The 49,591-nt window shown below is 48.2% G+C and carries 38 protein-coding genes and 1 pseudogene (1 of these 39 running past the window's edge); 21 read left to right on the top strand and 18 right to left on the bottom strand.

Going from position 1 to position 49,591, the window contains the following annotated elements; translation table 11 throughout:
• The first annotated feature begins 81 nt into the window (after positions 1–81).
• Positions 82–510 (top strand): IS200/IS605 family transposase, encoded by a 429-nt coding sequence (gene tnpA / locus BFC17_RS21475; protein ID WP_070174559.1) that lies wholly within the window; start codon positions 82–84, stop codon positions 508–510.
• A gap of 55 nt (positions 511–565) precedes the next feature.
• On the opposite strand, the gene purT is transcribed toward tnpA, so the two are convergent.
• The 4 genes from purT to pip all read right to left on the bottom strand — a co-directional run bounded on the left by purT (position 566) and on the right by pip (position 4,117).
• The gene (purT, locus tag BFC17_RS21470) at positions 566–1,756 is read right to left on the bottom strand and encodes a formate-dependent phosphoribosylglycinamide formyltransferase (RefSeq protein WP_070178577.1); all 1,191 of its coding nucleotides are present in this window, start codon (positions 1,754–1,756) and stop codon (positions 566–568) included.
• Complete coding sequence (locus tag BFC17_RS21465; protein WP_070178576.1) at positions 1,753–2,661, bottom strand: bifunctional GNAT family N-acetyltransferase/hotdog fold thioesterase; 909 nt, start codon at positions 2,659–2,661, stop codon at positions 1,753–1,755. The genes purT and BFC17_RS21465 overlap by 4 nt, the downstream gene beginning before the upstream one ends.
• A 77-nt stretch (positions 2,662–2,738) precedes the next feature.
• On the bottom strand, positions 2,739–3,176 hold the full coding sequence (gene dtd / locus BFC17_RS21460; protein ID WP_070178575.1) for a D-aminoacyl-tRNA deacylase: 438 nt from the start codon (positions 3,174–3,176) through the stop codon (positions 2,739–2,741).
• Positions 3,176–4,117: a prolyl aminopeptidase gene (gene pip / locus BFC17_RS21455; RefSeq protein WP_070178574.1), complete on the bottom strand. Its 942-nt coding sequence runs from the start codon at positions 4,115–4,117 to the stop codon at positions 3,176–3,178. The genes dtd and pip overlap by 1 nt, the downstream gene beginning before the upstream one ends.
• A 96-nt stretch (positions 4,118–4,213) precedes the next feature.
• Between pip and BFC17_RS21450 the strand changes: the two genes are divergently transcribed.
• The 3 genes from BFC17_RS21450 to BFC17_RS21440 all read left to right on the top strand — a co-directional run bounded on the left by BFC17_RS21450 (position 4,214) and on the right by BFC17_RS21440 (position 7,692).
• Positions 4,214–4,447 (top strand): hypothetical protein, encoded by a 234-nt coding sequence (locus BFC17_RS21450; RefSeq protein WP_070178573.1) that lies wholly within the window; start codon positions 4,214–4,216, stop codon positions 4,445–4,447.
• A gap of 2 nt (positions 4,448–4,449) precedes the next feature.
• On the top strand, positions 4,450–5,100 hold the full coding sequence (locus tag BFC17_RS21445; RefSeq protein ID WP_070178572.1) for a DUF2959 domain-containing protein: 651 nt from the start codon (positions 4,450–4,452) through the stop codon (positions 5,098–5,100).
• Positions 5,101–5,223: 123 nt separating this feature from the next.
• Positions 5,224–7,692, top strand: coding sequence for a sensor domain-containing phosphodiesterase (locus tag BFC17_RS21440; protein ID WP_070178571.1), 2,469 nt, complete (start codon positions 5,224–5,226; stop codon positions 7,690–7,692).
• A 44-nt stretch (positions 7,693–7,736) separates the two neighbouring features.
• On the opposite strand, the gene BFC17_RS21435 is transcribed toward BFC17_RS21440, so the two are convergent.
• Both BFC17_RS21435 and metF read right to left on the bottom strand, forming a co-directional pair.
• Positions 7,737–8,609, bottom strand: coding sequence for a virulence factor BrkB family protein (locus BFC17_RS21435; RefSeq protein WP_229681119.1), 873 nt, complete (start codon positions 8,607–8,609; stop codon positions 7,737–7,739).
• A 108-nt stretch (positions 8,610–8,717) separates the two neighbouring features.
• Positions 8,718–9,611: a methylenetetrahydrofolate reductase gene (gene metF / locus BFC17_RS21430; RefSeq protein ID WP_070178569.1), complete on the bottom strand. Its 894-nt coding sequence runs from the start codon at positions 9,609–9,611 to the stop codon at positions 8,718–8,720.
• A 263-nt stretch (positions 9,612–9,874) separates the two neighbouring features.
• Here metF and metJ point away from each other — a divergent pair, with 263 nt between their 5' ends.
• The gene (gene metJ / locus BFC17_RS21425) at positions 9,875–10,207 is read left to right on the top strand and encodes a met regulon transcriptional regulator MetJ (RefSeq protein WP_070178568.1); all 333 of its coding nucleotides are present in this window, start codon (positions 9,875–9,877) and stop codon (positions 10,205–10,207) included.
• 106 nt (positions 10,208–10,313) lie between these two features.
• Here the strand turns inward: metJ and BFC17_RS21420 are convergent, their stop codons facing one another.
• The 4 genes and pseudogenes from BFC17_RS21420 to BFC17_RS21405 all read right to left on the bottom strand — a co-directional run bounded on the left by BFC17_RS21420 (position 10,314) and on the right by BFC17_RS21405 (position 18,256).
• Positions 10,314–11,489, bottom strand: coding sequence for a pyridoxal phosphate-dependent aminotransferase (locus BFC17_RS21420; RefSeq protein WP_070178567.1), 1,176 nt, complete (start codon positions 11,487–11,489; stop codon positions 10,314–10,316).
• Between the two features lie 31 nt (positions 11,490–11,520).
• Positions 11,521–12,342 (bottom strand): sulfite exporter TauE/SafE family protein, encoded by an 822-nt coding sequence (locus BFC17_RS21415; protein WP_070178566.1) that lies wholly within the window; start codon positions 12,340–12,342, stop codon positions 11,521–11,523.
• 172 nt (positions 12,343–12,514) lie between these two features.
• A pseudogene (locus BFC17_RS21410) lies at positions 12,515–15,062 on the bottom strand (TonB-dependent receptor plug domain-containing protein).
• A 581-nt stretch (positions 15,063–15,643) separates the two neighbouring features.
• The gene (locus BFC17_RS21405; RefSeq protein WP_175439614.1) at positions 15,644–18,256 is read right to left on the bottom strand and encodes a TonB-dependent receptor plug domain-containing protein; all 2,613 of its coding nucleotides are present in this window, start codon (positions 18,254–18,256) and stop codon (positions 15,644–15,646) included.
• Positions 18,257–18,725: 469 nt separating this feature from the next.
• On the opposite strand from BFC17_RS21405, the gene BFC17_RS21400 reads away from it, so the two are divergent.
• Positions 18,726–19,742 (top strand): LysR family transcriptional regulator, encoded by a 1,017-nt coding sequence (locus BFC17_RS21400; protein ID WP_083271889.1) that lies wholly within the window; start codon positions 18,726–18,728, stop codon positions 19,740–19,742.
• Here BFC17_RS21400 and yjeH read toward each other — a convergent pair.
• Positions 19,739–21,010, bottom strand: coding sequence for an L-methionine/branched-chain amino acid transporter (yjeH, locus tag BFC17_RS21395; protein ID WP_070178582.1), 1,272 nt, complete (start codon positions 21,008–21,010; stop codon positions 19,739–19,741). The genes BFC17_RS21400 and yjeH overlap by 4 nt on opposite strands.
• Before the next feature lie 274 nt (positions 21,011–21,284).
• On the opposite strand from yjeH, the gene BFC17_RS21390 reads away from it, so the two are divergent.
• Positions 21,285–21,467 (top strand): hypothetical protein, encoded by a 183-nt coding sequence (locus tag BFC17_RS21390; RefSeq protein ID WP_070178581.1) that lies wholly within the window; start codon positions 21,285–21,287, stop codon positions 21,465–21,467.
• Positions 21,468–21,519: 52 nt separating this feature from the next.
• On the opposite strand, the gene katG is transcribed toward BFC17_RS21390, so the two are convergent.
• Entirely contained in the window at positions 21,520–23,751 is a 2,232-nt protein-coding gene (gene katG, locus BFC17_RS21385) for a catalase/peroxidase HPI (protein WP_070178564.1), read from the bottom strand.
• A 417-nt stretch (positions 23,752–24,168) separates the two neighbouring features.
• Between katG and BFC17_RS21380 the strand changes: the two genes are divergently transcribed.
• A complete protein-coding gene (locus BFC17_RS21380) occupies positions 24,169–24,639 on the top strand; it encodes a hypothetical protein (RefSeq protein ID WP_070178563.1) in 471 nt (156 codons plus the stop codon).
• Positions 24,640–24,706: 67 nt separating this feature from the next.
• Complete coding sequence (gene nei / locus BFC17_RS21375; protein WP_070178562.1) at positions 24,707–25,528, top strand: endonuclease VIII; 822 nt, start codon at positions 24,707–24,709, stop codon at positions 25,526–25,528.
• Positions 25,529–25,562: 34 nt separating this feature from the next.
• Here nei and BFC17_RS21370 read toward each other — a convergent pair whose 3' ends face one another.
• From BFC17_RS21370 to BFC17_RS21360, 3 genes are all read right to left on the bottom strand, one after another.
• Positions 25,563–26,162, bottom strand: coding sequence for an outer membrane beta-barrel protein (locus BFC17_RS21370; RefSeq protein ID WP_070178561.1), 600 nt, complete (start codon positions 26,160–26,162; stop codon positions 25,563–25,565).
• Positions 26,163–26,250: 88 nt separating this feature from the next.
• Positions 26,251–27,519, bottom strand: a complete 1,269-nt coding sequence (locus BFC17_RS21365; RefSeq protein WP_070178560.1) for a hypothetical protein — start codon at positions 27,517–27,519, stop codon at positions 26,251–26,253.
• A gap of 188 nt (positions 27,520–27,707) precedes the next feature.
• Complete coding sequence (locus BFC17_RS21360) at positions 27,708–28,631, bottom strand: LysR family transcriptional regulator (protein ID WP_070178559.1); 924 nt, start codon at positions 28,629–28,631, stop codon at positions 27,708–27,710.
• A gap of 192 nt (positions 28,632–28,823) precedes the next feature.
• On the opposite strand from BFC17_RS21360, the gene BFC17_RS21355 reads away from it, so the two are divergent.
• From BFC17_RS21355 to BFC17_RS23045, 7 genes are all read left to right on the top strand, one after another.
• On the top strand, positions 28,824–29,807 hold the full coding sequence (locus tag BFC17_RS21355) for a fumarylacetoacetate hydrolase family protein (RefSeq protein WP_070178558.1): 984 nt from the start codon (positions 28,824–28,826) through the stop codon (positions 29,805–29,807).
• Positions 29,807–30,604: a cyclase family protein gene (locus BFC17_RS21350; RefSeq protein WP_070178557.1), complete on the top strand. Its 798-nt coding sequence runs from the start codon at positions 29,807–29,809 to the stop codon at positions 30,602–30,604. The genes BFC17_RS21355 and BFC17_RS21350 overlap by 1 nt, the downstream gene beginning before the upstream one ends.
• A gap of 9 nt (positions 30,605–30,613) precedes the next feature.
• Positions 30,614–31,774, top strand: a complete 1,161-nt coding sequence (locus BFC17_RS21345; RefSeq protein ID WP_070178556.1) for an alpha/beta hydrolase family protein — start codon at positions 30,614–30,616, stop codon at positions 31,772–31,774.
• A gap of 11 nt (positions 31,775–31,785) precedes the next feature.
• Entirely contained in the window at positions 31,786–32,739 is a 954-nt protein-coding gene (locus BFC17_RS21340; RefSeq protein WP_070178555.1) for a VOC family protein, read from the top strand.
• Complete coding sequence (locus tag BFC17_RS21335; protein ID WP_070178554.1) at positions 32,739–33,098, top strand: Rieske (2Fe-2S) protein; 360 nt, start codon at positions 32,739–32,741, stop codon at positions 33,096–33,098. Before BFC17_RS21340 ends, BFC17_RS21335 begins: the two co-directional genes overlap by 1 nt.
• Positions 33,095–34,225 (top strand): FAD-dependent oxidoreductase, encoded by a 1,131-nt coding sequence (locus BFC17_RS21330; protein ID WP_070178553.1) that lies wholly within the window; start codon positions 33,095–33,097, stop codon positions 34,223–34,225. The genes BFC17_RS21335 and BFC17_RS21330 overlap by 4 nt, the downstream gene beginning before the upstream one ends.
• A 319-nt stretch (positions 34,226–34,544) precedes the next feature.
• Positions 34,545–34,946 (top strand): STAS domain-containing protein, encoded by a 402-nt coding sequence (locus BFC17_RS23045; RefSeq protein ID WP_070178552.1) that lies wholly within the window; start codon positions 34,545–34,547, stop codon positions 34,944–34,946.
• A gap of 13 nt (positions 34,947–34,959) precedes the next feature.
• Here BFC17_RS23045 and BFC17_RS21320 read toward each other — a convergent pair whose 3' ends face one another.
• Positions 34,960–35,895 carry a GGDEF domain-containing response regulator gene (locus BFC17_RS21320; protein ID WP_070178551.1) on the bottom strand — a complete coding sequence of 312 codons (936 nt, stop codon included), beginning with the start codon at positions 35,893–35,895 and terminating at the stop codon, positions 34,960–34,962.
• A 283-nt stretch (positions 35,896–36,178) separates the two neighbouring features.
• Between BFC17_RS21320 and BFC17_RS21315 the strand changes: the two genes are divergently transcribed.
• A complete protein-coding gene (locus tag BFC17_RS21315) occupies positions 36,179–39,607 on the top strand; it encodes an ATP-binding protein (RefSeq protein ID WP_070178550.1) in 3,429 nt (1,142 codons plus the stop codon).
• 111 nt (positions 39,608–39,718) lie between these two features.
• Here the strand turns inward: BFC17_RS21315 and BFC17_RS21310 are convergent, their stop codons facing one another.
• Positions 39,719–42,052, bottom strand: a complete 2,334-nt coding sequence (locus tag BFC17_RS21310; RefSeq protein ID WP_070178549.1) for a TonB-dependent receptor — start codon at positions 42,050–42,052, stop codon at positions 39,719–39,721.
• A 528-nt stretch (positions 42,053–42,580) separates the two neighbouring features.
• Between BFC17_RS21310 and uxuA the strand changes: the two genes are divergently transcribed.
• Complete coding sequence (uxuA, locus tag BFC17_RS21305; RefSeq protein WP_070178548.1) at positions 42,581–43,747, top strand: mannonate dehydratase; 1,167 nt, start codon at positions 42,581–42,583, stop codon at positions 43,745–43,747.
• Between the two features lie 420 nt (positions 43,748–44,167).
• Positions 44,168–46,864, top strand: a complete 2,697-nt coding sequence (locus tag BFC17_RS21300) for a glycoside hydrolase family 2 TIM barrel-domain containing protein (RefSeq protein ID WP_083271888.1) — start codon at positions 44,168–44,170, stop codon at positions 46,862–46,864.
• Between the two features lie 51 nt (positions 46,865–46,915).
• On the opposite strand, the gene BFC17_RS21295 is transcribed toward BFC17_RS21300, so the two are convergent.
• On the bottom strand, positions 46,916–47,929 hold the full coding sequence (locus BFC17_RS21295) for a zinc-dependent alcohol dehydrogenase family protein (protein ID WP_070178547.1): 1,014 nt from the start codon (positions 47,927–47,929) through the stop codon (positions 46,916–46,918).
• Between the two features lie 274 nt (positions 47,930–48,203).
• On the opposite strand from BFC17_RS21295, the gene BFC17_RS21290 reads away from it, so the two are divergent.
• Both BFC17_RS21290 and BFC17_RS21285 read left to right on the top strand, forming a co-directional pair.
• Entirely contained in the window at positions 48,204–48,701 is a 498-nt protein-coding gene (locus tag BFC17_RS21290) for a MarR family winged helix-turn-helix transcriptional regulator (RefSeq protein WP_070178546.1), read from the top strand.
• A protein-coding gene (locus BFC17_RS21285) for an FUSC family protein (protein WP_070178545.1) crosses the window boundary here: on the top strand, positions 48,698–49,591 show its start. 1,194 nt of this gene lie beyond the right edge of the window; only the first 894 of its 2,088 coding nucleotides appear in the window; the start codon lies at positions 48,698–48,700; the stop codon falls past the right edge of the window. The genes BFC17_RS21290 and BFC17_RS21285 overlap by 4 nt, the downstream gene beginning before the upstream one ends.

The following is a 49,591-nucleotide window of genomic DNA, read 5'->3' as shown; positions in this document are numbered from 1 at the left end:
TTTATGTGACCGGTCGCGAAGCGACAGAACACCACGGGTTTACCCGTGGATGAATGAGTCCGAGGCCTGTATGCTACGAAGATGGAAGTTCGAGTCTCATCACATGGTCTATATAGACTTCAATATCACGTCGTCTGGGTAACCAAATACAGGCGTCGGATACTGAAGCCTTTCGTCGTGGAGTATTTGCGCAAAGTGTTGCCGAAGCTGCTTCGAAGTATGCCCGGCGTAACGATAGAGCGAATGGGCTTTGATAATGACCATATGCACATGTTGATGGTCATTCCACCGAAATACTCGATAGCAGAAGTGATGGGTAAACTCAAAGCCCAGTCAGCGTCAAACATGAGAAAGACATTCAAATGGCTAGGAAAGGTCTATTGGAATGAAAATATTGTTTGGTCGCCGGGTTACTTTGTAAGCAGCGTAGGCTTAGACGAGCACACAATACGGAACTACGTTGAGCATCAAGGTCGGAAGGATTCAGATCAGCTCCGAATGGAGCTGTAACAGAAAGAACCCCGGGCATGCCCGGGGGAATCTATTGCCTGTCTCTCAGCCAGGCTTACTGTTGAGAGATATCGATATTTACCAGTCCGGCCACTTTTTGCGCGGTTTCTACCGCAGCATCGGTGGATTCCGCTCGGGCCAGTGCAACGCCTAATCGACGCTTACCATTAATGGTTGGTTTGCCAAATAAGCGCAAATCTGTGATCGGCGTGCTTAGCGCCGCATCCAGATTACTGAAGTTGATACAGTTGCCTTCGCCAAACCCCAGAATAACCGCGGAAGCACTGGGGCCGTAGCAGTCAATGTTAGGAATTGGCAGGCCTAAGATTGCGCGGCTGTGCAGGGCAAATTCTGACAGGTTCTGGGAAATCAGTGTTACCATGCCGGTATCGTGGGGCCGCGGCGATACTTCGCTGAAGATAACCTCATCACCACAAACAAACAGCTCAACGCCAAATAAGCCGTAGCCGCCGAGGGCGTCGGTTATTTTGTCTGCAATGTCTTTGGCCGCGCTGAGGGCTTTATCTGTCATGGCGGTAGGTTGCCATGAATACTGATAATCGCCGTCTTTCTGAATATGTCCGATGGGTGGGCAAAACTTGACGCCCTGACGGGTGCGAACGGTAAGCAGCGTAATTTCGTAATCGAAAGCAATGTTGCCTTCAACGATCACTTTACCTGCACCAGCACGTCCTCCTTCCTGGGCATATTGCCATGCCTTATCCACATCGTCAGGCCCGGTCAGGCGGCTTTGTCCCTTACCCGAAGAGCTCATAATAGGTTTAACAAAACAAGGGTAACCAATGGCGTCGATAGCGGCCTCAAACTCAGCCTTGGTGCTGGCAAACCGATAGCTGGATGTGGGCAGACCAAGTGTTTCGGCGGCCAGGGTACGAATACCTTCCCGATTCATGGTCAGGTTTACGGCGTTGGCACTTGGCACTACCGTAAAGCCTTCTTTTTCTAACGCGACAAGTTCGGCGGTAGCAATGGCTTCAACTTCCGGCACAATCAGGTCCGGGGCTTCTTTTTCGACGACTTCACGCAGGGCTTTCGCGTCCAGCATGGAAAACTGATAACTACGGTCAGCGACCTGCATAGCCGGCGCGTTGGCATAGCTATCACAGGCAATCACCTCACAGCCGAGGCGCTGGCATTCAATTACAACTTCTTTGCCCAGTTCGCCACTGCCGAGCAGCAGAATCTTTTTCGCCTGGGAAGTAAATGGCGTACCTAATGTTGTCATTTGTTGTCCTCTTTGGGTAACACCCAGTAAATACCATGAAATTCGGCGACGGCCTGGGTGTCATCGAGTACTTCTACTTCCAGCTCCAGGCGGCATTTCTTGCCTTTGCTGAGTAAGTTGAATTTGCCTTTCAGACGCTCAATATTGCACACCGCGCGGGGCTTCATGGTGATAGGTTTGTGATAATGGATATTGCCGTCTCCCAATACGATGTCGCCTTGTAACCCCTTATCCTTAAGCTGCAGAAATATCATTCCCCACCCGGTGAGGGTGGCGAGCGAAAAAATGCTGCCGGCAAACATGGTGCCGTGAATATTGATATTTTTATTCAGGGAGGCGCGGGTTTCCAGCGTCTTGCCGGTGTACTGGTGAAGCTTTATGCCCATGTGTTCGGTAATGGGGATGGTTTCGGTCCAGGTATCCTGTAGTTCCTGACACCACTGGGGATGCATAACCAGCAGCGAAAAATCATCAAGCTTTTTGACCATCTGCTGGCGTTTAAGCAAACCCAGTTCGTTGGGAGCTTCCCGTTCTACAGTGAAGCCACAGGCTTTAAAAAACTCGATGGAGATTTCACGACTGTTGGTGACTGCGCGAATGGCGCCTAATTCCCTGGCGACCGACTCCAGGGCATTGAGCATAAACTGACCCAAACCGCGCCGCTGGTAGCCACTGTGTACCGCGATATGGCGAATTTGCGCTTCTTCGGCAGTGTTCAGATGAACGCGCCCACAGGCAATAATTTCACCCTGGCCGTTAACCACCATGCGGTGTTCGCTGACCTGTTCGTATTCGTCTTTTTCTGACCCCGGTGGAAAATTCCAGGGCTGGCGCAGGTACTGCCAGCGAAAATGATAGTAAGCCGTGAGGGCTTCATCGGTTTGTGGAGTGACTACTTTAAACACAGTCCTGCTTCTCCCATAAAGTTAGGGCACACATTAAATCTTAAGCGTTTGCCAACAGCAAGAGAAAGGCGTGAATATTATACCTGGATATGGAAAGTCACCGGTCCGTCATTAATAAGCTGAACCTGCATATCTGCGCCAAACTGGCCGCTGGCAACCGGAATTTCCATACTTTCTAATTGCGCTATAAAGGCTTCGTACAGTGCGTTACCCAGCGCTGGCGGAGCGCCGCGGGAGAACCCAGGCCGATTGCCGCGACTGGTGTCAGCGACCAGGGTAAACTGGGATACCACCAACACCGAGCCCTCAACCTGGCGGATGTTAAGATTCATTTTACCGTCGGCATCACTAAAAATACGGTAGTTACACAGCTTGTTGGCGAGCTTTTCGACCTCCGCCTGCGTATCGTCTTTCTCTACCCCCAGCAGAATTAAAATGCCCGGGCCGATTGCCCCTACGGTATTACCAGCTACGTTCACGCTGGCTTCACTTACACGTTGAATTAATCCAATCATTAATACATTGCCTTGAAATCGTTAGTCGCCTGGCGAAGCGCCGAAGCAATGCCGAAATCGGCACTGCTGTGTCCAGCCCCTTCGACCAGAAGTAAATCACTGTTGGGCCAGTGCTGATGTAAAAGATAAGCGCCCTGTGGCTGACACACCGTATCACACCGACCATGGATCAGTTTTGCCGGAATAGAACGCAATTGATGCACGTTCTGTAAAATATAATCTTCGCTGATAAAACAATCGTTAATAATGTAATGCCACTCCAACACCGCGAGACTCATCAGTAGTGGACTACAAGTCAGTGACGTTGGCTCTGAGGAATGCGGAAAAACCCTGGCGATGGCTTCTTCCCACTGATACCAGCGTATCGCAGCGACTGCTTTAAGGGATTGCTGGTGGCCGCTGAAAATGGCGCTGTAATGCGCAAGTACCTCACTCAGATCGCCTTGGGTGGACATCGTCTCGGTAAAGCGGGCAAAAGCATCCGGGTAGATCCTGGCCGCTCCGCCATCCGGGGCCAGAAACCAGTGAAAGTCGGTTTGGCGGGCCAGAAATATCCCGCGTAAAATCATTCCGCTAACCGTTTCCGGCTCTCTGATGGCGGCTAACAGGGCCAGTGTAGTCCCCCAGGAGCCGCCAAATAACAGCCATTGTTTAATCCCCAGCGTAGTGCGTAACTGACTGATATCGTCTAACAGATGATGGGTAGTATTGTTATCCAGGGATAAATGCGGTTGGGAACGACCGCAACCTCGTTGCTCAAAGCCGATAACATGATAGCTGTCGAGGTCAAAAAAGTCGGTGTAGCCGGGGGATAATCCGGCACCGGGACCGCCGTGAATAACCAGCACGGGAATGCCTTTAGGATTGCCACTGAGTTCGTAGTAAATCTGATGGCCGTCGTGGGTTGGCATGTAGTCGTGCAAGTAACAGGTTGGTGGCATAGACAAGCTCTCTTACAATTCAAACCGACGCAAAGATTGTATCTCAACCCTAATTCATTTAATTTAAACAGTAAATTGAATTTAAGCGGAGTTATCATGGCTGGACAAGGTTCAGGCGGCAATGTTATTGCTGCGATATGCAGTTTCTTTTTCCCCGGATTGGGCCAATTGGTTCAGGGGCGCATTTTAGCGGCTTTGTTCTTTTTTGTGGTGTGTGCTGTCAGCTATGCATTAGGGGCAACGGTTATTTTATTCTTTATGTGGTTCGTGGGTGCGATATTTCACCTGTGGGCTATTGTGGATGCAGCAAAATTCAGGGGTGAATCCTAAACATGTCATCATTGGTCAAAATTGGTTTAACTGCACTGTTGGTGTCGTCTCTGAGTGCTTGTCAAAGCGCTTATTACGCGGCATGGGAAAAAGTGGGTGTTGAAAAACGTGAGATCCTGGTGGATCGCGTAGAAGATGCCCGTGAATCACAGGAAGATGCAGAAGAGCAGTTCAGCTCTGCGTTGGAAGAGTTTTCGGCGCTGATCCAATTTGACGGTGGTGATCTGGAAGAAGTGTATCAGTCGCTGAATGACGAATACGAAGCCAGTCAGGAAGCGGCTGAAGACGTCAGCAAGCGGATTGATAAAATAGAAAGTGTGGCCGGAGCACTGTTTGAAGAGTGGGAAGCCGAACTGGACACTTACTCTAACGAGAGTCTGAAACGCACCAGCAAAAGACAGCTTGCGGAAACCCGCGTGAAATACAACAAAATGGTACGCGCCATGCGTAAAGTGGAAAGCAGCATGCAGCCAGTGCTGCGTACGCTGCAGGATAATGTACTGTTTTTGAAACATAACCTTAATGCCAGCGCGATTGGTGCACTACAAGGCGAACTTAACGACATTGAGCGTGACGTAAGGGATTTATTACGTGATATGAAGTCGGCGATTTCTCAGTCAAATGCGTTTATTGCCGACATGAATGGTGGCTAAGGTTAAATATTCGTGTTATTTATGTGAATTTTAACTTTTTTTAGCGAAAAGTTACGCAAAATCAATATTATCTTCTATACATAACCACAGATATTTTACCATTAGGAAGGTAATGTAGTTATTATGAACACACTGGTGGCAAAGCTTAAAAAACTGTCGGATTACGTAGGACAGACGCGGGGGCAGGAATACTTTGAGCTATTGGTTTTGGCGCTGTCGGATATTCTTGAGTGTGACTACATTCTTATCGGTCAGCCGAATGATTGCCGGACAAGCTGTACTACGGTAGCAGTCGCTGCTTTTAGTCGGGTAGAGGACAACTTTACCTATAACCTCAAAGATACACCTTGCTACCAGGTCACCAACTCCGGGGCTTGCTGTTATTCCAGCAAAGTGACCGAGTTATATCCCAAAGATCAGCTGTTACAAGACATGCACGTCGAATCTTATATTGGCATGCCGCTGCATGATTCGCAGGGAAATGTTCTGGGCATTCTGGTGGCGATGCATACGTCGGCGCTGAAAAGTGAAGCTGAGATAACAGCCCTGTTTGAAATTTTGGGATATCGCATAGCCGCTGAACTTGAGCGAGTTGAACAAGACCGCTCGTTAAACATGCTCTCTTCTATTTTTAAGCATTCTGCCGAAGCCATGCTGGTTACCGATGCGGATCATAAAATCATCGAAGTTAATCAGGCGTTTTGCGATATGTTCGGGTATCGTCGAAGCGAAGTCATGGGGCTTGACCCTAAACTTTTCTCATCCGGACAGCACGACAAGACATTCTACCGGAACTTCTGGCACAAGGTTTTTAAAAAAGGCGTCTGGCAGGGTGAGATCACCAATCGCCACGCCAATGGTTCAGTGTTGGAACAGTGGGTGTCGGTTAACCAGATTCGTGACGAAAGCGGTCACGTCCACCACTATACGGCTATTTATACTGATCTTACTGAGCTCAACAAGGCCCGGGCTAAAAACCTCTATCTGGCTAATACAGACCCGCTCACTGGCCTGTCGAGTAAGTCTTACCTGGCCGAAGAACTAAAGTCACCAGGAATAAAAAGCCTGCTGGTGATCGGATTAGACGGACTGCGTTACCTCAATGACGCTTATGGCTTTGATGTTTGTGATGAACTCATGCGCAATACTGCGCAAATAATAAAGTCGCAGGTGGTTGCCGATTGTTATGTCGGCGGCGGGCCCGGCAAGTATGTGTTGTTATTTAAAAGCAAAGTTGACTTGCAGGCTATCGCTGAAAAACTAAGAAGTTATTTTCGTCATCATCAGGTATCTGCCAACGATATCAGCGTGTTTCTCTCGCTTTCTTTTGGCGGGGCGAAGGGGCACAGTGATTTACTTCGTTTGGGCGTTACCGCGCTGCGTCAGAGTCGTGATTCGGGGGATTTAAAATGCATCGTTCTGGAACAGGACGCAATTGCGGCGGAAAGTCAGCAGCATATGTTGTTTGTAGAGGCTAATAACATTATTCATACTGCCGTAAATGAACAGCTTATCGTGCCTTATTTTCAGGGTATTCATGACAACCTTACGGGGGTGATAAGGCACTATGAAGCTCTGGCAAGGATTCACCATGATGACCAGGTTCTGACACCATACAGCTTTATTGAAGCGGCGAAAGTGGCTGGTATGTTACCGGTTATCACCCGCCAAATGGCGCAACAAACATTTAAAGTGATGAGTCATAACGACTATACCTTCTCGCTGAATATTACGGAATACGACCTGAATGCCCAGTATTTACAGGGCTTGTTAACCGAGCTGTGCCAAACTTACGATATCGCGCCCCAACGGGTTATTCTGGAAGTGCTCGAAGGGATCAGCAGTACCGGCAAAGACAGCCACTTAAAACAGCTCAAGGCGCTTAAGCTGGCCGGCTTTAAACTGGCCATCGATGATTTTGGTACCGAGTATTCAAACTTTGAACGGATCCTCGATTTAGAAGTCGATTTTTTAAAGATTGATGCCAGATACATAAAAAATATCCACATCGACAGAAAAAGCTACGAGATAGTCAAGGCACTCAGCTTTTTCTGTCGTAACGCTGGTATCAAATGTATTGCCGAGTTTGTTCATTCCGTGGAAGTGCAGCAGTGCCTGTTAGAGTTAGGGCTGGATTATAGTCAGGGTTATTTGTTCTCACGCCCTGAGCCCTTTTCTGCTCATCAGGAACAGGGCTCGGTTAAGGTAACACTGGATAACGAAAAAGCCGGAGTCATCGTGATGACGTTGACTGGTCATATCCAAAAAACCATGCGATTTACTGATGCCTTCCGGCAGTGCCTGATGGACTATGCGCAGCCAGTTCAGTTTGCCTTGTTTGATTTCAGACATTCAGATTATTTTCAGATGGGTGAGTCCGACCTGATCGACAGGGCTCGTCTGGCGGCTATTGATCCTCTGTATCAGCAGTTAGACAAGATTGCCGTGCTGGTAGAAGGCAAGTACGCAGAGAAAATGGCAGCCCTGTGGTGCAGCAGCGTGGATGCCGTATTTGAGGTGAGATACTTTAATAACGAACGTAGTGCCAGAGACTGGTTGTATGGCGAATCTGACTTTAGCCTGAGCGCCTGATGGTTTTTGGCAGTTTGTGGCCGGTTAACCCCCGGCCCTGGCCATTAACCCTCAGGCAAATCACTGTCGTTTGCTTTGTCCTTTACTTCCTCAGGAAAAGCTTCGCTGAGACTACAGGTAAATTCTGCGCCAAGCAGCACCACAATCCACGACAGATATATCCATAAAAATAACAGTGGAAGCGCAGCCAGCGCACCGTAAATAACCTGATAAGACGGGAAGCTGGTTACGTATAAAGCAAAGCCTTTTTTGCTTAATTCAAACAGCATTGTGGCCAGAACCGCGCCGCCCAGCGCATGTACAACCGGTACCCGGCGGTTAGGCACCAGCATGTACAAAATAATAAACGCTGCCAGTGCAGTAAAACTAGGCACCAATTCCAACAGAAACGTCCCTAGTCCTGGTGTATATTCTTCGGCAAACTCGGCCAGCCCCACCAGATATGACGTCATAACGACACTGGCGCCCATTAACAATGGGCCAAGGGTAATTACCATCCAGTAAATGGCAAAGGTATAAATAATGGGGCGGTCGCTCTGTGATCGCCAAATCCGGTTGAGGGTTTTATCTACATTGGAAATCAGCAATATTGCTACCAATAGCAGAGATAAAATACCCACCGCCCCCATTTGTGAAGCATTACCCACAAAGTCGCTCATATATTCGTGGACAACGTCGCCTGCGGTAGGAACAAAGTTACTAAAGATAAACTGTTCCAGTTCATTACGAACGGTAGCGAAAGCCGGAAAGGCAGACAAAATGGTAAAAAAAACCATGATAAAAGGAACGAGCGACAGCAGGGTGACGTAGGCCAGGTGGCCCGCCGAGATGGTGATGTTGTCTGATTTACAACGGGCAATAAAAGTTGTGCCAAAGTGCACCAGGTGAGGTTTATATTGTTCCCATCGTGCTTTTATTTCAGGTAAAGCCACACTAAGTCCCTGCTTTTATGCTTATGTGATTAGTCTACCTGCTGGATAAAGCGGAGCAACCGTTTTTGTCTGTTGCGCCGCCTTTTCGGTTAATTATACCGCGTTACCAGGTTTTACCCCCAGCATATGGCAGATAGCATAGCTCAGTTCACTGCGGTTAAGCGTATAGAAGTGGAAGTGTTTAACCCCTTCTTTTGCCAGTACCTTAACCTGTTCCATGGCAATATTGGCACCCAGCAGATTACGCGTGGTCTGGTCATCTTCATCCAGTCCTTCATACAGCTTGTGTAACCAGCCAGGAACATGAACATTGGTAAAACCGGCAAATTTCACCAGGGTCTGATAATTAGTTACCGGCAAAATGCCCGGGACGATATCTAAATCGATACCGGCTGCCGCGGCGCGATCTCTAAAGCGCAGGAACACACTGGTATCAAAGAAAAACTGTGTAATTGCTTCGCTGGCACCGGCTTCTGCTTTACGTTTGAGGTTAAGTAAATCAAATTGCGCATTGGGCGCTTCCGGGTGTTTTTCCGGATAGGCTGCCACCGAAATATCAAAATCATGAACGTCTTTTAGCAAAGCAACCAAATCCGAGGCATACATATCGGTTTTATCAACGCCTTTTGGCAAATCGCCGCGTAAGGCAACGATACGACGAATACCAGAATCCCAGTAATCACGGGCTATCTGTTTTAGTTCGTCGGCACTGGCATCCACACAGGTGAGGTGAGGGGCCGCTGTAACGCCGGTTTGTTGTTGAATACGTTTTACCACGTCATGGGTGCGGTCGCGCTCACCACTGTTTGCCCCATAGGTAACAGACATATAGGCAGGCTTAAGAGGAGCCAGGCGCTCTACAGACTTCCACAGGGTTTTTTCCATGTTTTCGTTACCCGGCGGAAAAAACTCAAATGACACGTCGATGTCACGTAATTCTGACAACGATTGGTTTAGGGCATCGATCCCCTGTGCGTATGACACCATGATAAATTCTCAATTAGACGTTTAGACGTCTAAACTAAAGAATATATGTCTAGACGTCAAGCAGTTTACACTGCTCAATTGATGTTTTCTGTGGTTTAATACATATTGCAGTGGTTGATGCGCTTCGTATGTGGACGATTTTCAGGCATCAACACTCATCCGTTATCAGTCATCTTACTGGTAAGTATGAGCTTAAAACCGCTGCAGCAGGTATCAATACACTATTACTTATTACAATAAAGACAGTATAGCTGGGAAAACGCATGGCAAAGTGGGACGGAAAATACATTTATCCTTACGCAGAACATGGTAAGAAAAGTGAACAGGTGAAAAAAGTCACCGTTTCAATTCCGATCAATGTACTTAAAGTATTAACCGACGAGCGTACGCGCCGTCAGATTAATAACCTCCGTCACGCCACGAATTCTGAATTACTTTGCGAGGCGTTCGTACATGCCTTTACCGGTCAACCGTTACCAGATGATGAAGATTTGCGTAAAGACAATCCTCATCGCATTCCAGCCGAAGCCCGCCGTATTATGCGGGAAATGGGTATTGATGTTGACTTTGAGGAAAACGAGCTCGACAACGATTAGTGCATATCAATGACAGGTTTAAAGAACAACGAAAAGGCCGCTTTATGAAGCGGCCTTTTTATCAGGTTTCTGTCGTTACATGCGGTCCAAGGGATCTGCTTGTTGCTTAGGCCTTAATAGCCTTGTACATTTCGTCCAGTGCTTTAGGCACCGCAGCAGCATACTTCTTAACATCTTCGATACGACCAGTGCTTACCCGTGACCATTGCTGATAGGTACGGTACTGACCACGGATCAGTACGTCCTGCGCTTCCATGGCTTTACGGAAGGCGTTGGCATCACCATCATCACCTAAGTTAACAAACACAAAGTTAGTGGTTGATGGCAGCGCGCTCAGGCCGTTAGCTTTAACCGCATCCAGAATGATTTCGCGGCCTTCTTTGACTTTCTGACGTGAAAAGTCTTTAAAGGCTTCATCATTGTAGCTGGCGATAGCGGCAGCCAGACCCGCCTGGTTAATAGAGTATCCGCCTAAACCGTACTTATTGATGAATTCCATGTTTTCTTCGCTACCCAGCATGTAGCCAACACGCATTCCGGCCAGACCGTAAATTTTTGAGAATGTACGGGCAACAATGATGTTGTGGCCTTCGTTGATCAGCGGGATCATCGAGTGCTTAGGGCCATCTTCGATAAGTTCGTTATAGGCTTCGTCAACCAGTACCAGGGTTTTCTTGGACGCTTTGATACAGAACTCACGAAGTTCCTTCGGATCCAGAATTTTACCGGTAGGGTTGTTTGGGTTACAGATATGGACCATGGCGATGTCGTCATCAATCGCATTGTACATGGCATCCAGGTCGATACTCAGATCGGCTTTGTTAGGGATGCGCACGATTTCCGGGCCGCCCTGGCGAACCGGTGCCATTGAGGTGGTATCCCAGAATAAATCAGGGCCGAGGATTTTACCTTTACTGGTTGCGGCAAATGCAGCGAATGCCAGAATCAGGCTCGAACCCGCGGTAATAGAAACATTTTCTGGCTTCAGACCATTGGATTCTGCCAGCATGTCCCGCAGATACATACCAGCACGATAAGCGTAATAAGCACCGCCTGTGCTGCTGGCTTCGGCAATTGCCTTAAGTGCCATATCACTCGGACCATAAGGGTTTTCGTTGGCGTTAAGCTTAGCGACGCCTGGCGCTGGTCCGTACATAATTTTAGGTGACTTCATAGGCTGAGCTGCAGCCAGGCCAGCAGGAGTTATCAGACCTGTTGCACCAGCTGCCGAAGCGGCGATTGAGCCTCCTAAGAATAAACGTCTTGATGGATTATAAGTCATTGACTGTTCCTCTTATTTTAATGTGTGAGTGCTATAGCGCTTTGGCAAACATGGCGACAGATACGATCACCAGGTAGATACCAAACAGGCGTTTGAGCATTTTTTCACTAAAGCTGTGTGCCATTGATGCACCAATCGGTGCGGTCAGAATTGACCCTACACTGATTGCTAGCAGAGCGGGTAAATTAATGTAACCAACAGTACCAACCGGCATGCCCTGAGGGTTAGTGTTTTCCATAAACAAGAAACCAATAGCGCCAGGCAATCCAATCAGGAAGCCAACTCCGGCTGCGGTTGCTACTGCTTGCTGGATAGTGCGGCGACACATGACCATGGTAATCACCGTTGGTGTACCACCGCCTATGCCCAGTAATGCTGAAAAACCGCCAATTACAAAAGCCAGAACGCTTTTACCGATGCCTTGTGGCATTGAAAAAGTCATGCCTGGACGAACTACAAATTCAGGGAATAAGAAGTATACTGAATAGAGCAATACGCCGCCGGCAAACACCATGGTTAATCCGGTACTACTGGTGTGGTTTGCAATGGCAACACCGCCAAGCACACCCAGGATGATCCAGACCGACCAGGATTTAAGCATGTCAAAATCTACTGCCCCACGCTTTTTGTGGGCCAGCACAGAACGCGCGCTGGAAATCACAATAGACGCCAGTGAGGTGCCAATAGCGACTTTGACTAATTCTTCAGAATTAGGGGTAAAGAAAGGAAATACCGCGAGCAGGGCTGGGACAACAACAAAACCTCCTCCATTGCCAAAAAGGCCAGAAGTAATGCCTGCGACCGCGCCCGCAACGCACAAAGTGAGGACGAACCAGACGAGTTCAATCTCCATAACAACAGTGCTCCACTTGTTAAATAATTATTTGGATTTTTGTAATTTTTATACAGTAAAAAGTATAACTTATTGGGCGGTTTGTCGCGTTGATAGCGATGAGTGACCTGATAAAGTCGACCAGCCTGGCGGCTGGTCGATATTCGGTTTAAAAGTAGGGATGAGCCGCTACTTAGAAGCTCGCGTTAAGCTTCATGTAGTAGTAACCACCTTGCCAGTCTACGATTGAATCTGAGCGGTAGATACGACCACAGCAGCTATCACCAGGAAGGGTACTCGCGTCAGGGTAGTTGTCGAACAGGTTACGTGCACCTGCAGAAACTGACAGCGTTTCATTAATGAAATAAGTCGCTTCCAGGTCGAACATGTATTCAGGATCAAATTCCTGGATAGAACTAACTGTGCCACCACCATCAGAGTTCTCGTAACTTCCGTAATAGTTCATACGAGCAGTAACGCTTAAGTCGTCCATGGTATGTTTGATGGAGAATACGCCTCGAACTGAAGGTAAGCCGTTTTCAAAATCATACTGAGCTTCTGCGTTAAATACAGGGTCACCATTAACGAGTCTACCTGGGTCAGAGTCAAACTCCTGGGTACCGTAGTTCATTGAAAGTGTGAACACAGTATCACCTAGTTCAGACTCCATGTTGTAAGTTGCTACAACATCAACACCTTCTGTCACTGTATCAAACAGGTTTTGGAAGTAGTTTACGCCACCGATTGATTCTGCACCTTCAACACCTGCACCAACTAAGGCCAGATAACGATCGTAATCGGGACCAGCAGCTGGATCTGACGATACATCCAGCACTGACACAGCATTAAATCTGTCTTCAAGCAGGATGTGGTAGTAGTCAATAGTCAGAGTCAGGCTGTCTAATTCAGCGGTTAAACCAAAGGTAAAGTTAGTTGATGTTTCTGGTACAAGCTCAATAGCTCCCAGAGCTTGTGCAACCGGGCCACCGGCAGGGAACAGACCCGTTGCAACCGGAAAACCATTAGGTAAACGAGTTGAAATGTTCGTTGTACCTTGTTGACCAGGTGTTGGTGCACGGAAACCTGTACCGTATGAAGAGCGAATAGCCAGTTCTTCGGTTAGCTGGTAGATACCGGCAATTTTATATACGGTTTCAGAACCCATATCTGAGTAGTCTTCATAGCGAACCGCCGCCTGTACAAATAATTGATCGGTCAGGTCGCCAGAGATGTCACCGTAGATGGCATAAGAATCTCGCTCATAGGTACCAGTTGACTGCGGAGAGTAGCCTGGAAAGCCGTTAGAACCAACACCAACTACGTTATACACAGGATCGCTATCGTCGCTACAGTCAAGACCATTTGCTACCGCTGTAGCAACTTGCTCGTCTGTGGCCATACCGAAACCGTTGTCTACGCGAGAACATAAGCCGTAGGGATCCGAAAGTGAGTGCGGGCCTGCCTCATAAGAAGACGGTTCTCCGCCGCTTATTTCGTAAGACTCTTCCATGTAGCTTAAACCAAATGCAAATACGTATTCGGCTAAGTCGTAGGTAAAGTCAGCCTGGAACTGTAATTCGTCGTTGCTCAGGTCACCAGGCTTAAAGCTGGTTGGTGAAGCGCTACCCAGTGACGGGTTGACAGTGTTTTTCAGGGTGTAAGAGATTTCGTTATAACCATAACGACCGCTTAAGTCATAACCTAAATCACCGGCCATGCCCTTGATACCGGCTGCAAAGGAGTAATCGGTAATATCACCAAAGAAACGAGGGGTAAAACCGCCTGGAAATTTCATCAGCGGGCTGTATAAGCTACCGTCGATTTCACGCAGGTTTTCTATGGTGCCATTGCCAGGATAGCGATAGAAAAATCCGCCATCACCTTCACTTTCTGAATAGTTGGCAAAAGTGTACAGCTCCATGTCAGAGGTAAGTGCCATACCAGCGTTTAAGAATACTTTAGCACTCGAGTAGTTTGGTTGGCCCCATGGCTGTACTACGTCACCAAAACCAATGTTGGCATCAGATAAGCCCGCGATGAAAGAAGCCTCGTCGTATCCGGCTACGCTAGTATCAAATCGTGAGCCTGTTAAGAAACGCTCGTCATTTGCGTCTACACAAGCGCTACCAGTACAGTACTCTTCGCCACGTAACGTAGCATCAGACTCGGTTACCTCTGCAGAAATGCTCAGGAAACCGTCGTCACCCAGTGAGAAACCTTTGTTACCACTGATAGTGTATTGTTCACCGTCGCCTTCGAAGTACTGACCGACATCCAATGATAATGAACCGCCCTCAGCATTGTTTTTAAGCTGGAAGTTGATTACACCGGCGATAGCATCCGAACCGTATTGTGCTGCTGCACCGTCGCGCAGTACTTCTACGCTGCCCAGAGCAGCTGATGGGATAGTTGCCAGGTCAGGGCCCTGAGTACCGGCACCGCCGATTTGTACCACCGTCAGAAATTGGCTGACGGGTAAGAGTATATGATGGAACCAGTGTCATCATAATGTCGTTCATGTCTGATGACGCAACGCCGTTAATATCGTCGGCAGTTAATACGTCAACCGGAACTGGTGAGCTTGTCACAGAGCGAGGCGCACCACGGGCACCCACAACGGCGATTTTCTCAACATCTTCTTCCGCTGCTTCTTCTGCAAAAGCAGTGGTTGCAACAGTCATTGAAAGCGAATAACCGGCAAGACCGGCCAGAATCGCTGCATTTAATTTTTTGAGTTTCATCATGTGTTCCCTAATTGTCATATTACTATGATCTTTTTAGGTGCAATCGCGATAGCCGTGAAATCACGGAGCTGGCTTATCTCGCCCCAAATTGGTTCGCAAATGCACCAAATTTAAACATTATTTGGACTTAATGAGTGCGTCAGACTTGGCTAACGACATAGCAGAGACTAAAAAAAGAGCGTGTATATTCGGAAGAAAAAAGAATGTTGAGGGCTATAGCAAAAATATTGAGCCTCAATTAAAGTCTATTAATAACAGTGGTTTAGCTACGTCTTTTCGGAATAAAATATTTTATAACAAATGAAATGTAACAATAAATTAACGTTGCAGGGGCGGAGTAAAGCATTTGTATTTGTTTAAGTTTATGAAAATGTTGATAAAAATGAATTCGTCGAGAAATTAAATGTTTGTTATTGTTTGCTTAATCAATCCTTAAGTTATACTAAAGTATAATGTTGCGGGTGCTGTTTGTAATGGCGGGATCGTACTTATCACGTGGACAGGCCATCGAATTTTAAAGAAACGACCAGCCAACAGGCTGGTCGTTATCTGCAATAAGCTAAGTTGCTGTCAGCTTATTAAAAGGTGAAGTTAAACTTCGCGTAATAGTAACCACCCTGCCAGTCAACCAGCGAGCTGGTCAGGTACACGGCACCATTGCGAGCATCGCCAATGGTCTCTTTATCAGGATAGTTATCAAACAGGTTTCTTACCCCGGCTTGCAGAGTGATGCTTTCGCTCAGGAAATAAGACGCCTCAAGGTCAAACATATACTCGGTTCCGAAAGTTTGTAAGCGCAGCGGCTCATCGGAACCCACGTCATTTGAGTTAGTATATTCGCCGTAATAACTTAAACGACCCGTCACAGTAAGGTCTTCGAAAGCGTGTTTAACCGAGAATACACCGCGCAGGTTTGGCTCGGCGTTTTCGAAATCATATTGCGCTTCACGGTTAAAGTAATCACCTGGGTCAGAATCAAACTCAGACTTATTGTAGTTCATTGATAACGTTAGAGTGGTGTCACCCATACCAGACTGGATACCATATGTGGCAACAACATCCACACCTTCGGTCACACTGTCGAAAGCATTCTGGAAGTAATTGGCACCACCGATAGCAGCAGCTTGAGTTTCACCAATCGCATCGACCAGACTCAGGTAGTTTGCGTACTCTTCGGTATCAGTGTCTGCGGTTTGATCGGCAAACAGCGTAGAGATAGCGTAGAACCGATCTTCAATAGCGATATTGTAGTAATCTACAGTTAGCGTCAGATCACCGTAGTTGGCAGTAAGACCCAAGGTATAGTTGGTTGATGTTTCAGGCTTAAGCATATCAGCACCCAGGGCCTGAGCAATTGGACCATTGGCCGGGAATAAGCCCACGTTTACTGGATCTGCAAACGGGAAGCGGGTAGATACGTTAGTCGTACCTTGCTGACCAGGTGTTGGTGCACGGAAGCCAGTGCCGAAGGAGGCTCGTAATCCCACTTCTTCAGTTAACTGATAGAAACCAGCAACTTTGTAGACGGTTTCGGCATCAAAATCTGAGTATTTTTCATAACGCACAGCTGCCTGAGCAAACAACTGATCAGTAATGTCACCAGAAATATCCGCATAAACAGCATGCGAATCACGCTCATATTTGTCCGAAAAGGCAGGTGAATAACCCGGGAAACCGTTAGAACCTACACCTAAACCGCTGGTGTAGACCGGATCGTCCGGATCGCCACAGTCAAGGCCATTGGCTAAAGCAGACGCCAGTGCATCAGCAGAAGCTGTTCCATCACAAAAGCCCCACGGATCAGCCTGGTAGTAGGTGCCTTGTGAATAAGAGTCCGGATCACCAGTAGTGATTTCGTAAGATTCTTCCATGTAGCTTAAACCGAATGCGAAAACATACTCGGCAAAGTCATAGGTAAAGTCGGCCTGGAACTGAGTTTCTTCGTTGATAAGGTCGCCAGGTTTAAATGACGTGGGCGACTCGTTCATCATAACCGGGTTGAAGGTGCTCCACAGACTATATGAAATTTCATCGTAACCGTAGCGGCCAGAGAAATCATAACCTAAGTCACCAACCATGCCTTTTAAACCGCCAACCAGGGAGTAATCTGTTATTTCACCCCCAAAGCGCGGCGTAAAACCACCGGGAAATAACTCTTCATTAGGATCCCAAACAGCACCGTCTGCCAGGCGAACAGGCTGAAGAACGCTGTTATACGGATAGCGATAGTTAAATGCACCGTCGCCTTCACTCTCTGAGTAGTTACCGTAGGCGTACAACTCCATGTCACCACTTAATGTGTAGCCGGCGTTGAAGAAAATGCGCGCGGCTTCGTAATTAGGCTGGCCCCATGGCTGCACTACATCTCCGCCTTGAGCCGTGCGACCCATTTCTTTGGCCGCATCTACAAACTCCGGGGTCACATATTGTGCGTAATCTGCTGCGGCGTTGAAACCTTCAAGTGTAGGGTCAACACAAAAGCTGCTGTTACAGTACTGCACGCCGCGGCTGGTGGCGTCGGTATCAACATATTCTGCAGAAATACTTAAGAAACCGTCATCACCTAAAGCGAAACCTTTGTTACCGGTCAGGGTGATAGATTCACCGTCCCCCTCGTAGTATTGACCCCATTCAGCAGAAAATGTGCCGCCTTCGGCATTGTTTTTTAACTGAAAGTTGATAACACCGGCAATGGCGTCAGAGCCGTATTGTGCCGCTGCGCCGTCACGCAGTACTTCTACACTGCCAATCGCCGAAGCTGGAATCGTTGCCAAATCAGGCCCTTGAGTTCCAGAGCCTCCAATTGACACCAACGCTGCACGGTGGCGACGCTTACCGTTTACCAGAACCAGCGTTTTATCTGTAGGAAGACCACGTAGTGAGGCCGGGCGAATAAATGTGCCACCATCTGAAATAGGTTGACGGCTCAGGGTGTATGATGGGACCAGGGTCATCATAATGTCGTTCATATCAGAAGAGGCAACCGTTTGCAGATCTTCAGCACTCAAAACATCAACAGGAACCGGCGAGCTGGTTACAGAGCGCGGCGCACCACGGGCACCCACAACGGCGATTTTCTCAACATCTTCTTCCGCTGCTTCTTCTGCAAAAGCAGTGGTTGCAACAGTCATTGAAAGCGAATAACCGGCAAGACCGGCCAGAATCGCTGCATTTAATTTTTTGAGTTTCATCATGTGTTCCCTAATTGTCATATTACTATGATCTTTTTAGGTGCAATCGCGATAGCCGTGAAATCACGGATCTGGCTTAATTCGCCCCAAAATGGTTCGCCAAAGCACCAAATTTAAACATTATTTGGACTTAATGAGACCGTCAGTCAGCACTGACGACAGTACAGAGACTAAAAAAAGACCGGGCTGGTTCGGAAGAAAAAAGAATGTTGAGGGTTATAAGAAAAACATTGAGGTCACTATAAAGTGTATATAAAACATGTACTTGATATGCTGCATATGGAATAAAATATTTTATAATAAATGCTTTTGGTACAAAATTTTAACATTTCAGTCAAAAACCTGACCAGTTGGTGGCATGTAACTTGCTGAAATTAAAATAGAAATATCGAATGCGTTAATTTTCGAAAAGTTTGTTACAAGCTCATGATTTTTAGCGTTTTACCATTTAGCAAAGAGCAGTGAGTACATGAATTCAAAACAGCTACAGTATTTTCTTGTTACTGCACAAAAAGGAAGTATTGCTGCTGCAGCTAGGGAATTGGATATCGCACAACCTGCGATTAGTCAGCAATTAGCTAACCTCGAACGAGAAATGGGCAGTGCCCTGTTTGAGCGAAGCTTTAAAGGAGTGAGTCTGACAGCAGCTGGTGAGGTATTTGAAAAGCACGCGAAAAAGCTTATCGACGATATCAATAAAGCCAAACTGGAATTGCAGCAGATGGCGGCAAATCAGCAAGGTGTCGTGAGGGTTGGAATGCTGCCATCGATTGGCAACGTGTTGTCTATGTCACTTATTGCCATGGTCAACCAGGCGTACCCTCATCTCAAGTTAGAGATCAGCACCGGGCCGTCTTATGCTGTGAAAGAATGGCTACAAAGCAATCAGATAGATATTGCGCTGACTTACGAACAAGAGCTCGAACCGCGTTTCATGTCGGTGTATCCGCTGATTGAAGAGTTTATGTATCTGGTTGTAGGGGTAAATCAGGCCTCGGCTTATTATCAGTTGCTACAAAACCGGGAGACCATTTGCTTTTGGGAGCTGAGTCAGTTTGAGCTGCTTACGCCAGGACCAAAAGATGCGCTGGGCCGGTTAATCGAAAAATACGAGCAGGATACCGGCGTGGCGCTTAAACACGACAAAGCCTATTCGGGTCAGTTGATGACCGGCTTACGTCAGGTTTTGCAGGGGGAAGGGCTGATGATTTTGCCGTCCTCTGCCATGTATCATCTGGAAGAAAGCAAAGTGATAAAATCACTAAAAATAACTCAGCCAGAAATGAAAAGGCAGGTAATAGCCGCGACTAACAGTAACTTTGCCCTGACGGATGCGATAGTGAAAATGATCAGCATCATTCAGGAGGTCAGCGCCGCTGAACAGGAAGCCGGCCACTGGCGCGGCGAGCTTCTAAGCAAAGCCGCTAAGGCTGAATCCGGAGCTGATCTTAACGCGGCTTATCTTCAGCAGGTCGCTATCAGCTAACCGTTGGTATGGGTATCGGCAGATCGTTTTAACTTAAGATGGCGCTGCTGGTACCATAAAAAAGGTGCGAACAGCGCAAACAGTGCCAGTGCGTAAAGCATTTTGGTACCCAGACCTACGCCGATAATTCCGCATAACAGGCAGCTTACGTATACCAGCGGCCGGTGGCCCGTAGATAACAATTTTAGTGCGGCGAGCATACTGGCCAGGTAAATCAGCACAAAAACGCCATTCACCCAGCCAATTAAATCTTCCAGATCATGGGCTGAATAGTGGGTGATAACCAGGGTTACAGCCATGATGGCCTGTATAACCTGCAGCGCTCGCAGTGGCACACCAAACTGGTTAAGCTTAATAAAATACGCAGGCAATACGCCGTCCTGGCTCAAGCTCCAGCTTAACCGGGCCAGACTGGCAGTATAAACATTTACCGTTGCCAGACCGCCGGCAATACCCAACAATCCAATGACATAGGCTCCATAGCCCCCGGCAATGCGGTCAAATACTTCAACCATGGCCAGCGTACTGGTGGTATCCACATCTACCAGTAAATAGGTACAACCAAGATAAATCGCGCCTACCAGTAAAGTACCCATCATAATTGCTGGCACCAGATCCCGCTTAGGATCCCGAAAATCCCCGGCCAGATGCGACAGGGCTTCGATCCCCAGAAAGCTCCAGAACGCCAGTCCCATAGCGCCTAATACTGCATTCAGATTAAATGGCACTGGTGGCGAATGTGCCTGAACTCCGGTTGGCTGGATAAAGCCACCGCCTATCAGTAATGCCATTACCACCAGAGTAATGATTAACGTTAAGCCTAACTGTAAGCTGGCAGAAAGCTGTATCCCCCGATAGTTAAGCGCCAGCACAAGGCCGACAATCGCCAGTTGCACTGGTAGACCCCATTCAGGACTTAACTGAAACAAGGTTTCAATAAACCAGTAGGTCATAATAATTGCGGCGGGAGCCCCGATGGGCACAACAAACAGAAACAAGACCCCAATAGTGCGCCCGGCCGTTACGCCAAAAGCTTTTTCAACGAAAAACGCCGGTCCGCCTGCATGAGGATAAAGTGAAGACAGTTTGGCAAAGACCATGGCCACAGGAAGAATAGCAATCAGAAGCAGTGCCCAGCTCAGCATGGCATAACTGCCAGCGAGAGCTGTCGTCATTTGCGGCAATATAAATACACTGGTGCCGAGCAAGGTGGTGGTTAGCAAACCTGCGCCGTGCCAACGGCCAATTTTTTGTGAAGCGTGGCTCATCGTTTCTGCCGGTAAATCGGATGGACGGCGATTATAGCGTTTTTTATAAACAAGTCTGTTTGCTATTTGCATTTTGCAGATGCATTTTGCACCAAAATTGTCGGAATTTTTGACACTTTGCCAGGCTGGCAATCTTGCTTAAAAATCTAAGCTGTTGAAATATAATGGGTAAGTATATTGTGGTCCATTTTATGCTGCACTGAAGCAAAATACGTAAATGTGTCGCCAATCCTGGATGATGTCAGACCAATACAAAGAGTATAAGAGGTACTTTATGTCTTGTTTAACCCGACAGCTACAACAGAAACTGGCTAAATATATTAAGAAAGAAGTGAACGTCGTGTCTCCTTGTAACCCGTCAGCGGTGCGCGAGGAGCTTATCAGTCGCGGTGTCTGCCCAAGTGGTATCACCGAAGGCCAGGTAAGACAAGTGCTCGAAGTCGCAGGATATTTATAGAACAGAAAAAACCGGTGCCCAGTGGCACCGGTTTTTTTTGCTTGTGAAGCCGTTACTTCAGGTCAAAACGGTCGTTTTGCATGACCTTGACCCAGGCATCAACAAAGTCCGTAACAAACTTCTGCTCTGCGTCAGCGGAGGCATAAACCTCTGCAATGGCGCGTAATTCTGAGTTGGAGCCGAAGATCAGGTCTACCGGCGTGGCAGTCCATTTGGCCTTGCCCGACGCTCGGTCTACGCCCTGGTAAACTCCTTCATCCTCGGTCTTGTTCCACTTTGTTCCCATATCCAGCAGGTTGGTGAAAAAGTCGTTACTCAGCGTGCCAGGCTTGTCGGTTAAGACACCATGGTCCATGTCTTTATAGTTGGCATCCAGCGCACGCATACCACCTAACAGTACTGTCATTTCCGGTACTGACAAATTCAGGTAATCAGCACGTTCAACCAGCATTTCCGTTGGTGACAGGTAGTTCATTTGTGGAGCGTAAAAGTTGCGGAAAGCATCGGCAGTCGGTTCCAGCACGGCAAACGATTGCACGTCTGTCATTTCCTGTGAAGCGTCCATACGACCCGGTACAAAAGGAACGGTTACCGAATGTCCTGCATCCTTCGCCGCCTTTTCAACCGCGGCAGCACCGGCCAGTACAATCATATCAGCAGTTGAAATTCGCTTGTTACCAGAGGCTTTACGGTTAAAGTCCCGTTTGATTTTCTCTAGCTTCAGCAGCACTTTATCTAACTCTTTCGGGTTGTTCACCGCCCAGCCATTTTGCGGTGCTAAACGCACACGTGCACCGTTGGCACCGCCACGCATGTCAGTACCACGGAAGCTGGCTGCCGAGGCCCAGGCGACCCGAACCAGTTCGGGTACCGATAAGCCGGTATCGAGAATTTCTGCTTTCAGTTTGCGAATGTCAGATTCGCTGACCAGCTCATGATTTACCTCAGGAATAGGGTCCTGCCATACCAGTACTTCTTCTGACACTTCGTTGCCCAGATAGCGCGCTCGTGGGCCGAGGTCCCGGTGGTTCAGTTTGAACCAGGCCTTAGCAAAGGCCAGTTCGTATTCCGCCGGGTCAGCCATAAACCGCTCGGCAATTTTACGAAACTCAGGATCTTTTTTAATCGCAATATCAGTGGTAAACATGATTGGTGCATGACGTTTGCCTTCTACATGCGCGTCGGGCACCATGTTGGAAGCAGACGGATCGTCTGGGATCCACTGGGTTGCACCAGCAGGACTCTTGGTTTTCACCCAGTTAAAGCTAAACAGGTTAGTTAAGTAGTTAATCGACCACTTGGTTGGGGTAACCGTCCACGCACCTTCCAGGCCACTGCTGGTGGTGTCTTCTGAGTGACCCTTGCCGCATTTGTTTTTCCAGCCAAGGCCTTGCTCTTCAACATCAGCCGCGGCGGGTTCTGCACCCACACAGTCTTTTGGCTTTTTCGCACCGTGTGCTTTACCGAAGGTGTGACCACCGGCAATCAGGGCCACAATCTCTTCGTCGTTCATTGCCATGCGGCCAAATGACATACGAATATCCTGCGCAGCAGCTAAAGGATCAGGATTACCGTGGGGGCCTTCAGGATTAACATAAATCAGACCCATCTCAACGGCGGCCAGCGGGCCTTTTAACTTGCCGAACTTGTCGCGCCGCTCATCAGTCAGCATTTTGCCTTCCGGGCCCCAGTACACGTAGTCCGGCTCCCAGTCATCTTCACGTCCACCGGCATAGCCAAAGGTCTTAAAGCCCATATCTTCCAAAGCTACGTTGCCGGTTAATGCCATCAGGTCGGCCCAGGAAATTTTGCGACCGTATTTTTGTTTTACTGGCCAAATCAGGCGGCGTGCTTTATCAAGGTTAACGTTATCAGGCCAGCTGTTGAGGGGGTCAAAACGCTGCTGACCGCCGCCTGCGCCGCCGCGACCGTCATGAATTCGGTAAGTACCGGCTGCGTGCCAGGCCATGCGAATAAAGAAAGGGCCGTAATGACCGTAGTCGGCTGGCCACCAGTCCTGAGAGTCGGTAAGCACTTTACGCAGGTCGGCTTTTACTTCTTCCAGATCTAACGAGTTAAATTCCGCTGCATAATCGAAGTCTTCACCATAAGGATGTGATTCGATGCCGTGGGCGCGTAGTTGACTCAGATCCAGTTGTTCCGGCCACCAGAAACTGTTTGATTTGGGGTCTGCGGCATTGGCCTGAGCTGGGGCCGTCAGTACTACCGGCGACAGAGCAATAGCCACTGCGGCTGCCAGTGATAACGTCTTTTTGAGCTTCATATGTCCTTCCTCGTTCTTATTGTGAACAAACTAAATGACTGAATTTTTAACAATTAATAGTGTTGCCGAGGAAGTTGGAAATAGGTAATTAAAAAATCAGATGTCGTTGATTGGAAAAATACAATCAAGGTAAACCTATGTTTGTAATATGGTTTTATTTTCTTACTAGAGGTGGATCAATTTTCGATGCAGGTTTGTCTACGGGTGATTATTATTGTTGTTGTACATTTTTTTAACAATTTTCCGGGTTTCATAAGTAAAGTCCGGCGTGTGTGTTGCTGGTTGTTGTACCTGATTTATTGTGTTTCTGAGTAAATTGATAGTGGCCGCCTGGTGTGTAAATTGCTGCTCCCCGAATAAATAACGTGGTACTCTTTAGGTTTATTTTTTATTGTCTTAAACCTGTTCGTCTGCATCATGGGAACTACACAACGCCATCTGGTTAATTTAGATATGTTACTGACAGATATCGAAATGCTCGATGCAAGCGAGTATGGCGGTCAGGCGCACATCCGGTTATTTAAAGAAATTCAGCGTACCCTTGAAGGGCTGGACATGGCCGCGCAACAGGAAACGGTTTCGTCTTTCCAGAAGGCAGTGATACATGCCGGGTTGGCCGGACCGCTGGAAGATAAACGAATGCCCGGGATTTTTCGTCGGCTGATTGGCAATGTACTGGAATACTGGGAAGCCCATACTAAAGCCGAGCATATCCTTAACTCACAGTTTGATGGTAACGCCGACAAGCGCCTTGAGTTGCTGCAGGTAAAAAGTATCAAAGCTAAATCGCAATTTAAAACGGTCGCCAGAGCCATGGGACGCACCGATTATCAGCATTTTATAGAGGCACTGGGTCTTAACCACGAAGACTGGCAGTGGCCCGCCTGAAAAAGTCATCCGTTTTACCCCCAAAGCGCGTATATACCTGACAAATAAACAATAAAAGGGTACAAGCGTGCCTGAAGGCCCGGAAATACGACAAAGTGCTGATGCGCTGGCGGCAGTACTTAAAAATAAAAAAATTAATGCCATTACCACAGGGCTTGCCGCTATAAAACCCTGTGAATTCTTGCTTACCGGTCATCGGGTTACCGATATCAGCTGTCGCGGTAAAGCCATGCTGACGCAATTTGATAATGGCTATACCATTTATTCTCATAACCAGCTGTATGGCCGCTGGATGATTATGCCGGCCGGCGAATTGCCCGACACCAAACGGTCTCTGCGATTAGCCTTGCACACCAAAGAGCACAGCGCTTTATTGTACTCGGCGTCGGAAATTAGTTTATGGAAAACCGCCGAACTGGATGACCATCCGTTTTTGAAAAAGCTTGGGCCGGACGTGCTGAATGAGCCGGTGACAACAGACTTAATTGCTGAGCGTATCGCCTCATCCCGATTTAATAACAGAACACTGGCAGCGCTGTATCTGGACCAACACTTTTTAGCCGGCATTGGTAACTATTTGCGTAGTGAGATTTTATTTTTTGCTGGACTGTTTCCGGACAAAAAGCCAAAACAGCTCAGCGACAGCGAAGTTGTCCGTCTGGCCGAACAGACGATTAAAATCACTGAATATTCGTACCGAACAGGTGGCTATACAGCGCCGGTGAGCGACGATAAAGTGAAAAATCATACGCTGGAAGAATATATCGCCGATCGCTTTATGGTGTTCGACAGGGACGATATGCCCTGTCGGGTTTGCGGTGAAACAATCCTGCGTGCGGAACGCAACAACCGCAGGATTTATTTCTGTCCTCATTGCCAGCCCGGGTAAGGTGCTGGCAATCTGTTATTGGTTGTTATTCAAATTAGAAAGAATAACGGGCAAACAACTTACACCATTCTGAGTCAGAGAAGTGACTGTATTCTATGCCCACCGCAAAGGCATTGGCTTTGCCAAAAGCGTATTGCGCGCCGCCGCGGATACCGGTTTGATAACCGCCTTCCGGCCAGCGTTGCCATTCAACTCCGCCGTATACCTCTACATCTTCAAGCACCTGGTAACGGGCGTTCCCGGCTAAACTAAAGAAGTTCGCATCGGCGCTTAAATATTCTTCGCTGTCGTGCAGGTCAAAATCGACCTGGTTGTAATAAAGTCGCGCATCAAATACCAGATCCGGGCGATAGTTAAAGCGATAGCCAACACCAGCCTGCCAGTAGCTTTCGTCAAAAGTGTAGCCTTGAGCGCTGTCATCTGCATCGCGATATTTACCGGTAATAAACAGATTAGCACCAACTTCGTAGCTGCCTTCAACTTCAAAACCGCCCAGGTCAAAAACCTCCAGATCGCCGTACTCACCGGCGCTGTAACCCAGTTGAACATAATCATAGGAAGGAGCTTCTGCGGCAGCAGCCGAACTAAACAAAATGGCCAGGGCAGCAACAGCGGCGTGTTTACAATATTTCATAATGATTCCTTAAGTGTGTCAGTTTTCAGTACGCACAGATTACTCAAGGAAAGGTCAAATGGAGGTGAAGCAACCCCCCATTGTTTGTTCAGCTAATAAAAACGCCGTTAACCAGGCTCGCCAGAGCCCACATAACAACCACATAATGCCAGTTATTGCGAATGATGTTGCGGGCGGAAGCCCCGTAACGCCCCGTAAGAATCATACCAATACCCGACAGCGGGCCGGCACCGGTTGATACCGCCCAGGTGGTTAAAAACATAAAGCCCAGGCTGGTTGGATTGGGATCCAATGGCAACAATAAGGGGCTTACCACAGCAATGCTGATCACCGGATGCACGCCCAGCAGGCCTGCCAAAATCATTAATGCACAAATAACACCAAACAGGCTGGCATCAAACTGATATTCGTGCAGATCGACAAGTTCAGGATACAGGCTTATCAGGGTTTTAATGCCCGCCGAAAATACCCCGGCGGCCAGAAACAGGGCAAATTGGGGCCCGGCGCTATGCAATCGGTTATCAATAAAGCTTTTAACTGCCTCAGCGCGAGGACGCTGTTGAATAAAAAGGATGGCGCTGATCACCGACAAACAGCTGATCAGAACCATTATTTTAACCGTGGGGAAAAGTTCATGCAGCACCAGTACGGCGATAGCCATTAGGACCGGAATAGCCAGGCTGCCGGGTTGTAATGGGTAGCCTTCAAAACGCGGCGTTTCGCGTCGTTTAACATCTAGCAGTGTATAGCCAATACCCATTAAGGCCATTAAGGTGCCCGGTAAAACCGTGGATGTCCAAACCATTCCCGGTGAGTACATCAGCGCAACCCCGGTGGCAATGAAAAATGGTGACCACCAGGCTGCAGCGGTAAAGCTGCGGGCCAGCACAATTTGCTGCGCATCAGTTAAAGTGCCATGGCGTTTAAGCCGGTCGCCAAACACAAAGAGCACCGACATATTGATTACGGCACCAAGCAAGGTAGTGCCCATGGCGGTGGTTGCCGCGGCTTTGTTGCCTGTGGGCAGCGCTTCTTCGCTGCTTACCGGATTGGTGAGGGAGAGAAAGCTGATGGCCACAAACATGGTCAGCAAGGGCACATTTGCCGCAAAAACACTTTGCCAGTTAACCTCTGCGCCCTGTAAATAGCCAAAAAATAAACCACATACCCCCAGGCCAAATAGAATGCCGGACTGCCTTAACGCCGATTTTTTTACTGAGGTGACCATTGCGCCAAGGGTTATCCAGGCGAGCACGGTGGCAATCTGCGCTGGTATCAGACCAGCAACAGAAAGCAAGTAAGTCAACAGGGTAAAAGTGGCTAACCAGCCGGCGTAGTGAGTAAAGGCAAACCGCATCGTGATATCTGATTAAGGGCGCAATGGAGAAAAACTGCACGTATTATACCAATAACCCGCCCTGAGAGGGCGGTTGCAGTAAGATAATACAATTTAAGCCATGCGGTAAGAATCCCCACACTTAAGTAACCTGGGATTAAATGTGGGTAAAATGCGTTCAAATGCGCCTAAATGCTGCTAAATTCGCGCTAATGCGTGGTCTTGGTATGGCTGGGAAGGCCTTGCTCGATGATTTTTTCCCGCAGCCAGCTGTGCACCGGATCGCTGTCTAAGGTCGGGTGCCATATCATGTGTTCGTTGAACGCGGGTGCCTCAAACGGTAATGGCAAGACCTGTAAGGGCATAAAGCTGGCGTTAAGTTCGGCAAACTTACGCGGAAGTAACGCGAGTCGTTCCGTGCCAACAATCATGCGGCACAGGGTGGTAAAGTCGTTAGTAATGACCTCGATTCGGCGTTTCAGATCTTTCGCTTCTACCAGCCACTTCTCGATACTTAGCAAACTAACGCGGCCAAAGCCCACGGAGATATGTCCGCATTCGCAAAAGCTCTCTGGGGTCAGACCCTTAGCAATCACGGGATTGTTTTTATCGGCGATACAAACCAGTTCGTCACTGGTAAAAAATGCGGATGAATAGCCGTCTATCATGACCTGATCTGGTGCGATCATCAGATCCACGCTGCTGCGCGCCAGGGCGTCGGACTCAATTGTAAACGGGGTTAAGAATTCGAAACTCAGGTTGGGCGCTTCTTTGGATACCGTCTTGATGACGTCGGTTAAAAATACCTGCAAAATGTAGTCAGAAACAATAATCCGAAAGTGGCGGCTGTAGTTTTGCAGGTCCATCTGACGCCGATTCGTAATCGAACCACGAACAATATTTAACATTTCTTTAATAGGTGACTGCAATTCCAGGGCATAAGGCGTTGGTTGCATCTTTCTGCCCACCTGCACGAACAGATCATCCTTAAAATATTCCCGTAGTCGCGCCAGAATACTGCTGGTGGCAGACTGCGAAAGGTAGAGTTTCTCTGCTGTGCGAGAGATATTCTGTTCTTCAAGTAAAACATCAAGCGCGACTAATAAATTCAAATCCAACTGCTCAAACCGCATGATCCCACCTCTTGAAAAGTTAACGAAGTATTAAATTTGTAGATACTTTTAATCAATACATTTAATTTTTCGTTTTATCAAGAAACTTTTAGACTGCAAATGTTGAAAACTTGTTAACGATTGTTGCTGGGGCAAAATACGCTGATTGGCGCAATCACTTATAAGTATTGGTTTTCCCTGTTAGGAAATAACATGAAATTTGCGTCTGAAAAATCTTCCTCGGCCGATGGCCGTTTACTGCTGGTTGCTAAAGATATGTCCCGGGCCATCGCCGTGCCCGATATCGCAGATACCCTGCAACAAGCCCTGAATAACTGGGCAGAGGCAGAGCCGCTGTTGCAAGCGCGCTATGCCGCGCTTAATGACGGGCAATTAAGCGATGCCCAGCCATTGAGCAGTTTTAATCTGGACGCCCCCATGCCACGCAGTTGGCAATGGCTGGATGGTTCTTGTTTTCTTAATCACGGCCATCTGATGCAAAAAGCCTTTCATCTGGACCCCATTGAAGATGCCGACAAGTACCCACTGGTGTATCAGGGCGCTGGCGATAATTTTAGCGCACCGACCGATCCGCTGGTAATGCCGAATGCTGAGGTTGGCGCCGACTTTGAAGGTGAATTCGGCGTGATTATCGACAAGTTGCCCATGGGCGCTACTGCTCAGCAAGCCTATGATGCTATCCGCCTGGTGGTATTGCTGAACGACATTAGCTACCGCGCGCTGGCACCCCGGGAGATGAAAACCGGTTTTGGCTTTGTGCAGGCTAAAGGCGCAACCGCATTTGCCCCCGTTGCCGTAACACCGGATGAACTGGGCGATGCCTGGCACAACGGCCGGGTGCAGTTACCTGTTCACATAGAACGCAGTGGTGAATGGTTTGGCAATCCAAATGGGGCTGAAATGCATTTTGGTTTTCAGGATGTAATTGCTCACGTTACCCAAACCCGTGCCTTAAACGCTGGCACTGTTGTAGGTTCCGGCACCGTGTCTAATGCTGACCCAACCGTTGGTCAGGCCTGTATCGCCGAAATTCGTGCCAAAGAGCTCATCAAACATGGCGCACCACAAACTCCTTTTTTAAGTGATGGCGAAACCGTTGTCATGCAGGCATTGGATAACGCTGGCAACAGTGTATTTGGTGCAATCTCGCAAACCGTAACCCTGGAGGTTCAGTAATGTTCAATCCTGCTGAATATCAAATGATCGACCTGTCGGTCACGCTGGATAATAACCAGTACACCGATCCACCCCCTCTGCTACCCAAAATAGATTACATGGATCACCAGGAAGGTTTTCCTGAGATGCAGGCGATGTTTCCCGGTTTAACCATCGATCAACTGCCGGGCGAAGAAAGCTGGGCTGCTGAGCGCCTGCAAATTACCACCCACAGCGGCACGCATATGGATGCGCCCTGGCACTATGCCTCGACTACCGACGGCGGCAAACCGGCTTACGGTATTGATGAATTCCCGCTGGAATGGTGTTTTCAGGCCGGGGTAAAGCTGGATTTCAGTGCCTTGCCAGACGGTTACGTGGTGACCGGTGCCGATGTGGAAGCGGAATTAGAACGCATCGGGCACACGCTCAAACCACTGGATATCGTGCTGGTAAACACCCGCGCTGGCGATATTTTTGGTCAGCCCGGCTACCTCGATGCCGGTGTGGGCATGGGCCGCGAAGCCACCATGTATCTGCTTGACCGCGGCGTAAAAGTGGTGGGCACCGACGCCTGGAGCTGGGATGCGCCATTTAAGTTTACTCGTGAACGATTCGCCCAGGACAAAGACCCGAGCATTATCTGGGAAGGCCATAAGGCCGGCCGGGATATTGGTTACGGGCAAATGGAAAAGCTGGCCAACCTCAAGGCGATCCCGGCAACCGGATTTTTAGTGTCCTGCTTCCCTTACAAAATTAAACACGCCTCGGCCGGTTTTGTCAGAGCCGTCGCGTTCGTGCCGAAGCACAAATCTTAAGGAGTTTTTATGTTTAAGTATTTTCCCACCAATTATGTGTGGAACCTCTCTGTAGACCTGGCAATCGAGATGGGGGCCCGCATTGGTGAAATTGAAGAAATGTGCGCACCGTTACAGGAAGCGGCTAAGCAGCCGGATAAAGAAGGCGTACAAGCATTTCGTGATACCTGGGCAAAAATGGCCGACAAGCTGTGCGTGCTGGCTGAAGAAGATGAAAGCAAAGGCCGCTTGTATTCCGCTGGCGAGAAGTACGGCCGCGCAGCCTCTTACCTGATTACCTGTGAACGCTTACAAGCGCACAACGCGCCGGGCCGTCTGGAACTCTATAAGCGTGAACTGGAGCTGTTCCAGAAAGGCATTACGCTGAACGATGAGAACTGCGAGCGGGTAGAAATCCCTTATGAAGGCAAGCATCTCTCTGCACTCTACGTGCGCGCCGAAAATGTTGACGGACCTGCGCCAATTCTTATTCAGGTGAATGGTCTGGACTCTACCAAAGAAATGAAATACCGCGTGGGCCTGCCACTGTGGCTGGCAAAACGTGGTGTTTCCTCATTAATTGTGGATCAGCCCGGCACCGGCGAAGCCCTGCGCCTGCAAGGGTTTACCGCGCGCTATGACTCTGAACACTGGGCATCGAAAGTAGTGGATTATCTGGAAACCCGTGACGATGTGGACAGCAGTCGCATTGGTATGGAAGGGGTTTCACTGGGCGGCTATTACTGCCCGCGCGCCGTGGCCAATGAACCACGTCTGGCTCTTGGTGTGTGCTGGGGGGCAAACCATGACTGGCGCGATGTACAAAAGCGCCGTCTGGAAAAAGAAGGTGACTTCCCGGTGCCACATTACTGGGCGCATGTGTGCTGGGTATGGGGCGCGAAAGACATGGACGAATTCATGGAAATCGCCGAGAACGTTCACCTCGATGGTCAGTTAGAAAAAATCAAAGTGCCGTTCCTGGTAACACATGGCTCCAAGGATTCGCAAATTCCGCTTAAGTGGGCAGAGCGTACCTACGAGCAGTTGGTTAACAGTCCTAAACGGGAGCTTAAAGTCTTTACCGAGCGCGAGGGTGGGGTTCAGCACTCAAGCTTTGATAACAGCATTAATGCCGGTCACTACATTGCTGACTGGGTTGCCGAAACATTCAATGCCAGAACGGCAAAATAAGGAAACTCACCATGAATATAATTGGTCCTGAACTGCTGATCTTCGGTGTCGACGATGTGGCAGCCTGTAAGCAGTTTGCACTGGATTACGGCTTAACCGCAGCAGATGAACACCGTTATGTTGCTCTAGATGGCACTGGCATCGAAATTTACCCGGCTGATGACGCGGATTTACCTGCAGCACTGCCCACCGGAAGCGCCATTCGTAAAACTGTTTATGGGGTGGCCGAACAAGCTGACCTTGATGCAATTACGGCTGAGCTAAGCAAAGACCGTGAAGTGAAAACCCTGGCTGATGGCAGCATTGAAGCTGTGGATGACTTGGGTTTTGTATTGGGCTTTATGGTTACCCAGCGTAAAACACTAGAGTTACCGGCCGAAGCGGTAAACGCGCCGGGGGCAGCACCACAGCGCGGCCTCAATATCACCGCCGTGAGTAAAGAAGACGTGGGCACGCCACGTACCTTGTCCCATGTCGTGTATTTTGTACCAGACTTCCCAAAAGCCGAGGCTTTTTACCGTGACCGCCTGGGGTTTGTCACCACCGATCGCTTTACCCACGTTGGGCCATTTATGCGCCCGGCGGGGACTACCGATCACCACACCTTATTTTTTATTCAAACCCCACCGCATATGCAGGGCATTGAACACTTTACCTTTCACATGGGCGGGCCGACCGACGTGATGACCGCCGGTACCAATATGGTGAACAAAGGCTACCAAAGCTTCTGGGGGCCGGGCCGCCATATCTTTGGCTCTAACTGGTTCTGGTATTTCAAGAGCCCCTTTGGTTGCAACATGGAATTCGACGCCGACATGGATTTACACGATGACAGCTGGACTGCCCGTGAATCTATGCCAGGCGCAGATAACTCACAGGTATTCCTACTGCAGTACCGCGAGAAATGGGCGCCAATGGGCCCACCACCGCCGGGGGCTGGTGGCAAGCCGCCTGGAGCGCCTTAATGCCAGCCGGGATCAGACTTTGCGACCTGAGCGAGCTTGCTGAGGGGCCGCTGGGGTTTGATCCCTTTAATGAAGGTCAGGACAGTGTGCTGGTTATCTTGCGTGACGGCAACGTGTACGCCTACACCGATGTGTGCCCGCATTATGGCAATACCACACTGCCCTGGAAGAAAAACGCTTATCTGAATAACCGCGGTAACCGCATAGTCTGCGCTGCCCATGGTGCGTTATTCACGATCGAAAACGGCCTGTGTGTGAGTGGTCCCTGTAAGGGCGAGTCGCTGACACCCGTGCCGGTAATAATAGAAAACAACACGGTGTGGCTGGTAACAAGCCGGGCCGGGGAGAATGAATTATGAGTGCATGTGTGAATAAGGTACTGATCATCGGCGGCGGCTTTTCCGGTATGTCGGCGGCAATTGAATTAAGCAAAAAAGGCATTGCGGTTGATCTGGTAGAAATCGATAAGAACTGGCGCACTGATGGGGCCGGAATAAGCATTGGCGGCGCTACCATCCGCGCATTTGCCCAGATTGGTATACTGGATGAGTTTTTAACTCAGGGAGCAACGCACAAAGGGTTGGATGTGTTTGCACCAACCGGCCAGCATCTGGCGTTTATTCCCGCGCCACCATTAATGGGCGAAAACGCGCCCGGCGGCGGTGCTATCATGCGCCCGGTACTGGCAAAAATTCTGGCGGCGAAAACCCGCGAAACCGACGTGAATGTGCGCCTGGGTATTACCTTTGAAAGTATCGACGATCAGGGTGACAGCGTAACAGTTACTTTCACTGATGGAACTTCTGATACCTACGATTTGGTGATTGGCGCAGATGGCCTGTTCTCTTCGGTGCGCAAAACCGTGTTCCCTGAAGATAAGGGACCAGCTTACATAGGCCAGGGAGTATGGCGCGCAGTGTTACCGCGCTTGCCGGAAATCGACAATGTTAGCATGTGGGTAGGCCCGCACATTAAAGCTGGTGTAAACCCCATGTCGGCCGACGAAATGTACATGTTTGTGACCGAAAACCGCGAAACCAACGAGTTTATCGATCCATCTACCTTTACCGAAAAGCTCAAAGCGCTACTGGCTGGCTTTCCTGCACCTATCGTGCAGCAAATGGCGGGTATGCTAACCGACGACTCATTGATTCATTACCGACCGCTGGAAGGCATGTTAATGCCAGGACCATGGTATAAAAACCGCGTGCTGCTGATTGGCGATACTGTACATGCCACCACACCGCATCTGGCATCCGGCGCGTGTATCGGTATTGAAGATGCAATCGTAATTGCCGAAGAACTGGAAAATGCAGCATCCGTTGATGAAGCACTGGCTGGTTTTCAGGCACGCCGTTTCGAACGCTGCCGACTGGTGGTTGAGAATTCCGGCCGCCTGGCACAAATCGAAATTACCGGTGGCGATAAACAAGAGCACACCAATATTATGCGCGAAACCTCAATTGCGCTTGCACAGCCTATATAAGGTAATTGCTGAATGGGCAGGATATCCTCGCCCTTAATTAAATTGTAAAAGCAGGCGCTGTTAGCTCCTGCTTTTTTGTGTGTGCATCGGGAAGAAGTGTTGCGCCGGTAATTCAGGCTAGGTTCAAGGGCGGCTTTGAGCGTGAAGCGGAAGTAAGCATTGGTGTATGGACTGATGGCTAATATCCAAATTTACTTTCCTTGGAGGCTCAAGAGGAAATTTCTTGCGGAGGAATCCCTTAATCCAAATTACACATCGAAAAAACTGATTCGCCTACTAGAATTATAATTTAACATATACGTTATCCGAGGAAGATTTTGTGACCGAAGATAATATTCCACAATCAGACACTGACTGCGGTTCTTGTTTTCTTATAACTGGCCTCCCCAAAGAAGCTCGACATAATTGCAATAAGTGCCTGACAGGTCTGCTTGTTGGTGAAAATACACTGTTATTACCCCCGATCCTTCTAGGCACAAACGCGAAGGAGGTGTTGTCAGCGCTTCGTTTCGTGAATTTCGGTCAGTTTAAGAATGGTGTCTTTAACTTTGATTTTTCCCGCGTAACCCGAATCGATTCTGCCGGATTGGGCGCATTAATAATGGTTCGTAGAGAAATCATATCCAAAGACGTTGAAATATGTTTAGTTAACCTAAACGCCGATGTCTACAGGTTGTTTTCAAAAACCAGGATGAATAAATTGTTTATGCTAAAGCGGTAGCAAAAATGGCGGATTACAGTGCTAAATTCGCGTGTCCTCTGAGTTGGCAACGGCCACTTTCTTTTGCTTCAAACAGCGATAAATCCGCCTCACTGACAATATGTTCGATCCGTGATTCTTTAGTCGGTTTGGTGACAACATAACCCACACTGATGGTAACCACGCCGTGTTCACTTTTTTCGTGAGGAATTTTTTGGTCCCGTACCGCCTGGACTAGAGTTTGTGCTACATGCAGACATCCCTCAGCCGTCGTGTCTGGTAAAAAAATCAGGAATTCCTCACCACCATAACGAATTATACAGTCTTGCGGGCGCTGTAATGCCTCTAACAGGGTTTGAGCTACTTCATGCAGACATTCATCGCCTTTCACATGGCCGTAAAAATCGTTGTAACGCTTAAAACGGTCAATATCTACCATGATGACCGATAAGAATTGCTGTTCACGGACAACCTGTTTAAATATGGTCGGGATTTCAGTAAATAAATAATGGCGGTTGTATAAGCCGGTCAGGCTGTCTTTAAATGTTAATTCGGTGAGCAAGTCCAGGCGCAACTTGCTTTGCAGCAGATGTTTTACGCGATAGGTCAGCGTCGATGCGCCGACTTGCCAGCAACGGTCTTGCTCTTCGGATTTGTTTGCGCTGGAAACGAATAACACCGGGCAATTGGCTGTCGCTTTCTTGCTTTGAAGCTGTTTGCAGATATCAATGCCAGATTGGCCTGGCATATTAATATCCATCACGATGATATCTGGTTTGAAATTATCAACGGCGGCGACCACTTCAATACTGTTACTGATACAAATACATCGTAGGGTATCGCTGAGAATAGACGACAAAAGCAACCGACTTGCCTCATCGTCGTCAACAATCAATGCAACGCAGTCTGCAATGTTTTTGCCCGTATAAAGCGGGAATTGAAGGGTACTGTAGGCACTTTCAGTAAACATACACCAACCATGCTGAGCCGTTTGAATTCGTCATTTGATACCAGTTAAAGCTGATGGCTTATTCTATTGCGGTAGTATCAACTGCAATTCTGAACATGCAATCCCGCGTCCGCTGTCTGCAACTATACTGTCCTAATCTGTATAGATGACCTACACTTTATTGAACTTTAGTATAATTTTTGGGTGAATCAAATTTACCGACAGGAAATAATGCCCATTTGCGTTAACACTCTATTATTGCGCAAATAATTATTATTACAGTTATATCATCTGGGGCTGAATCATGGGCTATACCAAGCTATCCCGCGTTATGTATCTCGTTGTTATCATTGTGGTGATAGCGATTGGTATTATCACTGATTCACAACTCAAAAAGTCACTCGATAAAGTAGTGGCTGAAGATGCCAATAATAATCTTCGCGAAATCGATGGCATGATTACCCATGAATACGAGTCTTTCCTTGACGAAATTGCCTTCCTGTACACTACGCCGCCGATTAGCGGGCTGACGCGTGCGGCACAACACAACGGGATTGACCCCCGTGACGGCACAACTACGGCGTTGTGGAAAGACCGGCTGACTCAGATATTTAAAGGGTTTATGGAAAACCACAGGGAGTATTTCCAGTTAAGGGTAATTGATGCAACTGGACAAGAGTTCATCAGAGTAGATAGAGCGCATGGGCGTATTTCTGCGGTAGATAGCAATGATTTGCAGAATAAAAGTGACCGCTATTACTTTCAGGATACGATGGCGTTGAGCGAGGGCGATATATTTACCTCGGTTATTGACCTTAATAAGGAATTTGGCAAATTAAGTATTCCATACAGGCCAACGGTTCGTTTTGCGCGCCCTATCTTCGACGATGATAATCAGCCCTTCGGAATGATTATCGCCAATATTGATGTAAAAGGCTTACTGGACTCATTGAATAGATTAGTGGGAGATTACATGCAAATTATCATTGCTGACGGCGATGGATACTTTGTTAAACATCCCATTGATGCATTGCAGTACAGCCGAAACCTATCTCCGAATAGCAAGTTTTCAACAACCTACGCACCGGTAACGACTTTGCCGTTAAACCGGTACGGCCAGTATAAGGTTATCCCTAACAATGCGTTACTGTGGGGGATGGGGCAGGAAATTGTGGCTTCGTCAGATCCGTCGGGTGGCGCATTGTCTTCCTATGTTTTTGTGACCGACGATTATTACCAACAGGCGTTAATGACCAAACGATTTGAGACCTTCACCGGTTTAGCGGTGTTGTTGTGCCTCGCGCTGTTTGCGCTGTACCGGCAAAATCGGCATAGCCATCAATTAACCGCGTCTCTGGCGATTTCGGATGAAGCAAAGGCGGCTGTTGATGTTGCTAAGGATTCGATTGTTACCGTAAATAAACACTGGCAAATTAACACGGTTAACCGCGCATTCGAGCGTACTTTTCATGTAACAAGTGATGAGATGGTTGGAGTAACGTTGCCAGCCTTCATCAAGCAACTAAGTGGTACGGATTTAAGCGAAAAAATAGATAGCATGACAAACGCCAGCCGCCAGTTTGAATGCACCTGGGCAAGAGACATTGATACACCAGATGAAAAATGGTTTTCCTGTATGGTGAATCCCATCCTCAGCCCTCACACTAACGCGCGGTATGCGGTAGTTATCAGAGATATTACAGCAGAAAGGCTGGCAATGACCACGGTTGAACAAGCGAATAAAAAACTGGAAGAGCAGGTTGCCTCTCGTACCAAAGAGCTTGAAACGGCGAGGGATAAGGCTCTGGAAGTCAGCACATTAAAAACGAATTTTATTTCCACCATCAGTCATGAAATGCGTACTCCCTTAAATGGTATTGTTGGTGCGACAGGTCTCCTTAAAGCGGAACCTCTCAACACACGGCAGCACAAGTTTGTGCAGATGGCAGAAAACAGTGTGGATACGCTTAAACGCCTGATTAACGATGTGCTTGATTTATCAAAAATAGAGGCTGGAAAATTAGAATTAAGCTTTAAATTTTTCAACCCTGAAGCCTTGTTTGAGAGTATCACCAGCACGATGTCTGTAGTGGCCTACGAAAAAGACCTCGGATTCTATATCGATACCACCGACATTCACTTTAGTTCTATTTACAGTGACCCTTATCGATTGACTCAGGTTATCAATAATCTTTTGAGTAACGCGATTAAGTTTTCCGCTGAGGGCCATATATCGGTGAAAGCATGGAGTACACAAAAAGAGGATAAGGGCTGGCTGTGTTTTGAAGTATCGGATACCGGCACCGGCATTTCTAAATCGAATCAACAAAAACTTTTTGCGGCATTTACGCAGGCTGATGAAACCATCGCAGCCAGCTTTGGCGGCTCTGGACTGGGATTATCAATCTGTCGCGAGATTCTTACGCTTTTGGGTGGGACTATCAGTTTGCAATCAGAAGAAGGGGTTGGTACACAATTTTTAGTCGAGCTTCCGGTTGATGAGTGGAAAGACAAACCTTCCGAGAGCTTCGAAAGGTTATCAGGCAAAGAGATTGGTATGGCTATTGACGCTTTGCCACTTAGCATGACCATTTCCAATTTAATAGAACATACCGGCGGGAAGGTGGTGCGCCTTTCCCAGCCATTTACTGCCGTGACGCTGGATAAACTAGACTTTGTCTTTGTCAACACAAACCATAGCTTCTATCAGGCCGTCATTGATGAATGGATGAAGATTTGTGAACACACTAAAGCAAGGCTCGTCATCATTGCAAACCCTGCCCATCCGTGCAAACAGCCTCCCCCAAATGGAAAAACTCTGGTTGAGCCGGTTTATCGCTCGATGTTTTTATCCGTAGTAACAAACGAACGCATTGAAAACGAGACGTTTACTCAGATTACAGATGAACGCCGCCGGTCAGCGCACGAACATTCACTGTCAAATGAACAAATAGAACCATTAGGGCTGAATGTTCTGGTGGTAGATGACAACGAAATAAATCGACAGGTAGCCTCCTATATCATGGAGCCATTAGATATTACGACGACGATTGCAGAAAATGGTCTGGAGGCCATCGATGTATTGCGAGATGCTTCGCCCGCAATCGATGTCATACTCATGGATTGCAATATGCCGGTGCTGAATGGCTATGAATCTACCAGGGCGATTCGAGCCGGTGATGCAGGAGAGCAATATCAATCTGTGCCCATTATCGCCATGACCGCAAACGCGATGAAAGGGGAAAGCGACAAATGCTATCAGGCCGGTATGAATGATTACATTACCAAGCCCGTCGACCCTGCGGTGCTTTTCAGTAAACTGAATAACATTAAGCAAACCAAAGCATCAGTTTTAGCGCCGGAAGCCGAAAATAAAGCACCTGTAGACCCAAGCTTATGGGATAAAGAGGGCGTTATCGCCAGATTAAGCGGTAATGAAGATTTACTTGAAAAATTGATGCATTTATTTTTACGCGATTATCAATCAAAGTTGATGGCATTGGAAAATGCTGTGAAGTCTGATGACCGCGATGCACTAAAATTCTCTGCTCACGCCTACAAAGGTAACGCGGCTGATATCGGTGCTATTAAGCTCAGTGAACTTCTTGAGGTGCTGGATGACAATGCCAGTCAACTCACAATTGAAGAAATTCAGTCAATATTCACGGAGGTAAAAATGGTATCGAAGTTAACCGCCCAAGTATTCGAAATTTATCTTAATCAAGGTCATTAACATTTATATGTGGTGATTGGATATTAGCCCTTGTTGTTTCTCCAACGCGAAGCTATCACGCACAAAAAAGCCCCCTTCATTGCTGAAGAGGGCTTTTAATATTCAGTTACCTTAGAAGGTTTGTGATACTGAAATACCGATTGAGCGCACTGAGTTCAGGCCCCAGGATTGCTGGGTTGATGCCATACCGGCGTTATTCTCACCCGGGTCAAAGGCGATAGAGAACGGGTATTTTTCGTCTGTGCAGTTGTTACAGAATACGGTTACCTGTAAGCCGTCCATTGTTTCAATACCGGCGCTGATATTAAAGGTGGTAATCGCATCCAGTTCCGTTGATGGCGAACCGATGCCGTAGCTGATATCAGAACGGTAATAAAGCGCCGCGTTTACAAAGCCATACATGTCCTCGGTTAACTCACGCTCGTACTTAGCCTGCAGGTTTGAGGTAAAGTCTGCGGCTAACGGTGTGGAGTAACCCGAAGCATCAAAGAACGCGTCATCCGGCCCACACTCTGTAGAATCCGGTGTACAGGAAGCGGCGTCAAATTCATCAAACGAAGAATCCAGTACCGAGGCTTCCCAGTATACCGTGAGGTTGTCAGACACCATGGCACGTGCTGAAATCTCAGCGCCTCGTGAGGTTACTGTGGCCGCATTCTGGATAATGAACGCCTGTGCATCAAGGTTAAATGACTGCGCCTGATAGTTATCAAAGTTGGTATTAAATACCGACACGTTGAATATCAGCTTGTTATCCAGCAAGGTACTCTTGAAACCCGCTTCAATAGTGGTTGACACTTCGTCTTCCACGGCGAACGGAATATTGTCGTTGCCCTGGTTGTCGGTATTAAAGCCCGGCGCTTTGTAACCCTGGCCTACTGAGCCATAGAACATCAGGTCATCTGACTGCTGATACTGCATACCCAGCTTCCAACTGATATTGGTGTTATCCACAGACTCAACAAAGCGTCCGCGTGGGCCGCCAATACCAATAAAGTAATCACGCTGCATCTGAAGTACATCGGTAGAGATGTCGTCCACAGTAACCCGGGCACCGGCAGTAGCGGTCAGCTTATCACTCAGGAAAAAGTCAAACTGACCAAAGGCGGCATAACTGGTTTGCACAAGTTCAGTGATAGAGTCATTACCTAAAAATACATCGTTGCTGTAAGGGCAGCCCGGCGGTGGACCCGAAATTTCAGCACCAACGCAGAATGGAAAGCCAACAGCAATAAAGGCGGGTGGGCCTTCAACATCTAACTGGTCAACAATGTCCGAAGTAGAGTTAAAATAGAACAGTCCGGCCTGACCTGAGTAAAAATCAGTTTCAGGGAAAATAAATCGCAACTCATTGGATACCTGCTCGTAATCGTTCACGTTAGGATTATCCACAATGTCCCGCTTGGATGAGAAGTCATTGTGCAGGTTGGTATCACTCTCAAAATAGCGCCAGGCCACAATGTTGACCATTTCGATGCCGTTTTCAAACATATAGCTGATTTCGGCCTGCGCACCACCGGTTTCAACGTCTCTGAACATGGCGCCATCAGAGTTATTGATCATGTTTTCCGGGCCCGGAACAATGTTATCCGCCGCCAGTAAATCTACCAGTTCACTGGCTGGATCAACGTCTCTGAACGTACGGCCGTAGCGTTCACCGGTTCCGTCGTTGGTATTGTAATCGGCCAGCAGGTAAATACTCAGCGGCCCATCCATGTATAAATACTTTGCTTTAATGCCGCGTTTTTCCTGACCGAGATCGGTTCTCACTCCGTCATTAGGGAATACGTTATCGATAAGTGGATCCTGATCAGAGTAGAGCACGTTAACGCGCAGCGCTGATTTATCCGTTACCGGCATGTTGAAGGTGCCTTTAAATATTTGCCCGGTAGCATCGGTAGGCGTGGTATCACGCAGATTATATTCAAAAGACACCTTACCCGAATATTCGTCCAGGATAGGGCGCTGAGTGGTGATATTTACCAGACCAGCAGATGCATTTTTACCAAATAGCAGACCTTGTGGACCGTTTAACACTTCTACCGAAGCGATATCATTAAATGGCTGGCCAGCCAGAGCATTACGACCCAGGCTCACGCCATCAATGGCTAGTGCCACACTGGGGTCTATCGTTTCAGCGAAAATTTGCGAGCCAATACCGCGGATTGCAAAGGTATTGTCCTGACCCATCTGCAGTGTCGGAGCCAATGCCGATAGCTGAGTCAATTCGTTAATATTCTGGTCTTCCAGATCGCCGCCGTACAGCACCTGAACGCTGACAGGCACTTCCTGGAGGTTCTGTGTTGTTCTTTGTGCTTCAACCAGAATAACTTCAAATCCTTCAGATTTGGTTGCTTCTGATGTGTCGGCCTCCTGAGCGTTGGCTAAGGAGCATGCTATTGCACTGGCAAGTACCGTGTATTTGAGGTTTTTTATGTGTTTCATGGTGGTCCTTACAATCTTCAGCTATCGAGCCACTAATCATTTCGACCCCTTATCGTTAATTTGGTTAACGAAAGGCATCTGTGTTTTACAAAAAAGTAACAATTGTTAATTTAAAGCAATCAGAAAGATTTAGAAGTTTACAATTTGGATGCGAGGTATCGATAAAATTAATGCTAAGCAAATTTTGCTTCGTAATATTGATTGAAAGTATTTCAAATCATGGGCTCTACAGAGGTCAGTCAGGTGCCAGGTTGTTGTCGGTTTTTTTAGTTAATATTATTTTAATTCAGTGGTTTATCTTTTTTCCGGCTAGGCGTATTACACTTGTAACGGCGTTGAAAGTGATGCTCCACGGAATGCGATCTGCAGTATTTGTCCATCAGGATTCGGGGCGTTTGTATAGCTTTTATACGTTTTTCTGAGTTGTATTTATAATAAATATGATTAAAATTGGTAAGGCCACCTGTCCATTTGGGAGGGTGAACGCAGTATTTTGCCCTTTCAGATAACTGTCCGAGGAAACTATTTATGCTTGAGACCTGGCGCTGGTTTGGACCAGATGACGTAATTACCCTGAGTAAAATAAGACAAGCAGGCGCAACAGGTATTGTTACGTCTTTGCATGAGGTGCCCACCGGAGAGGCGTGGCCGGAAGACATTATTCAGTCGCGCAAGCAACAAATCGAAGCGTCAGGGCTTACCTGGTCTGTGGTAGAAAGTGTGCCGTTGCACAATGATATTAAAACCCGGACCGGGGACTATCAGCGTTACATTGCTAACTATATAGAGAGCCTGGCTAATCTGGGCAAAAACGGCATCACTACTGTCTGTTATAACTTTATGCCAGTGGTTGACTGGACCCGAACAAACCTGTCTTACACTCTGCCTAATGCCAGTCAGGCGTTACGTTTTGAGATGACAGATTTTGTGGCTTACGACGTGTTAATTCTGCAACGCCCCGGTGCTGAAAACGATTATACGCCTGCGCAATTAAGCAAAGCCAAAGCGCGTTTTGCCGAAATGAGCGATGAAGAAAAAACGCTGCTGGAACAGAATATCATTGCCGGGTTGCCAGGCGGCGAGGGCTCTTATACCCGCGATAGTATTAAAGATGCTATTCGTATTTTTACTGAAATCGGCAACGAAGGGTATCGTCAGAATCTGTTCGCTTTTCTGCGGGATATCATGCCGGTAGCAGAGCAGTATGGTATTAAAATGTGTATTCACCCGGACGATCCACCGTTCTCGCTATTCGGGTTACCACGGGTGGTATCCACAGCGGATGACGCCAGAGCAATACTGGAGGCAGTGCCAAGCCCAAGCAATGGCCTAACACTGTGCGCCGGCTCTTATGGGGCAAGGGCCGACAATAATCTGGTGGATATGGTCAGGGCGTTCGGGCCCAGCATTTTCTTTGTGCATTTACGTAATGTAAAACGTGAAGATGACGGCTCATTTTATGAATCCGACCACCTTGATGGTGACAACGATATGATTGGTTTAATTCGTGCGCTGCTGGCAGAAGAGTGCGGGCGGGAGCCCGACAATCTGATCCCCATGCGCCCGGATCACGGCCATTTATTAGAGGATGAAATTGGTCAGCCAGGCGTAAAACCCGGCTATTCTTATGCCGGTAGAATGAAAGCGCTCGCAGAGTTACGCGGCGCTATTCGTGTGCTGGAACAGCTGAATTAATCTTTATCCCCTGTTGCCGTCAGTACTTGCTGGCGGCGTCACCTGTCATATCTATCTGTCACAACCTCTCCTTACTATTCCGGTAATGTTTTTGGTCAGGCCATCAAATCTGAAATCAAGACCATCCCCGGTGGCTTTAACCTACCGCTATTTAAAAAATCGATAGCATCTATTACAGATGTCGTTTTAATTTAACCTGTTGTTATTTATGGTTTAATCGCTAAATTTTGGCGTGCCCGCTCAAACTGTGCTGATTTTGTTAATTAAATGTTGAAATGATTAAAGAGGTAGGTATATTGGCCTTACCAGATTTTGGTTGTTGCCGATAAACCGCATTCGTCATCGTTTCCTCGTTGGTCAATCGCGTCAGCAATACCCGTTTCCATCTGATTTTCATCGCATTGGTAGTAAGGAGTTTGTATGTTTAAATCTGCTTGCGGGGCAGTGTTATCCGGCTTGTGTGTTATCGTTCTATTGGGATGTTCGGGCAATCAGACCGAACACATCGCCAAAGACGAGCCGGTGCGTTCAGTAAAGTTACTCGCGGATAACTGGCAATTTATGTTAAGCGATACCCTGCCTGAAGGGGTTCTCTCGCCCGGGGTTAATGCTGATGACTGGCAATCGGTGAGTGTACCGCACAGCTGGAATCGCGTGGGCTACTATCAAAACTCAGACAGCGATCATCTGCATACGCCCGATAACATCAACACTACTATGGGCGCCGGGTATTACCGCCTTTCCTTTACGCTGGATAAAGCCTCAGCAGGTTTACAGCACTGGCTGGAATTTGATGCTGCAAGCCGTACAGCTGAAGTCTGGCTGAATGGCGTTCGTCTGGGCGAGCATCGCGGCGGTTTTAACCGTTTTCGCTTTAATGCCACTGCGGCTATTAACGAAAATCAAGCCAACCTGCTGGTGGTTAAAGTGGATAACAGCAAACCTACGGCAACCTCTACCACCTTTGACACGTTACCCATTGCCGGCGACTTTTTTGTCCACGGCGGGCTTTACCGGCCGGTAAGGCTTGTTTCTACGCCTGATGTGCACGTGGCAATGGATGATTTTGGTGGCCCGGGCGTGTATGCAACAACCACACTAACACCGGCTGGTACGGCCGAGGTTAACGTAAATACCCTGATTTCGAGTCTGGCAGAAACTCCACAACAAGTACTTCTGACTACCCGTCTGGTTGATGCGGCTGGAAACGTGGCTGCGCAACAGCAAATCCCGTTATCTTTGCAGCCGGCAAAACGCACAGAGCAATCCATTACGCTGGCTATACCCAGCCCGCATCTTTGGCACGGTGTGAGCGATCCCTATTTATATAAGCTGGAAGCGGTGTTGACCGACAGCGAAGGTAACTGGCTGGATACGGTTTCCCAGCCTTATGGTCTGCGTACTATCGGTGTCGATGCAGATAAAGGCTTTATTCTTAATGGCAAGCCATTAACGCTTAAAGGCGTGGCTTATCATCAGGATCGCGAAGGCCGTGGCTGGGCGGTTAGCCCTGAGGATATTGCTGAAGATGTTAAACTGCTGGTCGATATGGGGGCAAACACGATTCGTCTGGCTCACTATCCCCATGGTCAGCCGGTGCATAAACTCGCTAACGAGCAGGGCATTATTCTGTGGGATGAAATTCCGCTGGTATCAGTTTGGCGCTACGCCGAAGAATATGAAGCGGCTAATCAGGCACTGCTGGAAAACGCGCAGTTACAGCTAACGGAGATGATTAAGCAAAATTTTAATCACCCGTCTGTTGCCGTGTGGGGCATCGCCAACGAAGTAGACTTTGGTGCGGTGTTACCGGCGTTTCTTGGCAGCCCGCCAGATTCAGAACCCGATCCTACGCCGGTCTTAACCGTGCTGGATAAACAGGTGGCAGAGCTTGATCCTTCGCGCTATTCCACCCTGGCTAACTGTTGTGAAGCGAATGCGCGCTGGCCAGCCGACAAAGTGCCAAAAACCACGGGGTTATCACAAACCACCGGATTAAATCGCTATTACGGTTGGTACTATGGCAAACCGCAGGATTTGGATGAACATTTAGATACCCTGCACGGTTTATATCCGCAACAGCCAATCTCCGTGAGTGAATATGGCGCTGGCGGTGCTACCTCAATGCACAGCGATAACGTATTTGGTGGGCCGGTGGCTGCTACCGGGCGGCATCAACCCGAGGAATACATGAGCTATGTTCACGAGGCGAACTGGGCGATTCTGGCCAGCAAACCTTATTTGTGGGCAACCTGGATCTGGAATGCCTTTGATTTTGCTACCACCACCCGGGTGGAGGGTGACTCTATTGATATTAACACCAAAGGGGTAATTACCTACGACAGGGCAATTAACAAAGACAGTTACTATTTTTACCAGGCAAACTGGAGTGATAAGCCAATGGTGCATATTACCTCAAAACGCTACGTTGAACGCGCCTATCAGGTAACGGCTGTTAAGGTTTACAGCAACCTGACAGAAGTGGAACTGCTGGTTAACGGTGAGTCACAGGGCGTGCAATCAAATTGCATAATGGCAACCTGCGAATGGCCGGATGTGCGTCTGACTGGTGGTGAAAACACGATTATTGCCCGGGGTGTTGGCGACAGGGAAGGGGTATCCGATACCGCAAACTGGCGGCTCAATGCTCCACAGGTTAATGCCTATCATATCGATACCGGTGCAATTATGGCGTCAGACACTGCGCCTGCACAATATGGCTCTGATGCCTTCTTTAGTGGTGGCAGTGCTAAGTCGCTGGATAAACCCGGCGGTTGGGGCCGCCCGCCAAAACCAGCGGATATCAAAGACGTGAGCGATCAGCCCATGGCAACTACCTATCGTAGCGGTGAGTTTAGTTACGCTCTGCCGCTGGATGAAGGTAAGTATAAGGTGAGTTTATTAGTGGTTGCACAGGCTCAGGCTGCTGAGTTTATGGTGACGGCCAATAATGCAAAACCCGTTGCAATTAAAACGCCTGCGGGTAGCGAAGACGCGGGTTATGCAAGCCAACGAGTAGAATTTGACGTTGAAGTAACCAATGGCCGTTTGCAACTGGCATTCACACCCGGTTCCGGCCCGGCTGCCGTGTCGGCGATTAGCGTAACACCACTTTAAATTACGTCGTGCTGCCTGAAATGCTCATCAGGCAGCACTTCTTACTGCGAGTTAAAGGGTATAATCGATAGCGATTTTACCAAAGTGGCCAGCAGCCAGTTCGTAACGGAAGGCTTCGGCCAGTTCGGCAAAACCAAAGGTTTTATCAATCACCGGTTTTATTGCCAGTTGTTCCAGCGCTTTTACCATATCCTGTTGTTCGCTGCGGCTACCAACCACAATGCCTTGCAGGCGAATTTGTTTTAGCATCATGTAAGCGGTAGGTATTTCACCGCCCATTCCGGTTAACACGCCAATTAAAATGATTTTTCCGCCCACGCGACAGGCTGTAATAGACTGGGTCAGTGTCGCCGGGCCGCCTACCTCAACTACGATATCCACACCGCCTTCTGCCCAGTTGGCTACCGTTTCGCCCCAGTTTTCGTCTTCTTTATAGTTAACCGTAAAGTCGGCGCCGAGGGCTTTGGCTTTTGCCAGTTTGTCGTTACTGGAAGAGGTAATGGCTACCGATGCACCCATGCCCTTGGCCAGTTGTAAGGCATAAATGGATACGCCGCCAGTGCCCAGCAGCAATACTTTATCACCCGCTTTAATGTTGCTTTCTGTTACCAGTGCGCGCCATGCGGTTAAACCGGCCGTGGTAATGGTAGATGATTCTGTGGCGGTCCAGCCTTTTGGCGCTTTGGTAAACCAGCTTTGTGGCGTAACCACCAGATCGCGGGCATAACCGTCCAGGCCATCGCCGGGAGTACGGCTAAAATCGCCCAGCGTCGGCCCACCGGCCTGCCAGTCCGGGAAGAAGCAGGACACCACTTCATCACCGGGTTTAAAATCTGTAACGTCTTCGCCCACTGCCTCAACAATGCCGGCACCATCGGCCAGCAAAATACGATCCTGTACTTTATTTAAGGTGCCCATCGCGACACCCAGGTCGTGATAGTTCAACGAACTGCCCAGTAGTCTTACTTTGATCTGGTCACCCTGAGGGGCGGCGGGTTCAGCGATGTCAGTAACGGCGAGACCATCAAGGCCCTGGTCCGGATTGGCAGTAATAATTGCTCTCATAATATCAGCTCACTTTTAGTCTTAGGTTGTGATGCAGGCATCCGATGCATTGAAATCACGAAAGGCACGTCGCGATCATTGTTGTTCTCTTCATCCTATCCGAAGGCATGTCTGGTAAATAGGTCCTAAAGTACGAAATTCCCGGTTATTGCTCTCACTGATATGACACTTATCTCACAATACACTTTGTTGCCTAGACAACCAAGTGGCTTCTGCTTAATATTACATAAGTGAAATAAATGAATATGTAATAAACATTGGTGTAATTTAAACTATGACGTCTTTTGCCGAAATCGAAAAACAGCTTACCGCCTTTAGTCAGCGTCATCCTGAATATTCGTTGTCAGAAGCCCTGTTGGTTCGCTTGATCCGGATGCTGGATAAACTCATGGCTGACAATGCGCACCAGCAACTGCGTAAATACGGCTTGTCTCTGTCCGAATACAACACACTCACCATGCTGGAAGGATCCGAAGATGGTCTGACTGTCTCTGAAGTGGTGGCCCTGACCGGTGAAAAGCCTTCCAATATTACCCGGGTTACCGACCAGTTATTTGCCAAAGGGTTACTCGAACGCCGCATCAGTGCCCAGGATCGTCGGGTGTGGTTGCTCAGTCTTAACGAGCAGGGCAGAGCGTTGCTCAAGGAATTATTACCCGATATTTCCAACCAGTTACGTAGCATTTTTGCCGGCGTCGAACAGTCACAAAGAGACACGCTCGAGACGTCATTAAAGTTATTACTGGCCAGTGTGAGTAAAGAGGTAGAGTGAGTACTTCAACCCCAATTCAAAAGGTGATCCAGCCTGTTTTGCAGGGATTTAAAGACAACCGGGAACCCTGGTTATTTGTGTTTAAAACCATGCTGTCGCTGTATCTGGCGACGGGCCTGGCCATGTTGCTGGAACTGCCATCGCCCATGACCTCCATGTTAACCGTGGTAGTGGTTATGAACAGTCAGTCCGGCATGGTTATGGCTAAAAGCTTTTACCGCATACTGGGCACCATTATCGGCACCATCGCATCGGTAACCCTGGTGGCGTTTTTTCCACAACAGCCAGAAATGTTAATCATCGCTATTGCCCTCTGGAGTGGTCTCTGTGCAGCGGGGGCACTGTCGTTTAAAGGCTTTCGCGGCTACACCTTTGTACTCGGTGGGTATACCGTGGCCATGATTACCTTGCCGGTGCTTAACAACCCGCATGCAATTTTTGAAGTGGCGATCCACCGGTTCTTTGAAGTGCTGCTGGGCCTGGCTGTTACCACACTGGTATTTGACGGATTCTTCCCTCGTCAGCTTCGTCCTCAGGTAAAAAAACAGGTTCATGCCAACCTGAATAATCTGCTTACAGAGGTGCGCCACACTTTGGCCGAAGGCGACCATTCAAAACATGCGCTGGCTATCCATCGGGACACTGCGGCAAACGCGATTAATTTTGAAGACCTACTGTCGAACGCGGTGTTTGAAGGCCCCTGGTTAAGCAGTCTCAGTCGTCCGCTACGGCTGAGTAATTATTATTACCTGGAAACCATTACGCACCTGCAGAGTTTGCAGCGCCTTAAACAGCGTATCAGTGAAGACCAGCCAGCCTGCGTTGATGCGTTGGCCGAACTGGCACAGCCAGTCATCTCAACTTTATCTGATACCGAAGATAAAGCTGCA

It is taken from the genome of Marisediminitalea lipolytica (assembly GCF_001758465.1).
GTDB lineage: Bacteria > Pseudomonadota > Gammaproteobacteria > Enterobacterales > Alteromonadaceae > Alteromonas > Alteromonas lipolytica.
This window is presented reverse-complemented; position numbering and strand designations above follow the sequence as displayed.

Bases quoted from the DNA above. Each gene is read 5' to 3' on its own strand.
- tnpA (WP_070174559.1), top strand. From the start codon at position 82: ATGGAAGTTCGAGTCTCATCACATGGTCTATATAGACTTCAATATCAC.
- purT (WP_070178577.1), bottom strand. From the start codon at position 1,756: ATGACAACATTAGGTACGCCATTTACTTCCCAGGCGAAAAAGATTCTG.
- dtd (WP_070178575.1), bottom strand. From the start codon at position 3,176: ATGATTGGATTAATTCAACGTGTAAGTGAAGCCAGCGTGAACGTAGCT.
- pip (WP_070178574.1), bottom strand. From the start codon at position 4,117: ATGCCACCAACCTGTTACTTGCACGACTACATGCCAACCCACGACGGC.
- BFC17_RS21450 (WP_070178573.1), top strand. From the start codon at position 4,214: ATGGCTGGACAAGGTTCAGGCGGCAATGTTATTGCTGCGATATGCAGT.
- BFC17_RS21445 (WP_070178572.1), top strand. From the start codon at position 4,450: ATGTCATCATTGGTCAAAATTGGTTTAACTGCACTGTTGGTGTCGTCT.
- BFC17_RS21440 (WP_070178571.1), top strand. From the start codon at position 5,224: ATGAACACACTGGTGGCAAAGCTTAAAAAACTGTCGGATTACGTAGGA.
- metF (WP_070178569.1), bottom strand. From the start codon at position 9,611: ATGGTGTCATACGCACAGGGGATCGATGCCCTAAACCAATCGTTGTCA.
- metJ (WP_070178568.1), top strand. From the start codon at position 9,875: ATGGCAAAGTGGGACGGAAAATACATTTATCCTTACGCAGAACATGGT.
- BFC17_RS21420 (WP_070178567.1), bottom strand. From the start codon at position 11,489: ATGACTTATAATCCATCAAGACGTTTATTCTTAGGAGGCTCAATCGCC.
- BFC17_RS21415 (WP_070178566.1), bottom strand. From the start codon at position 12,342: ATGGAGATTGAACTCGTCTGGTTCGTCCTCACTTTGTGCGTTGCGGGC.
- BFC17_RS21405 (WP_175439614.1), bottom strand. From the start codon at position 18,256: ATGAAACTCAAAAAATTAAATGCAGCGATTCTGGCCGGTCTTGCCGGT.
- BFC17_RS21400 (WP_083271889.1), top strand. From the start codon at position 18,726: ATGAATTCAAAACAGCTACAGTATTTTCTTGTTACTGCACAAAAAGGA.
- yjeH (WP_070178582.1), bottom strand. From the start codon at position 21,010: ATGAGCCACGCTTCACAAAAAATTGGCCGTTGGCACGGCGCAGGTTTG.
- BFC17_RS21390 (WP_070178581.1), top strand. From the start codon at position 21,285: ATGTCTTGTTTAACCCGACAGCTACAACAGAAACTGGCTAAATATATT.
- katG (WP_070178564.1), bottom strand. From the start codon at position 23,751: ATGAAGCTCAAAAAGACGTTATCACTGGCAGCCGCAGTGGCTATTGCT.
- BFC17_RS21380 (WP_070178563.1), top strand. From the start codon at position 24,169: ATGGGAACTACACAACGCCATCTGGTTAATTTAGATATGTTACTGACA.
- BFC17_RS21370 (WP_070178561.1), bottom strand. From the start codon at position 26,162: ATGAAATATTGTAAACACGCCGCTGTTGCTGCCCTGGCCATTTTGTTT.
- BFC17_RS21365 (WP_070178560.1), bottom strand. From the start codon at position 27,519: ATGCGGTTTGCCTTTACTCACTACGCCGGCTGGTTAGCCACTTTTACC.
- BFC17_RS21360 (WP_070178559.1), bottom strand. From the start codon at position 28,631: ATGCGGTTTGAGCAGTTGGATTTGAATTTATTAGTCGCGCTTGATGTT.
- BFC17_RS21355 (WP_070178558.1), top strand. From the start codon at position 28,824: ATGAAATTTGCGTCTGAAAAATCTTCCTCGGCCGATGGCCGTTTACTG.
- BFC17_RS21350 (WP_070178557.1), top strand. From the start codon at position 29,807: ATGTTCAATCCTGCTGAATATCAAATGATCGACCTGTCGGTCACGCTG.
- BFC17_RS21345 (WP_070178556.1), top strand. From the start codon at position 30,614: ATGTTTAAGTATTTTCCCACCAATTATGTGTGGAACCTCTCTGTAGAC.
- BFC17_RS21340 (WP_070178555.1), top strand. From the start codon at position 31,786: ATGAATATAATTGGTCCTGAACTGCTGATCTTCGGTGTCGACGATGTG.
- BFC17_RS21335 (WP_070178554.1), top strand. From the start codon at position 32,739: ATGCCAGCCGGGATCAGACTTTGCGACCTGAGCGAGCTTGCTGAGGGG.
- BFC17_RS21330 (WP_070178553.1), top strand. From the start codon at position 33,095: ATGAGTGCATGTGTGAATAAGGTACTGATCATCGGCGGCGGCTTTTCC.
- BFC17_RS21320 (WP_070178551.1), bottom strand. From the start codon at position 35,895: ATGTTTACTGAAAGTGCCTACAGTACCCTTCAATTCCCGCTTTATACG.
- BFC17_RS21315 (WP_070178550.1), top strand. From the start codon at position 36,179: ATGGGCTATACCAAGCTATCCCGCGTTATGTATCTCGTTGTTATCATT.
- BFC17_RS21310 (WP_070178549.1), bottom strand. From the start codon at position 42,052: ATGAAACACATAAAAAACCTCAAATACACGGTACTTGCCAGTGCAATA.
- uxuA (WP_070178548.1), top strand. From the start codon at position 42,581: ATGCTTGAGACCTGGCGCTGGTTTGGACCAGATGACGTAATTACCCTG.
- BFC17_RS21300 (WP_083271888.1), top strand. From the start codon at position 44,168: ATGTTTAAATCTGCTTGCGGGGCAGTGTTATCCGGCTTGTGTGTTATC.
- BFC17_RS21295 (WP_070178547.1), bottom strand. From the start codon at position 47,929: ATGAGAGCAATTATTACTGCCAATCCGGACCAGGGCCTTGATGGTCTC.
- BFC17_RS21290 (WP_070178546.1), top strand. From the start codon at position 48,204: ATGACGTCTTTTGCCGAAATCGAAAAACAGCTTACCGCCTTTAGTCAG.